This is a genomic window from Fimbriimonadia bacterium, from assembly GCA_039961735.1.
In the GTDB taxonomy this organism is placed as follows: domain Bacteria; phylum Armatimonadota; class Fimbriimonadia; order Fimbriimonadales; family JABRVX01; genus JABRVX01.
The window spans coordinates 57,672-115,342 of sequence record JABRVX010000004.1 but is presented as its reverse complement, the minus strand read 5'-3'; the positions used below and the strand labels follow the sequence as shown (position 1 = coordinate 115,342).

The window sequence follows — 57,671 nt, the reverse complement described above, 5'->3', positions numbered from 1 at the left end:
CACACATCTTCGTTCCCGGGGACTTTGAGTACACCAGTAGGCTGTCTACGTTCCGACCGAGCTGGTTGGCTGCGACGGTGCGACCCAGACCTGGTGCACGCCTCCAGACCACCTCATTTCGATAGCACTCGCTGCCGAACAATTCATCCAGCAGCAGTCGCATCGCGCTGTTCACTCGCCAGTCACAGTGAAATACGAGGACACCCTCTTCTGAAAGGAGTTCATGCAGCAATGCTAACCGATGCGACATATAGCTCAGATACGAGTTCTGCTGCTGACCCCACAAGTCTCGGAAAGCGACTTCCTCGAGCACGGAATGGTTCTTGAATGCTCCGGGGTGCGTGTCTTCGTCAAGAACCACCTCCGCCGTGAAATCCGCGCCCACATCGAATGGTGGATCTATGTAGACCAGACCAACCTTCTCGCGAAGCTCCTTCAGCAGCGCCGTGCACACCAGTTTGTTGTCGCCCCAGATCAGCATGTTCCGAAAGTCGTCTCGGTGCGCGGACCTGCAGAACTCCGCCTCGTCGAACAGCCCCGGCTGCTCTGCGCGCGCCGCGTCCCTGGGTGCATCCACCGTCTCGACCTTCTGTAGCACCAGTGGGAAGTCTGGGAGGCTCACGGGCCGACGGTTGCCGTACTCGTCGTACTTGCCTTCCCACACCAGCTCGGTTTTCATCGTGAAGAGCGGATGCGGGTTGTCCGGTCCCCACGGCTTCATCGGGTCACTCGCCATGCCTCGGTTTTCGCAAGCCCAGTCATTGGTCCTGCCCGCCGCTCGGGCTCCATGCCCTCCCCGGGCAGGGAGCCGCAATCTCGCTTCGAATCCCTGCTGCATGAGGAGCATCTGGTTCGCAGTCGTCGCGTTGGCGAGCGTCGGAGCGGGCGCCCAGCAGCCGGGACCGCCCGTGGCCGATTTGGACACGCTGTACATCTCCCGCACCCCCAAGTACCCCGGTTACCTGCCCAAATACGACCTGAAGGGCAAGGAGGGTCAGCCGATTCTGGTCCGCCCCGGCACCTCCGAGCCGATGACACGAGAGGAGATCGCCGCGCGCCAGATGTGGCCGAAGGAGGGCGAGCGCGTCACCTACACCGCCGTGGTGGAGAACAAAGGCACCGCCGATTCGCAGCCCTTCGACTGGGCGTGGTACGTGGACGGCAAGAAGGTCTTGGAGGGGAAGACCGAAAAGGGTCTGAAGCCCGGAGAGCGCACAGAGTTCACCTACGTGTGGCCGTGGAAGAAGGAGCAGCACGAGATCGCCTTTTGGGTGGACCCGATGGGCCGCGTGCGCCAATACTCCTATGTCAACGACAAGCGCACCGTGTGGACACATGCCAAGTTGTTAGTCTGCTATGTTGATCGCGTTACCTACGAGTCGTTCGCGAAGAACCGCAACTTCCTCGGCACCTATAGCTGCGAGGACTGGCTGCAGGTGCACGCCGACTGGATGAACCACCTATACTCACAGTCCGTCTACCCCGAGACCGTGCCAGAGGGAGTGCGCGACCGTATGGCAGTGGACTTCATAGGTGTGATGGAGGACGAAAGGGCACACCACCAGAGATGGTCGAAAGGTCCTCCGCTTTCCGAAGGCTACGACGGCGGATGGTGGATCGGCCGCAACCCCGACTGCTCACAGTGGGCTGCGTACTGGGACTGGGGTCTCATCCACGAATGGGGCCACCAGATGGGTCTCACCGACCTGTATGCCCTGAACATAGGGCCCGAGAACAACCAGATTCTGGACGCGAAGGGTGTGCCTTTGCTCATCGGCAGGCACAACATCGCGCAGAACACCATGATGCACAACCACGGCCCGTGGGTGTTCAGCGAAGATCAGGCGATTGCGCTCAACCACCAGATGTGGCGGCGCCGAGGGTACTACGGCGATTACTACTACCAGCTGGCCGATAACAACTACGTCGAGGTGCTGGACTCCGTGGGCAAGCCGGTGCAAGGCGCGAAGCTTCGTTTCTGGCAGAGCCAAGCGGATGTCCACGGGTTCGGCGGCAGCCCCAGCTTCGCCGGTACGACGGGCAAGGACGGACGCTTCCTGCTACCCAATCGTCCCGCTCCCGAAGTGATCACGTATCCGGTGGGGGGTGGTGGTTACCGGCTGAAGGCTAACCCCTTCGACCTCATCAATGTGGTAGGCGGCAACGGTGTGTTCTTTGTGGAGGTGGTAGCGCGCGGACAGACGGACTACGTCACCTTCGACATCACGGAGTTGAACGTGCAGTGCGCGCGGCAGGGCCTAAAGGAAGCCACGCTCGCCTTGACCACGCAGCTTCCGGAAGCCGGCACACCGGCGCCACCTAAGGCGCCGAGTATACGCAAGTCCGGTAGGGAAGTAACACTCGCGCTGCAGGGGGCCGGACCATGGGTGGTGATGCGTGCAGATCCAGTGGAGTATCGTTGGAAGGTGATCGGTGAGACCGCGGCAGCCACCTACACTGACACATTGCCTGGTACGGGCTTGTACCGTTACGCTGTTGCTGCCAAGTCGGGTGGCAAGGTCGGTGCGCGATCCGAGCCGGTCGGCGTGGCGAGCATGACCGATCCGTGGGGCATAGCACTCGCACCCGATGGCTCTGCTTACATACGTGACAAGGCTAACGGTCAGACCCTTATGATACTGCCCGACGGAAGCGCTGTTGGCTATTTGGGAAGCGTGCACTGGCACTTCGAGGGCTCGGTGGATCACGCCACGGACGCAAAGGGCATGCTCTACGTGGCAAAGTGGCCGGACGGCTATGACCCGAAGAACGCGCGAATCCGCCGAATCGATCCGCGTGGTAATGGCATGGAGTATGGTCGTGAGGACCTGGTGTGGGGGCCCTGGGAAAACACCGATCCGGGGCACTTCCGCGAGCCACGTGGTATCTGGGTGTCTCCGCAAGACGGCACGATTGTGGTAGCTGATACGGGTAACGACCGAGTGCAGATCTTCGACGACGGTGGCAAGCTGCAAGGTGTCGTTACCGGACTGAATAAGCCCTGGAAAGCGATGCTGGCTGCCGGAAAACTGATAGTGTGTGATACCGGTGCGGGACGCGTCGTCCTTTTCGCGAGAGAGGGTGATACGTGGCGTGAGGAGAAAGTGATAGAGGGCTTCGAAGAGCCGACCTATCTGTGTGCCGACTCCGGGGCGACCGTCTGGGTTGCGGACCGAAAGCTGGGCCGCGTGTACTCGGTGAGTACGGAGACTTGGACCAGGACCGGCTGGAGCTACCCCGCTGAGGGCAAGCCGACTATCGAGGACCTGCGCGGCATCGCATACGACTCCCGACGCGGCGTGCTGCTCTATGTGGATGGCAAGAAGCTGAGTCTCGAAGTGACGAAGGTGATGGACTGAAGGAGGAATCGAGCATGGCAAGCAAGCGAGAGAGGGGATTGACACGAAGAGACTTCTTGCGCACTGCGGTAGCGGCCGGGGCCGGGGTGGGCCTCGTGCGTATCGCAGGTGCGGGCTCGTCGGCGGGTGTGGAGGCCACGCCCCCAGCCGTAGGACCTAGCATGATAGGCGTGCCGTACGAGGGCTTCCGCACGGTGCGAGTCGGGATAATCGGAGTCGGTGGGCGCGGTACTGGATTGCTGGGAGACCTGTTAGCGATTCCCGACGTGCAAGTGAAGGCCATCTGCGACATCGTGCGCGACAAGGTGCTCAACGCGCAGCGAATGGTAGTTCGCGCCGGGCAGCCGATCCCGGAAGGCTACTGGGCGAGCGAAACGGACTACGAGAACCTGTGCAAGCGCGACGACCTCGATCTGATCTACATCGCCACGCCTTGGGACTGGCATGTGCCGATGGCGGTGAGTGGTATGCTGTGCGGCAAGCACGTGGGCGTGGAAGTCCCGGCTGCCACCACGGTAAAGGACTGCTGGAAGCTGGTGGACACCTCGGAGAAGACGCGAAAGCACTGCGTGATGCTGGAAAACGTCTGTTACGGATACAGCGAGATGATGGTGCTGAACATGGTTCGCGCGGGCCTGTTCGGCGAGTTGACACATGGTGAAGCGGCCTATATTCATGACCTGCGCGGTCTGCTCTTCAGCGGTGGAGGAGAGGCGCTTTGGCGTAGAGAGGCACATACCAAGCGCAACGGAAACCTCTACCCGACTCACGGTCTCGGTCCCGTGGCGCAGTACATGGGTGTCAACCGAGGTGATAAGTTCGATGTGTTGGTATCTCTGAGCTCGCCGGAGAAAGGGTTCACACTCTGGCAGCAGACCCGTCTGGCATCAGACGACCCACGTCGCAAGGAGAAGTACGTCTGCGGCGACATGAACACCAGCATCATTCGCACGGCGTTGGGACGCACGATTATGCTTCAGCACGACACCGTCAGCCCGCGACCCTATGATCGTATCAACCTAATCTCCGGAACGAAGGGTACTTTCCGTGGGTTCCCGGATCGTATCTTCATTGACGGCCAACCCGACCACGACTGGCAGTCACTCGATCCCTTTCGCGAGCGATACGAGCACCCGCTGTGGAAGAAGGAAGGTGAAATGGCACGCAAGCTGGGTGGTCACGGCGGTATGGACTACATCATGAGCTTCCGCCTGATCGAGTGCATGAAGGAGGGACTGGTGCCCGATATGGACGTGTACGATGCCGCAGCATGGAGCGTCCCCGGACCTTTGAGCGAAGAGTCGAATCGCAAGGGTGGCATGCCGGTGAAGTTCCCGGACTTCACGCGTGGGCGGTGGAAGGAGCGGAAGGGTTAGTACCCAGTGCATCGAGTCTGGGCGCACCTTTAGATTGCGTAGATGGATCGTCATGCTTCGACAGTCTCCGCATGACGGATCGCCGTGCGTAGTCTGGTAGCGACCTGAACTCCTCATAGCATCAGGGTGGCGTGGTGGCAGGGCTAGGTAGCATCGGTTAGTGCCGAGGCCATGACTTCGGCAATGTGGAGCACCTGCAACCGGAGGCCGCGTTCTTCGATGCCTTGGTGCAGCCACAGCGTACAGCCTGGATTGCTGCTCAGGACGATGTCGGCTCCCGTACGAATGATGGCATCCAGTTTGCGTTCGAGCAGTTTACGGGCCATGACGGGCTGGTATACATTGTACAGCCCTGCGCTGCCACAGCAGTAGCTCTCGTCCAACTCGAGTGGTTCTATGCCAGGGATCAGCGATAGCAACTCGCGCGGCTGCGCTTTGATACCTTGCCCGTGCTCTAGGTGACAGGGATCGTGCAGAGCCACGCGAAGACGGGGAACCGAGTCGAGAGGCGCTGTCCATCCGCTACTCCAGAGGAACTCCGAAAAGTCGAACACCTCCATGTCCCGGTCGCGAAGTGCCTGCTTCAGGAACGCACCACAGCCTGCCGCTGTGACGATGAGTGGCGTGTGTGCTGGACAAGCCGATGCGAGGTCGTCGGCCAGTCGTTGGGCAACTGCTGGGTCCCCATAGTGAGCAGCCAGTGCGCCGCAGCACTCGGGATGCGAAATGGTTAGCACCTCGTAGCCGTTGGCCGACAGACACCGAGCGGCGGCCCTGGTAGTTGCCGGCAGGGTGACTCGTTGCACGCACCCGACCAGTAGTGCCACCGTGCCGCGTTGCTCACCCACAGCAGGAAGCATCTCGGGAAGGGAAGCCTCTTCATCGGCAATGGGTATGAGGGGCAAGCGAGTGCCACCCCCTAGAGCAAGACCGAGGATACGGCCCGAGAGTGGATGTGCCGCGAGCGGAGCTGTCTGCGCGAATCGCTTGGGTGACTGAGCGATGGATACCAGCATGTGTCTCGCGAACCAATGCCACGGTGGTCGCCGCCGATCGATCTCCGAGCGCGCGGTCATCAGTATCTTTTCATACGGGACTGGCGACGGACACGCCGTCTCGCATGCCAGGCAACCTAGGCATGCATCCATCTGCTCCTGCACTTCGGCCCAGCTCAAACGTCCTTCTGCCACTGCGCGCAAGGAGTAGATGCGACCACGCGGGCTGTGTGCCTCGTTTCCAGTCTCTACATACGTGGGACATGCTTGCAGGCACATGCCGCAGTGAATGCAGGCCCTCGTGTCGAAGGGTGCTAGTGTTTCGGCGCTATGCGTGTCCACGGAGTGCCTCGCCGATCAGGACTAGGTGTGGGTCGAAGGCGTCAATCACTCGCTTCCGCACGCTTCGCGGACCATCGGAGACCTTCCACCGCTCGATGCTCGGTCCAAGCTCCGCCCGCCACGTAGCATCACTCTTCCGGGCGAGAGCAATCGCCGTCGAGTAGTCTTCCGCGCGTGCCGAGTGCAGGAGCCACACCGCGCCACTAAGCGGTCGCCAGCGAATGGAAGAACCTGGGTACGCATCGTGCAACGACCGTGCTAGATCATGTATCTTGCTACGATCCACCTCGAAGCGAATCGCAGACTCCCACTCTTTACTGCTGCTCGACTGATTAGTGATAGCCCCGACCATCGTTTCTGCCCAGGTCAGTACCGATTCCTCTCCAACCACGTCGTACTCCGCGCAGAGTGAGTTCGCATCTGCAGTCAGCGTGAAAGACACCAAGTGGGGCGAGAGCCCCTCTGCTATAGTGTCCCTGTCTACCAAATCTTTCCAGCCACTCGATCCTATCCGGTATTGTTTGCGCCCTGGCATGGGCGCGAGCATCAGCGTCGCCTCTACGATAACCGCAAGAGAACCCCATGAGCCACACAGCAGTCGGTGAATGCCATAGCCTGCGGAGTGCTTGGTCACCTTAGCACCTACCCGGATGATCTCGCCCAGACCGGTGACCGCCACGAGCTCCAACACTCGGCGTCGCGGCGAGCCGAAGCCGTCTTCGCATGCCCCCGCACAGCTGGTCGCGATTGCGCCGCCGATCGTGGTAGGGCCCGTGACTTCGGCTTCCCAAGGCAACCATTGCTCGGCGGCACGAAGCCTCTCGTTGACGGCAGTGAGTTGTGCTCCCGCCCCGACGGTGCACATCATGTCGGCGGTGTAATGCCCGAATTCTTGCAGCCTGTCCGTCACGAGCGCCACGTCATATCGTTTGAAAGGAGGACAGGACGACATGCGTGACATCCCACCGACGACGAGGCACCCGAGGCTATCCGCGCTACACGCACGAAGGATCTCTGCCACTTCCTCGGCAGACGCCGGAGCCACTGCTATCGCCGGCGATGTTCCCCCTACTGGGTATCGCGCAGCGTCTCGCTGCCCGTCTGAGCCCACGATGCCAGCCAGTACCTGCAGACTGCTACTCGCCATCACACAGGCAGTAGGCGGTGTAGCTCGAGTGGCTCCATAGCGGTGACGAGGCAGGGGGATCGATGGTGATGCGTATGCTGCTCTTGCCCGCAGTATAGAGAGCGGGTAAGAAGAAGGAACGCTCCGACCACCTGCGAACGCGATTTTCCTCGGCAACATACCATGTTCCGACGAGTTGGCCGTCCACCAGAACACGCGCCCGCTGCCGCCCGTGGAACTGGTCGAAGAGCCGCAGCAAGAACACTCCCCGATTGTCCGGCTTTATCTTCAGTGTGAACTCCGATCTCCCGAGCGAGGCCGCGACCATCTGGGTGTGCTCTCCATGGTCTCGGCCCTCGAAGCGCGAAGTTAGCGCTTCTGGGTCGCTGATATTCTGCATCCTTGCATCGTGCATGTCACGAGATGCCGGATCGCACACGACGAATCGATCCGTCTCGATCGCCCTCGGACCACCTTCATACCAGAACAGTGCTCCGGAGTAGTCGAAGTTGCGATGGTTCTCGGTGCCGTGTTCGGTGCTCCACCGAATGCGCGAGGTGAACGGCACACTGACGAAGAGGCGGTACAGCGAGCAGTCGCCGTTGTATTGGCCTGTGCGGTCCACCATCTTCACGTATGGCTCGCCGTGCATCGGCAGGGTGAACGGGGTGTCGAGGAACTCGTTCGACCAGCCACCGAGGAAGTCGTCTTCGTGTCCCGTGCCATGCAGAGCGGGGCTACGTTCCGCGTCTACGTACACGCGAAGGTCGCCCTCCCACCACTGCTTGTTGTGTGGGTCGCCTGGTTCGATCGCCTGCACGACGGCTACCACCTTGCCCGCTGCGTGGATGTCCGCGTGCTCGAAGTCCTCTCCCAGCCGCGTGGGGCGCTCTTCGCGATACTGCGCTCGCAGATAGCCCGACGTCGCATGCTCATAGCGCTGGGGCGCCAGGTCCACCTCCAGGGTGACGGGTTCTGGGCAGGTGACACGTATTATCGCTGACTGCCAGAAGGGCATCGGCATAACGCTCACCAGCTTGGTTTTGTCGGTGAACCATGCCACGGCTCGCACGTTGGTGGGTGCCAACCCGATACCGAAGAATGTCCCCAGCGGCACGTCCACCCCCGTGCGCCCGTCCCACTCGCATACCACGCGCCCCTCGCGTAGAGCCTTCTCGGTAAATCCGGATGCGGATCGTACCGCCAGGCGGGTGACGACCCCAGAGCCCTCGTGCGACCACTCACTACCGGGCACTTGCCGTCGCCTGCCAGGTATCCCCTGCGGCGCTCCTGCTAGCACCTTCTCCCACAGCTTCCGCACCTTGGCCGAATCGTCGTCCGCCCGCCACGTCCGCAGGGGAGTGCCGTGTGGATATAGGTGATAGAACACATTGTAAAACCCGGCCCGGCGCTCGGTGGTAATGCGAAGGGATTGTGAGAACGGCAGAGGGACGTAGGAGACGTAGCCTCCAGTGCTCTCGCGATTGCCTGCTACCAGCGGCTTGAGGAAGGGCGCATGTTTGCCGTCGAACAGTTCGTTCGCCTCCAGATCAATCCGCGGCTCGACCTCGTGATCGAAGTAGAAACGGATGCGTCCCCAGTTCAGCCTGCCGTGTCCGCCCTGGTCGCTGGTGAACCACAGCGTATACAGGCACCCGGGCTGCTCCACGTCGAAGATGACGTGCTCACCCTTCGCGTCAACGTACAGCGCTGAGTAGGTGCCATTGAACCCGTCGTCGTTTCCTCCCGTCCGGTCGAAGCTGGAGAAGTAGCGCGCCAGCACGCCCGGTTCCATCATCGGCCATGTTTCGACCAGTCGCTCGAGGCGCCCCAAACCGATGGGTAGCCCGCTTGATTCGGCCATTATTACCACCGCACACAAAAGCAAGGATAGGTTCATCAGAAGGCGATTACGCCGCCGGTACAGTCCATCCTCCCTCTCGATTTGGTACAGATCGGAGACATCGAGGGCTGTTGTTCCATACCTCCGCCGCTCCCACGGTGGAGGCTCGCCATCACTGGCGCGTTTAGTTGCAGAGGAGTACCTCCGCTGCAGGAGCAGCGTAGGTATGAATGAGGAATGCCCTCGCATCCGGTCTCGAGTGCTGGATACGCCGAGGGATGGGTTCGTGCAGGACCCGGGAGTATCGGAAGGGAAGCTTGGGGAGTGCTGACTTCTACGTTCCTCCACGCGCCCGGGGTTGGGCAGAAGACTGAGATTGGACTCTGGCGCCAGGGCGCCCGCACGTGGAACGACTTTATGCGAGACCCAGGGCGTTGGGACCTTACCGCAACTCGGAGGGCCAGTCTGGAGATTGAAGTGGATCGCTCCCTGCACGCTCTCGATGCCGGACGGTTCCAGTACTTCGCGCGCGCCCTGCCCGCAGCCGAGCTTTGGCGCGCGTTCTCGGAGTTCGAACATGGAGTCGGCTATCTGGATATCGAAACGGACGGTGGCATGGAGGCCGATTCGGTGACGATGGTAGGCCTGTATGCCTTTGGGGAGTTCCGGGCATTCGTCAAGGGGGAGGACATCGGCAGCTTCGCGGACGCGGTGGAGCGATGTTCGATGCTGGTGACGTTCTATGGCACAGGCTTCGACATCCCCATGCTCCAACGTGCCTTTCCGATGCTACCCTTCGACCAGATTCATGTAGACCTGTGCCCGACGCTTCGCCGGTTGGGGCTGCGGGGTGGACTGAAGAGCATCGAGCGACAGCTAGGGATCGCCCGGTCGGATGAGACGGAGGGGCTGAGCGGGTGGGATGCGGTGCACCTTTGGAGGCGCTACCTGCGCGGAGATGACGAGGCATTGCGGCTGCTCATCGAGTACAACCGCGAGGACTGTGTGAACCTCGAGCGACTCATGCACTTCGCCTACCGCAACCTGTCGCAGGCTTGCCTGTCTGCCATGGGTGGGGATGGGGCGGAAGTCGGGGGACCGCAACGTATCGTAGCCAGGGGGCGTGATCGGTAGGGAAGATGCTGGAAGTAGAGGGACTAACCAAGTACTACAAGCGATTCTGCGCAGTGGACAACCTGTCGTTCGTGGTCAATCCCGGCGAGATCGTGGGCCTGCTCGGGCCGAACGGAGCAGGAAAGACCACTGCGCTGCGCTGCATCGCGGGAATCCTCCGCAAGACCTCCGGCACCGTGCGCATCGCAGGCATTGACGCAGAAACGGACACCAAAGCAGCGAAGATGAACCTCGCTTTCGTGCCGGAAGTGCCCAGCCTCTACGAGCTGCTGACAGTGCGCGAGCACCTACGATTCATTGCTATGTGTTTCGAGGCGCTGGACCGATACGACCAGGTGGGGACCGACCTGCTGGAGCGATATGACCTCATCGAGAAGCAGGACGAGCTGGTGGCTACGCTCTCCAAGGGCATGAAGCAGAAGCTCGCTGTCACGTGTGCGCTCGTTCACAATGCAAAGGTGTTCCTCCTCGATGAGCCATTGATAGGGATCGACCCGAGGGGTGCGGCGCAGCTCAAGCATCAGTTCTCCGAGGCGGCGGATGCCGGCGCGGCGGTTTTGGTCAGCACCCACCTGTTGGATACCGCCGAACGACTGTGCGACCGTGTGATTATCATGGCGCATGGGCAGAAGATCGAGGATGGAACCCTCTCCGAGTTGCGCGAACGATCCGCCAGCTCGGGGGATGCGACGCTCGAAGAGCTATTCCTCAAGCTAACACGAGAGGCCGATGAGACCGCTGCTGTTCTTGACGTTTAGCCAGATGCGCAACAGCATCCGGCGGTCGCTCACGTCGGTCCGCAGGTTGATTGCGCTGCTGGTGGCAGGAGCGTACTACTACTGGTTCATCGCACGCATGCTCCTGCGTCGTGACATAGACCTACCCCCAATGCCCTCGGTGCAGTACCCTATCGAGGTTGCATCGGCCGTCGTGTTCGGGCTGGCCATCCTCGTCAACCTGTTCTTTCTCTCACTGGTAGGCGTGCAACGATCCGGCTTTCGTCCGGCTGACGTGGACATGCTGTTCCCGACTCCGATTAGTCCGCGAGCGGTAGTGATGTTTCGGATCATCCGCGAGAACTTCGTCGCGCTCATCTACCCACTGATCTTCGTGATACTGGGAGGTGCGGCACTCGCGAGTCTGGCGAAGGCGTGGCTGCGCGAGGTCCCGAACCGCGAGGCACTGACGTGGTTGCCCTACACGGCAGCTCTGTCATGGCTGCTGGTTCAATCCACATGGCTTGCGGCGGGCCACGCCTTCAGCCTGGGTACTGCGAACGACCGAGTTTCTGTGTGGGTCAAGCGAACTCCCGCCATCATCGCGGTGTTGGCTCTAGCAGTTCTCGTCGTATTCGTGCGCGAAGTGGTCGGGCTGCACGGCTGGTCGGGTAAGGCATTCATCGAGGCCTTCACATCGGAGCCCTTGCGTTATTTGTACTTTCCAGCCGCCGCAGCAGCAGAGATCGCTTTGATGCCGCTGACAGGTCACTACCTTGCTGCAGGGCTGTCCGTTCTCGGCTATGCTCTGGCACTCGCCGTCGTTCTCCACCTTGCACTTCGGTACTCCCCCGCATTGTATGAGCAGGCAGCGCTGGCAGTCGCATCCTCACAGCCTTCGGAAACGGCCGCGCGCTCGGGCGACTTCATGCAGTACTATTCCAACCTGGCACGGCAGGGGAAGCTGAAGGCGGGCAGATTCCGGTGGTTGAGCGGGCTGCGTTGGCAGGGACCCAATGCTGTCATCTGGCGCGACGCAGTTGTCAGCCTTCGAGTCGCGGGGCACTGGTACGTGCTCGGGCTGGTAGGGATGGGGATCTATGCCGCGTTCCTTCGGTATATAGCCTCCTCCTCGCCGGGATGGGGCTTAGTAGAGATGCAGTTCATGTTCGCGGGCATGATCGCGTTCATAGCCACCTGGACGTCGTCGCGGGCCGGATTCATCGACCTTCTCCGCAAGGTGGATGCGAACAAGGCGCTACCATTCACCATGATGCGCTCGCTGTTCGCGCAGTCGCTGGTGCGCAATCTGTCGGCATGCTTCTGGGCTTGGCTATTCTATGTCATCGCGGTGTTGATTGACCCCCGCGTGTTTCTCGGCGCGATCGCTTTCGCAGTTGCCGTGGTGCCTTTCGCCTACGTCGTATCCAGCAGCGTACTCGTGCACTTGCTGCTCTTCCCGGATGTCGAGGACTCCTCTCAACGCATGATTCGAGAGTTTCTGACGATGCTCACCATGCTCGTTGCGCTACTGCCCGCAGGAGCCGTGGCAGCCGGGTTGTTCGCGCTGCTGGATGGTCAGGTTTTGCTGGCCGCTGTGGTCGCGAGTTTCGTAAACGTCGGCGTCGCGGCGTTGCTGCTCCTGGTGGCTGCCGAGCTATACACCGGTTTCAATCCGAGCGAGTAACCTGCGCCACCAGGCGGTAGAATGAGCCGATTGCCACACTCTGTAGCAGCCAAGGAGACCACCCACTTGAACCTTGAACCCGTGCTTCTTCTCGGCCCCGGGCCGAGCGCCATGCATCCTCGCGTAATGGAGGCTCTCGCGTCGCCCATGCGAGGGATCTTCGACCCGGACTTGCTCGCCGCCATGCGTGAGATCAGCGACGGCCTACGCACCTTGTTCGGTACCAGCAACCGCTACACGCTTTGCCTCCCCGCCTCGGGAATGAGCGCAATGGAGGCCGGCATCGCTAACTTGGTCGAGCCCGGCGATCGCGTCGTCGTCTGTGTCAACGGCTTCTTCAGCGAGCGGATCGCGCACATTGCGGAGCGATATGGCGCTGAGGTGACGCGGGTCGAAGCTCCCTGGGGGACGCCTTTCGAGGTCGAGAGGATCGAGGACGCCTGCAAGCAGGGTGCTTCCCCCAAGCTGCTGGCAATCGTGCTGGCGGAGACCTCGACCGGGGGGCGCAACGAGATCGGCGGCTTGGGTGATGTGGCTCATCGGCTCGGTGCTTTGCTCATGGTGGATGCGGTAACGGCCCTCGGTGGCATGCCGGTGGAGGTGGATATCCAAGGCGTAGACTACTGCTACGCGGGCTCGCAGAAGTGCATCGGTTCTCCGCCGGGACTCGCGCCCATCACGCTTTCCGACAGGGCGCTCGAGGCGATCTCCGCGAGGAGATCCGGCTGCCCGAGCTTCTACCTGGACGTCAATCTGGTGGCTGCATACTGGCTCGAAGGCAAGCCGTATCACCAAACGCCTTCCTCGCCACTGATCTTCGCACTGCGAGAAGCGCTCGCCATCGTCCAGGAGGAGGGTTTGGAAGCGCGGTACGCTCGGCACGTGCAGATCGGCAACGAGCTACGCGCGGCTCTGCGTGACATCGGCCTGCAGGCCCTACCCGATCCGGGGGTTGCTCTCCCGATGCTGACGGTCGTACGGCTTCCGGAAGGCGTCGAGCCGAAGTCGGTAATCACGAAGCTCCGGAGCGAGTACCACATCGAGGTCGGCGCAGCCCTAGGTGAGATGGCGACGCAGCACATCCGCATCGGCACGATGGGATATGCGGCATCCTCCGAGAACGTACGAAAGGTTACGGAGGCGTTGCGGGCAGCATTGGCATGAGACTGAGACCTTCTACGAAGATCCTCATAGGAGCCTTGGTGATTGCGGGCCTATGGTTCGGGAACCAGTTACGGGTGGCACAAGTGATCAAGACAATCCCGACCCCCCCTATCCCGCCGGGCCGCTTCACGATGCTCGGTCTCAAGCCGTCGGACCACTATTCCATCCTGATTGCCAACCAGACCGCTTTCATAGCCATCGGCGCCGGACAAGAGACATTCGGCAGGGGTGAAGGTAGCGCAGCGGGGACTCGCGTGCCGACCGACGACCTTCTCAAAGCCAAGGGCGGCGATGCGGAAGCGCTTGCGCACCTCATCGTGCGGCTGAACAAGTTGACGCCGGAGGACCCTCCGCAGTCGCCGGTGACTTGGACAGAGGCGGATGTGCGCAAAGCTCTAGATGGCGACGTCGAGTTGGCAAACCGGCTCGAGGTAGACATCGCCTACCCGCTTTCGCCTGGGCGGCCGCTTCCCGATCTCAGCATCTCGGCGATAGACAACGGCATCATCGTACTCGTCGAAGTACCGGTCACGTATGAACAGCCAGGCGGCAGGCGGAGTGTGATCGCCCAAGTTCCTTTCTATTACCGTCCCACGGCCGCCAACCGATTGGCCGAGCGGGTAGCAACGAAGGCACTCGGTGCGGAGGCTTCGATAGCCCTCTACCGCACTTTGGCGATAGCATCCAAGGAAAATGCAGCCGACTCGCTGAAGGCCCTCTTCGCGCCCACGAAGGTGCGCAAGCTGGCCGAGTCCGCTGAGGACCTCTTGGACGCAACGTTCATCGTCCTTACCGAGAAGTTCATCACCTCTGCGAGCAGCGTCGAGGTTCCGCCCGCTCCCATGCACACCCAGCCGACCTACGACCTCCACCTTGGTCTGACGCCCGAAGGGCGAGCTCGCTTGTATCGTTTCAGCTCGGTGTACGGGGGGAGAAGGGTGCTGGTTGTGTTCGATGGAGTTGCGCTCGAGGGTTCTCAGCTCACGAAGGGCCTGAATGTGCCCAAGTTCAGCATCTCGCGCATTCGAGATGGGCGCAGGCTCGCGAAGCTGGTGGACTACCTCAACGGCTCCCGGGCTCGAGCTTCTAGTAACGAGCCAGGAACTTCGCGCCCGCCCGCTAGGTAAACTCTGTCGACATATGGCACGATTCTGTCTTCTCGTTTTGATCGCGGTCTGCACGCTTCTCGTCGGGTGTGGGGGCAAGTCGAAGGAAGCCTCGTTTCAGGTGAAGAGTGTCCCGGAGGTGCCTCCTATCGAGGCGAAGTCCATTGCAGACTTCGTTCCGAGCAAACCGGGCACCGAGTGGGAGTTCTACAACGGCGTCAACGAGCGTCCCACGGCGACGAAAAGGACACTGCAGAGGGTCAGCAAGACACCTCAGGCGCCGAACACCGTCCGTTACGACTCGGAGGTTCCCGGCACGAACCGGCGAATGTACGAAGTGTACAAGTTCGACGCCTCCACGTTGTACCTGACGCGCATCGGAGACTCGACCGGAGCGGACCAAGTGATCAACCCGCCGAAGCCGATGCTCAAGTTCCCTCCGAAGCAGGATGAAGTATGGGAGTGGAAGGGCACGGGACCGACCATCGCCGGGATCGCCCCTCACAAATCCAGGTTCAGGGTGGACACCGGATTGACGGCGACGACCTTGGCCGGGCAGTTTGAAGTCGTTGCGGTTACCGAAGAGGCCGAGATCCTGGAAGGTCAATACAAAGGGGTGAAGATCAAGACGGTGATCCTTTACGCTCCGGGCTATGGCTCGATCAAGACCACTCACACCGCATACCGCAAAGACGGGCTTTCGTTCTCGGCCGTGGTCGAGTTGAAGAAGTGCTCGCTGATCCCCACCCCTGGCCAGAAGACCTGATCAAGGAGGAGGTTCCCCCTCGTGACTCAACTGCTCGCGATGCTCGTAACCGCGGCGGCACTTCAAGCAGGTGCTTCCCCATCGCCTGCGGATCTCTTTCCACTGACGACGGGCACGAGCTGGCTCTACGAGAAGCGGTCGAATATTGCGTCGACCGTTGTCGGCTACGGTCTCGAGGTTGTCGGGCAGACCGAGCTAGATGGCAAACCCGCCTGGGAAGTCGTCACGACCGATGCCGATAAGGGCGGCAGGTCGCTCTACCGTGCCGACGCAAAGGGCGTGTACCTGGTCGCAGTAGGCAGTCCGCCTACGCTCCTGAGCCCTCCGATGCCGCTACTCATTGGACCGGTCAAGGCGGGCACCAAGTGGTCTTGGAGCGGTGAGATGCCGCTTTCCCAAGGTTCCATCGCCTGCAAAATGGAGGCGCGCGTGCAGGGCACCGAACGCCTGCTGGTTCTTGGCAAGCAGGAGGATTGTGTCAAGGTCGAAACCAAGTCGCAGCTCGGTTCGGGGAAGGCAACCATCTCGGTCGTCCGCACTTCGTGGTACGCCCCCGGTATCGGCCTCGTCAAAGAGCAGACTGAGTACCGTGATGGGAAGGACAGGCTGACAGAAACCGTCGTGCTGACGAGGTACTCGAAGTCGTAATACGAGTCGTATGATACGCGCGAACCGACCGGTCGCCCTCTCGCTACTCCTTCTCTGTCTGGGCTTCGGTTGCCACGACCGTGAGGGTTCGCAGGTGCAGCAGCCGCTCGACGGTGCGCTGGTCCGAGCTGAAGACGTTTATTGGCTGATGCCTGAGCAGCCGACGCCTTGCGTGCTCCATCTCGGAACCGAGTCCATCCCAGTGATGTGCGCCGTAACCCCGGCGCCTGACACAGAACCAGACTGCTTCGTGTTGCGACTGAGTGCCGAAGGGCAGGAGATCGTGGAGTATTATGCCGCCGACCGCGAGGGCGTCGCATTCATAGGGTCAGGTGTCGACCGTTTCGAACCGCCGATCCCGTTGCTCCAGTACGGGCGGCAGATTGGCGACGAGTGGCAGTGGGCCGGCATCAACATTACAGAGGGAGAACCGGCGATACCGGCAAGCGCAAGCATCCGGACGTCCGAGGACATGTTACGCCTTCCTGGTGGCTCGGTGCAGTCCGTCAAAGTGTCCGTGATGATGTACCTCGGTGGTCGGCGAAAGCCGGCTGAGGAGATGCTGTTTTGGTTCGCCCCACGTCTGGGACTGGTTCGGGCGGAACTCGCAGGCTACCGCCGAACGATGGGCGAGGGTCATTCAGACGACGAGTGAAGCGACGACCCGGCCAAGTTGACAGCCCGACGAAGCAGTCCGTATAATCCACACGGACCGCTTCCCACCCATGATAACCGTCGCTCTCGAACAAGACGAGTTGGTCGTTGAACCGGGCGGCACCGCAAAGATCCAGGTCACGGTCACCAATAACGGAGAAGCCGCCGGTCGCTTCGGGCTTGAGATTGAGGGCCTAGATCCCGAGTGGTGCGCGATACCCGTTTCCAGCTTCACGCTCGAACCAGGTCAGCAGGCGAGCGAACGTATCCTCGTGAAGCCGCCCCGCAGCAGTGAGAGCCGAGCCGGTGTCTACCCATTCGTCGTGTCGGTCTGCTCTCTGGAGAGTGGCGAGCGAGTGTCGCGGCAGGGTAGCGTCAACATCCGAGCGTTCAACCTGCTCACCATCGAACTGATGCCCAAACGTGGAGTCGTCTCTCCACTCGGACGGACCTGCTACTTCCAAGTCGGTGTCGGCAACTTAGGAAACACCGAGCAGCATCTCCAGCTCTTTGCCTCGGACCCCGAGGACGGCTGCACCTATCAGTTCGACGAAGAGCGCATCACCTTGCCGCCGGGAGGAAGGCAAGAGGTTGACCTGGCAGTGCAGGCGACGAGCTCGCCGTTCATCAGCACGGCACGGCTCTACGGCTTCACTGTGTCCGCGCGTTCGGTCGAAAACTCTCACGTTTCGGCATCCACCCAGGGGCAGGTCGAAAGACGCGGGGTGATCAGCCCGTCCGTGCTGGTGACCGTTCTCGTACTGCTCGCGATCTCGACCGTCGTCTGGCTTCTCTGGCCGCGAGCCGCTGTCGTGGCCCACTTTGCAGTGGACCGCAACGCAGTGATGAAGGGAGAGTCGGTGACGGTTTCCTGGCGCACCCTCCATAGCAACTCCGTTCGGCTCGAGTTCAACGGACGGGTCATAGGCTCGAATCTCGAGACGCAAGGCTCAATGAAGTTCACTCCCGAGGAGAGCGGGAGGCTGGTACTCGTGGCCCAAGGCAATATGGGCGAAACGCCCAGCCGTGAGGAGCTGATCACTATTCAGCTTCCCGAGGCGCTGCCGCCGCCGGAAATCTTGGAACTGAGTGTCAACCCGAAGACCATTCGAAAGGGAGAGCCGGTGACCATCACGTACAAGGTGAGGAACACCGATCGTATCTTCATCACTCCTCCTAACATTCAGCTCCAACCGTATTTAGGTTCGGCAGAGGTCCGGTTCGAACGCTCTGGGCAGTACGAGTTCGTGGCTGTCAACGCCGAGAACAAGACGGTCAGTCGGAAGTTCTCTGTCACCGTGGTAGAGGCCGATGTCGACATCAGTTTCTCGGTGCAGCCAGCAGTCGTGAAACATCCCGGCGACACTGTGCGGCTGCGATGGGAACTGCGTGGTGCGGTCGAAGCGAGCATAGACAACGACATCGGTCCAATCGACGTGTCTAGCGGCACACTCGATGTGCCCGTGCAGAAGACCACGGTCTTCACGCTGACGGCAAAAGACAGCGCAGGCAAGTCTGCATCACAGACCGTGAAGGTCACCGTGGAGTCGCCTGCCCCGGAAACTCCGCAGTGATCCCTTGATAGCCCTCGTCACCGGCTTTGGCTCTTTTGGTTCCCTCGCGAGCAATCCCTCGGCCGAGTTAGCGAGACGTCTTGCGGCGCGACCACCCGACGGGTGGGAAGTGGACTGTGAGGTGCTGGCGGTCGAGTATAGGGCGGCTGCCGAGGCTGTTCGGTTGCTCACGCGGCGCAGCTACGATGTCGCCCTGCTCTTGGGTGTTCACAACCGCGACACACGCATTTATCTCGAGCTGTTCGGGCGTAGGGAAGTGGGCGCGACTCCGGACATGGCAGGTGAGACGGTCGGTCCAGACTGGTTTCCGCCCGGGCCGGAGCGCATCGGCAGCAAGCTGTTCGGTCCGCCTCTCATGCAAGGGCTAGGGGATTCACGGGTGACCTGGTCGTACTCGGCAGGCGGGTACCTGTGCAACGCATGGTACTACCTGGCTCTGGTCACACCGGGCGCGCCGCCTTGCGGCTTCGTGCATGTGCCACATTCTGAGGAGAGCAAGCCGCAAGGCACACACATGCCCCTCGACGAGCAAGAGCGTCTGCTTAGAACGATCCTGATCTCGCTCGCGCCACCACTCGCTGGACACGAAAGGAAGATGGGATGAGAAGAGCGCTGCTCAGTGTGTGGGATAAGACAGGAATCGAGGAGTTTGCCAGAGGCTTGGCCGATCTGGGGTTCGAACTGATCTCCACCGGAGGCACCGCGGCGAAGCTGCGAGAGGCGGGCCTAACCGTCAACGAAGTCTCCAAGGTCACCGGTTTCCCCGAGATCATGGACGGGCGGGTCAAGACGCTTCATCCTGCTATCCACGCCGGCCTCCTCGCCGACCCGTCTGTGCCGGACCATCTGGATGCTTTGGAGCGGCTTGCGATCGGCCGGATCGAGGTGCTAGTGGTCAACCTGTATCCGTTCAGGGAGACCATCGCGAAGGGTGCCACACGAGCAGAAGCCATCGAGATGATTGACATAGGCGGACCGGCCATGCTGCGTGCTGCGGCCAAGAATCACGCTGCGGTCGCCGCCGTGTGCGACCCGGCCGATTACCCCCGCGTGCTCGGTGAGCTGCGGCGCGAGGGCCAGGTGATGCCCGAGACTCGGGCGGGACTTGCGCTCAAGGCGTTCTCTCTAACCGCGCGCTATGATGCCGCCATCGCCGAGTATCTGGGTGAGGGAGCGAGCGATACGCTCGCCCTGGTGATGCCGCGCTGCCGCTTGCTTCGCTACGGCGAGAACCCGGACCAGCAAGCTGCGGCCTACCTCGACCCGGACTTTGCCGGTGCATCGGCGCTTAGTGCACGAGTGCTCGGCGGCAAGGAGCTGTCGTACAACAACATTCTCGATGCAGATGCGGCCATCGAGGCGGCACTCACGTTCGCCGAGCCCGCCGCAGTCGTGGTGAAGCACTTGACGCCGTGCGGAGTGGCGCTAGCCGATACCCCGGCCACAGCAGTCAGAAGAGCTGTGGATGCCGACCCCGCCTCGGCATTCGGCGGGGTCGTGGCGATCAACCGCTCTGTGGACGAGCAAGCGGCAGCCGAGCTGACTGCGAAGAACCAGTTTCTGGAGGTCATCGCGGCCCCGCACTTCGAGGATGGGGCGGCAGGGACGATCTCCGCAAGGTCCGGCTGGGGTGGCTCGGTCAGATTGCTGGAGTTCGGGGACCGGCCGCTCATGCCCGGCTGGTCGCTTCGCAGCGTTGCGGGCGGAGTGCTTCGCCAGAGTGCCCAACCGCTTGCACCATTCGCGCCCCGCACGATGACGCGGCGGCAGCCGACGGATGCCGAGATGGCCGAGATGGAGTTCGCGTGGCGTGTCGTGCGCTACATGAAGTCGAACGGCATCGTGGTGACATCCGATCGCTGCACCCGTGGGGTCGGCAGCGGACAGACGAGCCGCGTGGCTTCTGTCCGCATCGCCCTGGAGCAGGCGGGCGAAGCTGCCCGAGGAGCCGTTCTCGCCAGCGACGGGTTCTTTCCGTTTCCCGATAGTATCGAACTCGCCGCTGCTGCCGGCATCGTAGCGGTTGTGCAACCTGGCGGTTCGAAGCGAGACGAGGACGTGATCCGAACCGCAGACGCTCTCGGACTTGCGATGGTGTTCACAGACTGCCGGCAATTTCGGCATTGACGCCTTGATCTTCGAGTCGAGAAGGGCTACAATAAGAACAGAATGGCCAGTTCCGGAAAGACCGTAGACCCGATCCTCATAGGCATTATCGCGCTGGGCGTCGTCGGCGTGGGAGTCATCTACTTTCTCTCCACTAATCAGGAGATCACCCCGCTGCCGGAGCCGGACCGACCGAACCTGACAAAGCCACAGTCCGCACTGATGTCGGGGAATGCCTCTATGTGGGGTTCCGGCGAGCAGCAGGACATGATGGGCATGGGCGGCGGGATGCCTATGGGTCCGACTGTAGGCCCAATGGGTCCCGGCCCTGCAGGCCCAGGTGGCGCGCCCACGGCGACCGGCGGCGTATCCCTCTAGTCTGCCTCAGCACGTAATCGCTTGCACCCGCTTCCAAACGCGGGGTAAAACGGCGTTTGATTGACTTATTCCGGCTGGGAAGCCCCCCATCCGCCATAGCCGGGCGTCATTCGGCTTCTTGGTCATCTGCAGCAGGAGTGGAGCAAAGGAAATGACCGTCCCACCAGTACTCAATGTGGGCTTTTATAATTTCGTTGTTGCAGACAAGATCATTGCGATGGTGAGCAGCGAGTCCGCCCCCATGCGACGTCTCATCCAGCAACTGCGCAAGACAGGAAACCTGATTGATGCCACCCAGGGACGGCGCACCAAGAGCGTGATCTTCACATCGTGCGGCTCCGTGGTACTCTCCGCAATCTCTCAGGAAACCCTCGCCAAGCGGCTCTGCAGCGGCGATATCGGTGAAGAGGAGTAAGAAAGGACCGGTTCTGAAACGCTGTGAGGACGGAAAGAGGGTAGCTCGATGCGTCTGATGCGGTCCCTGCTGTCGCGTGTGTATTGCGACATGGGGGTGGACCTAGGCACCGCGAACACGTTGGTGTACGCGCAGGGCAAGGGCATCCTTCTTCACGAGCCCTCCGTCGTCGCGATCGACTCGGATAGCAAGCAGATTCTGGCGGTCGGTCTGGAGGCCAAGCGGATGGTGGGCCGAACACCTTCGTCCATCGTCGCCATTCGTCCCCTTCGTGACGGCGTCATCGCAGACTACGACCAGACAGAGCGGATGCTTCGTGACTTCATTCGGAAGTCGGCTCGTCGGCGCTTCGCCTGGTATCGCGTAGTGGTAGGCATCCCGAGTGGCGTGACGGAAGTCGAGCGACGTGCGGTGTATGAGGCGACGCGCCGGGCCGGCGCGCACGAGGCGTATCTCATCGAGGAGCCCATGGCGGCGGCCATCGGTGCAGGTCTTCCCGTCGAGGAGCCTACCGGCTCGATGATCGTGGACATCGGCGGCGGTACCACCGAAGTAGCGGTCATCTCGCTGGCTGGCATTGTTTACTCCGTGTCCATCCGTACTGCCGGCGACGAGGTGGACGAAGCCATCGGCGCGTATGTAAAGCGAGCGTACAATCTGCTTATCGGCGACCGAACCACGGAGAACGTCAAGATCGAGATCGGGTCCGCATACCCGCTCGAGCAGGAGCTTCGGACGGAAGTGCGCGGACGCGATCTGATCACGGGCCTTCCGCGTAGCGCATGCATCACCTCCGAGGAGTTGCGCACGGCAATCGCCGAGCCGCTGAACCAGATCGTGGATGCCGTCAAGCAGGCGCTGGAGGCGACGCCACCCGAGCTCGCCGCCGACATCATGAACCGCGGCATCTGCCTTGCAGGGGGCGGCGCGCTACTTCGTGGCCTCGACCGCCTTATCATGAAGGAGACCGAGATGCCGGTCTTCGTCGCCGACGAGCCGCTGAACTGCGTGGTCCTCGGCACCGGCCGTGTGCTGGAAGAGATCGAGCGTCACCCTCAGCTCAGCAAAGTGCTCAAGCATTCCGGCTCATGAGGCCCACACGCCAAGACCGTCCCGGAGATTGGGCGCTTCTCGTCCTGCTCGTGCTGGTGAGCTTCATGCTTGCGAACGATCGCGGAATCGTTTCGGAGCCCATGAGCCGGGTGGTTCGATCCGTCCTCCTCCCGGTGCATGCGGTGGTGAACTCCACCTATCTTGCCGCGACGGATGCACTGCTGGGACTCAGGCAGGGCTCGACCCTTCGAGCCGAAGTCCGAGAGCTTCGGGCCAAGGCGGAAGAGGCAGAGGCGCTTCGCCTCAGACTTCGCGAGCTCGAACTGGAGAACGAGCGCCTTCGCTCGATCGTCGAGACTCTGCCGAGCCTATCGCCGGGGAGCGTGGCGGCCTCCGTGATCGGCTACTATCCCCTCGAGTCGACTGCCACGCTTTCCGTTGGGTCGCGCCATGGTGTCAGAGTCGGTGCCGCAGTCGTGGCGCCGAAGGGCTTGGTGGGTGTCGTCGAGCAGGTGGATGCAAGCACCTGTCGCGTGCTGCTCAATACCTCGGATCGTTTTGCTGTGGGTGCTCGGCTTGCAGGCACGGATTCGCGGGCCGCGGGTGTTGCTCGTGGCACCGGCGGGCCGAATCTGCTCCTCGACCACCTTTCGGAGGCGGCGATCGTGAGGATGGGGGAGCGCGTGGTCACATCGGGAATCGGGCAGCGTTATCCGAAGGGGATCCTGATTGGGACGGTCGTGCGCGTGTGGCGAGACCCAGCGTACGGTTTCGTGCGTGCCTGGGTGGCGCCTGCCGTCCGCCCAGACACCGTCGAGGAGGCGATCATTCTCCGATGAGACGCCTTGCCCCGGCTCTCACGGCCCTATTCTTTTTTGTGTTAGCGGCCGTGATCGAAGGCCCACTCGCGCACCGGATGGCTATCTTGGGTGCTCCGCCTTCGCTGCTGCTCATCTGCGTGTTCTGCACCGCTCTGTTTGCGGGGAGAGCCTGGGGTGCGGTACTGGGATTCGCCGTCGGGCTGGGTCATACTGCGATAGCTGGCGGAGCTGGTGCGGCGTTTTTGGTGAGTGGGGCCGTCTCCGGCTTCGCGGCTGGCTGGGCCCCAAGGTTTGTGAGCCCACAACACTGGGCGGTCGGCTCATCCGTCGTGTTCGTGTGCTCTGTGCTGGCGAAGGGCCTGTTCCTGCTCCTTAACCCTCAGCCCGACTTGGGCAATTGGGTACAACTAACGGTGGTGGGCAGCGCATACAACGCTGTCCTATCGCTACCGATGTACCGGCTCCTTGTACGGGCAACGAAGGCCGCGCAAGAGCACTAATCACAAAGAAGTGGAGGTACTTCAATGTCAGGTATCGCTGCTCCCCAGGAGCCTCACGCGACCCCGAATCCCACCGGAATGCATGGCGAGGGCAAGCTTTTCCGAATGGCCCAGGCACAGCTTGCCACAGCCGCCAAGTATCTCGACCTCGATGCCGGGCTGCACGAGACTCTCTCGATGCCTCGCACCGAGATCACGGTGAACTTCCCCGTGGTAATGGATGACCAAAGCATCAAGGTGTTCACCGGATACCGTGTACGGCACAACAGCGCACGCGGACCGACGAAGGGAGGTATCCGCTACGCGCCCGACGTGGACATTGACGAGACACGCGCTCTGGCCATGTGGATGACGTGGAAGTGTGCCATCGTCAACATCCCCTACGGTGGTGCGAAGGGTTCGGTATGTGTGGACCCACATACGCTCAGCATGCGCGAACTGGAAAAGATGACGCGGCGATACGTAACCGAGATCAACATGATCATCGGTCCCGAGCGGGACATTCCCGCGCCCGACATTGGCACCAACCCGCAAGTCATGGCGTGGATCATGGATACCTTTAGCATGCAAGCCGGATACGCCATTCCCGGCGTCGTTACCGGGAAGCCGATACCTCTCGGCGGCACGGAAGGTCGGGTGGAGGCTACCGGACGAGGAGTGATGGTAACCACTCTTGCAGCGGCAAGGAAGCTGAACCTGAACGTGAACGGGGCCAAAGTAATCGTGCAGGGTTTCGGTAACGTCGGAAGCGTGTCCGCGAAACTTCTTGCAGAGAAGGGCGCTACGATCGTCGGTCTGAGCGATGCGGTCGGCGCGGTCTACAACCCCAAGGGCCTGCCTATCGAGCAGTTCCTGCCTCATGCCGGGCGCGACGGTATCTTCCAGGACTTCAAGGAGGGCGAGCACCTGTCGAACTCAGAGCTTCTGCTGCAGGAGTGCGACATCTTGGTCCCGGCGGCAACGGCAGGTCAGATCACCGCTGAGAACGCGGACCAGATCAAAGCCAAGCTAGTTGCCGAGGGCGCCAACGGGCCTACCACGCCCGAAGCGGACGACATTCTTTCCGACAAGGGTGTGCTGGTGGTGCCCGACGTACTCGCGAATGCGGGCGGAGTAGTCTGCTCGTACTTCGAGTGGGTCCAGGACCTGCAGGCCTTCTTCTGGCACGAGCTCGAGGTAAACGAGCGCCTGGAGCGCATTATGCTGGATAGCTTCGACGCCGTGTGGAACACCTCGCAACAGCACAAGACCAACATGCGTATCGGGGCGTACATCATCGGGGTGAAGCGCGTGGCCGACGCGACGGTAACCCGCGGCATCTTCCCGTAGGCTGTAACCGATCGGGGCCGCCGTGCCTCTAAGAGGACGAAGCGTCTTAGGGTGCCTGTCCGACGAGGAGGTTACGGAATGCGAAATCACGTCATGGAGCCGCGAGTGCGGAGATGGGCCAGCCTGGCCCTGATCGGCATCGCGGCTCTGTTCATCTCTGGTCAGCAGGCCAAGGGGTACCCGAGGCTGGAGACCCGGCTCTTGTCCAGCAGCAAGATGCTCGCCGATAGCGCGGGCAGCGTTCGAATCGTCTGCCGCGACCATATCGCTTCCAAGAGTGTTGGCGGTGCCGAAGTGTCGGTGAGACTGCGGGCGGAAGGCGGCAAGGAGTACGATCTCTTTTCGGGCAAGACCGGGCCGAATGGCAGTGTGGATGCCAACTTCCGCGTGCCCAATCTCCAAGCAGGCTCGTACAAGCTGGTCGTCGAGACCGAGGGCCTCGGCGAGCGGGACGTGCTGGAAAGCGACGTGAGGGTGGAGCGGCCGGTCGGCATCCTGCTAACCACCGATAAACCCCTCTACCAGCCGGGCCAAATCATCCACATTCGGGCACTCGCACTGTGGACTGCGAATCGCAAGCCGGTGGCTGCGCAGGACGCCGTGCTGGAGGTGGAGGATTCCAAGGGCAACAAGGTGTTCAAGAAGGCTCTTCGCACCTCGCAGTTCGGCGTCGTCTCGGCGGACTTCCAGTTGGCGGACGAGATCAATATGGGTCCGTACACGATTCGCGCGCTGATTGCTGGGAGCGACGAGCAGAAGACCGTTACCGTGGACCGCTACGTGCTCCCAAAGTTCAAGGTGACCGTGGAAACGGACAAGCCGTTCTACGTGCCGGGCGAAGTCGCGACCGGCTGGGTTCGCGCGGATTACGTCTTCGGTAAGCCTGTCTCGGGCGCCGCAGTGGAGCTCATGTTCAGCAAATACGATGTGGGCTTCAGCGAGTTCGCGAAGTTAACCGGGCGCACCGATTCAGAAGGGCGCTTTCGCTTCGAACAGCGCCTCCCGAGCCACTTCGTCGGACAGCCGTTGCAGCAAGGCGCCGCACTGATGAGCGTCCATGCCAAAGTGACCGACACCGCAGACCACACGCAGGAGGCGAGTCGCTCGGTCACGGTGGCACAGAGCGGCATGATCGTGAACCTGATACCCGAGCGCCCGACGGCAGTGCGAGGGCTGGACATGAACGTCTTCGCCGTGTGCTCGACTCCTGACGGGCGGCCGGTCGGGGGCGCCAGTGTTTGGGTGGGTGATGACACGTCGGAACCGACGCGCGCCGCAATTGCAGACGAGGCAGGGATCGCCATCCTGAGCGTGCCCAAGGCGATGTTCGCGTCGGCGGGTGCATCGGGCCCTGCGAGGTTGGTAGTGTCGGCGCGTGACTCGGCCGGCAACGAAGCTATGGGGAGTCTGGACCTGGCTGCCGATGCATCGGACGCGGGCATTCTCTTGAGGCCACACACGTCTCTAGTGCGTGTCGGGTCGGATCTGGTATGCGACGCTTACCTCGTCGGGGGCGGACCGACGGCAACCGTGTTCTTCGACGTGATTAAGAATGGGCGAGCGGTGCTTACCCGGTCTGTGGATGCCGTGAACGGCGTGGCGAGGCTGACGCTTGCACCTACCGATGACATGGCAGGCACCATTCGCGTGCTGGCCTATCGTCTCACGCACTCGGGCAACATCGTGCGGGACTCGCGCGTGGTGTTCGTGTCACCTTCGTCGGACCTAGCGGTGAAGCTGACACTCGATCGCGAGACCTATCGCCCTGGCGAGAAGGCCACGCTGCTGCTGCAAGTGGGGCGCAAGGGCGTCTCCAGCGTAGGGTTGAGCATCGTGGACGAGAGCGTGTTCGCGCTGCAAGACATGCAGCCGGGCATGGAGCGCGTGTATTTCATGTTGGAGCAAGAACTTCTACACCCGCGCTATGAGATCCACTCGATCACCCCTGGCAGGTTGTTCGAGCCCGCCGACTACTCCCCGGCAACTCAGCGAGCCGCTCAGGCGCTCTTCGCACAGGCAGAGCCTATCACTGGAGTGGCCGTTGACGCTAACAGCTACACGAAGAAGCTCGAGCCCTTCCTCGAGCGGTGGTCGAAGGACATCGAAGCGCGAGCCACGCGCATCGCCGCGGTGGTAAAACGGTGGCAGGACGAGCGTGCCGGCGCCCCTAACGATCGCATCGGCATGCCCGCGACGGAAGCCGACTGGAACATGCTGGTTGCGCGCGGGTGGCTGAGTGCAAATGACATACGCGACGAATGGGGCCGACGTCTGCGAGTGCGCAACTGGGAGGACGCCTGGGCTCAGGCAACTTGGCGGGGGCGAGGTGGCCAGCAGTTCGCGCATACGCTGCTAGTTGTCAGCGCAGGGCTCGATGGGGTGTTCGACACCTTCGACGACATCACGGCGTACGTGAGTGTCCACGGCGGCCAGGGAACGGTGTTCGGTCTCGGCTTCTTCGAGAACGGCGAGTTCATCGGACAGCAGCTTGGCAGAGGAGATGTAGTGTGGGGCATTGGTGGGCGAGGCGGAGGTGGCGTGTTCCGACTCGGACGGGAAAGCGAGATGGCGGTGGACAAGGCGCTTCTAGCGGATGCCATGATGTTCAAGGCGGGTGCGACAGAACTCCCAGCATCTCAGCCGATTGGTGGGATGAAGCCGGAAGGTGCAGCCGAGCCACGCATGAGGCAGTACTTCCCCGAAACTGTGTACTGGAACCCCGAAGTGCTAACCGACGAGAACGGACGTGCGAGTATCGAGATACCACTAGCGGATTCCATCACCACCTGGCGTGTTAGCGCATCGGCGGTCAACGGATCCGGCAACCTCGGCTCGTCTACTATCGGTTTGAAGGTGTTTCAGGACTTCTTCGTAGACATTGACCTGCCCGTCGCCCTCACGCAGAACGACGAGCTGAACATACCCATTGCCATCTACAACTACCTGCCCGGTCGTCAGAAGGTCCGTCTCGTGATGGAATCCAGCGACGGCATCGAGTTCCTGAGTGGGCGCGAGCAGACCGTGGAAATGGGACCTAGCGAGGTTCGCGCGGCCTACTTCAAGTTTCGGGTGAAGGGTCTGGGCAGGCAGAAGCTGGTGGTGAAGGCGTATGGTGATAGACTGTCGGACGCGATGACTCGCGAGATCGATGTGTTGCCGGATGGACGTAGAGAGACCATAGGCAAGAGCGGCCAATTGAATGGCACCGAGCAATTCACAGTGGACATTCCGGGCTATGCGATCGACGGTGCATCGAATGTGCTGGTTCGCATCTACCCCGGGGTGATGGCGACGGCCATAGACGGGTTGGACAACCTGCTACGCATGCCGTTCGGATGCTTCGAGCAGACCAGCTCCGTCACGTATCCGAACGTGTTGGTGCTGGACTACATGAAGCGAAGCAAGCAGATTACGCCTGCGATCCAGATGAAGGCCGAACAGTACATCAACCTCGGCTACCAGCGACTGCTGAGCTTCGAGGTGCCCGGAGGAGGGTTCGAGTGGTTCGGCAATCCTCCCGCGCACCAAGTGCTGACTGCGTACGGCCTGATGGAGTTCGCAGACATGGCCCGCGTATACGCCGTAGACCCCAATCTGCTGACGAGAACGCGCGCATGGCTGGAGTCCAAACAGGCCGCCGACGGCACCTGGACGCCGGACAAGGGCGGCATCGCGGAAGGCGCCATCAACCGCCAGAGCGACGTGTTCAAGACGACCGCCTACATCGCATGGGCGCTTGCGCACACAAGCGAGAAGAGCGCAGCGTTGCAGAAGGCGACGGGATGGCTGAAGCAGCGGTTTGCGGCCGAAAACGATCCATACGGCCTAGCACTGGCAGCCAACGCGTTCTACCTATCTGGTGACAGGGCGGCGGGCCGGCAGGCTCTCGATGCCGTGCTCGCTCAGGCCAAGCGCGACGGCGATCACATCTACTTCGCGGCGTCCGATCGCACGCTGGTATACGGCTCCGGGCGTGGCGGCGACGTGGAGACCACCGCGATCGTGGCCCTCGCACTTACGGAGGCCGGTGACAGGGCAGAGACGCTCCAGAAGGTGATCGCCTACCTGATCGCGGCGAAGGACCCGAACGGCACGTGGTATTCCACTCAAGCCACCGTGTTCGCACTGAAAGCGCTCATTCGCGCTTCGGAGGCTACTGCCGAAGGGATGAACGGCGAGGGTCGTGTGTTAGTGAACGGAAAGGTGATCGGTACGTTCGTGCTAACCCCCGAGGACTACGAGGTAGTGCGCCAGTTCGACGCACGCGATGTGGTGACGGTAGGCTCCAACGATGTCCGCATCGAGTACTCAGGTAAGAGCGGCCCGATGTACCAGATCGTCGGGATCTACTATGCTCCCTGGGACAAGGTGCGCAACCGCGAACAGCGCGAGATGGACATCGAGGTCCGCTACGACAAGCGCGACCTCGCCGCCAACGACATGGTGACGTGCAGGGTTTCGTTGGAATATCGGGGGCCAGGACAGGCGGCCAATATGGTCATCGTGGACCTGGGCATTCCTCCCGGGTTCGAGGTGATGACCGGCGATCTGCAAGAGATGGTAGGCAGCAAGGTGATCCAGAAGTTCAGCCTCACCGGCCGACAGGCGATCCTGTACTTCGACAAGCTGGAGAAAGGTAGGGCGGTGGAGTTTTCGTATCGGCTGATCGCCAAATACCCGCTGCGGGCCCGCACTCCATCCAGCCGGGTGTATCAGTATTACAACCCGGACGAGGTGACCTACTCGCCCCCCCAAACGCTGACTGTGTCTGCAGACAGGTAGCTTTGCATATCATGTAGGGGACGGGGCGCCGCCGGAGGCGGCGCCCCGTCCCGTTCCGCCGGCCCTGCGTGGTAGTACGATGCAGTGAGGGGGTATGGGGAATACGGTAAGGTGAACGCGCGTTAGGAACTGCGCGAGCCTGCTCGCGCTTTCTGTCGTGGCACTCCCGGGAAGATCCAAGGCGCGAGAAGGCTCGCGCAGTTCCTAACGAGGCTGGCCTGCTAGCTGTCGGTCTGCTCCAGCTTAAGGCCTACCTCGTCCGCCAGCAACAGCAGCCAGCGGCGGCGGCCCTCGAGCAGGTGCGCGAGATTGAGAAACGCCAAGTCCACGAAGCGGTCTTTGCCCGGCAACTCGCCCAGCCGTTGTGTGAAGTAGGCGATGTATGCCTCGTTCTGCTCGATCCACTGCCGAACCGCTGTCACCCTCTCCCGTGGCTTGAGCAGCCGAAGATTCAGGCACCGGGAGCGAAGCGGATCGGACATCATCCCGAGGTCTTCTTCCGAGACCGGCCCCATCATCCATCGGCGGAGCGCCTCGGTGCCCTTGGGCGTCAGCGAGTAAGAGGTCCTTGCTCGCGAGGCTTTGCCAGCTGTCTCTGCGGCAAGGTAGCCGGATGCCTCGAGCCGGCGCAGCGCGGGGTACACAGCTCCAGTGCTGCCGCTCCATCGTGAGCCTTTCGTTCGCAGAATGAGGTTCCGGATGGAGTAGCCGGTTGGGTAGCCGCGGTACACGGCGCCCAACAGAACGTAATCGAACTCGGCGAGTTGCTGCCGGGAAGGCATGGCCTATTGTATCATGTCGCTCACACAACTCAGATCGGCGAAGCGGAAGTTCCCGTTTGGACCGTTCGAGAGGCCGTACAGTCTATACTTGGTAGAACATTCGAAAGGACCTCCGAATATGGTGTTGATTGGGCTCTTCCTGTTCCTACTCGCGTGTATTCCGGCTTGCGTCCCCGCCCAGAGCCCCAGCGATTGGCAGGCCAACTTCCGATCCGACGGGACCCCGAAGCCGCTCGACGACCCGGCCGATAACACGATGTGGCCGAACAAGTGGAGTCGCGCGAACTCCGACGAGTGGCTCGTGAAGAACCACGACCGCATCCGTCAGATGCACCCGCGCATCTTGATGATCAACTTCTCGAACGAAGTGGACCCCGCCAAGCCGATGCGGCTCGCCAACGACCTGATCGCGGCCTTGCGCGAGAGTAGCCGGTATCACGGATACAAGAACCCCTCGGCACCTGCTTTCTTGGAATACAGCGTGTGGCGCTATGTGGACCTGCGGGACGAAGACCGCAAGGAGAAGAACAGCCGCAAGAGCCCCATCAAACCCAACGTGCCGGAGAACCGCTGGAACTGCGACTACGGCGGATTCTTCTCGGAGAAGTTCGCTGAGCACATCGGCGTGCGCGACCCGAAAGACCCGAAGCGCTACCTACGACTGGACGAACTGGTGGATCAGGGTTACGTGCACGAGGTGTGGTTCACCGCCGCGGCGACCGGTGACTTCCGCTGCTTGGAGTGCGTGGAAATGAAGCCGGTGTATGACGACAACTTCCAGCGCATTCCGGACAAGTTCGCGCAGGCTGGCAACGGCGGCGACCCGGATCAGAAGTGGACAGGGCGATCGGTGCGCATCAACTGCTTCAATCAGGATCGTGGAATCGGGTGTGCCATGGAGAACCTGGGTCACTCGATGGAGGGAATGGCGCACAGCGGCTGCATTCCCTACTTCAAGAAGTACTTCTACGAGTATGCGATGTTCGACCTGGACAAGCGGTTCGAGCTTCCGTTCAACTCCTACTACCCGCTTTGGGGAGAGGGGAAGGGTATCAGCTATCCCGATCCTAACACCGCTGTCGTGACGGACGGGGAGAAGACGTGGACACTGAAGAACTACGTGGCAACCGGTGGTAACGTTCACTTTCCGCCGAACGGACGCAGTCACTATGATCAGTCCAACACCGAGCCCGTGATGTCCACCATCGAGGACTGGCGCATGGGCAGTGGTCCGGACGGAAAGGATGTGGCAAAGCCGTGGACCGCGGCCGTGCTAGATCGCTACAAGGATCTGGCGCCCGACTGCATGGGCAAGTGGCTGGTGTATTGGCGTCAGAACATGCCGGGTCTAGACAACCGCTCGAAGGACGACGACGGTAAGCCTATGAAGAACTGGTTCGTGTTCTTGTTCTATTGATACGTCGCAGGTCTGACAACTCCTGTGATCTGACATCCGCTGACCCAGTAGGTGATTATCCATTGCGGTAGCCCGTCGTGCTGAGCCCGTCGAAGCATGCGGTCGGAAATCGCACGCCACCACGCAGAGATGCAGTGATCGGGGCAAGCGTGGGCATGCTTCGACGGGCTCAGCACGACGGTTCTGCGGTGTTGCGCCATAGCGGGCGGCGGGGATCGGACTTCACGGGATGCATGTGTGACGCGCCGCCGCGGGGCGCATCGCCGACCAGAATGGTGGACAGCTTGCCCGCTGAGGCAGGGAGAGGGCGGGCGAGCGGCGAAGAGGCTGAGCAGCACGAACATCCGAGGTCCGAAATGAACGTATCTTCCGACAAGCTAGCTAAGCTGTCGACCGAGTACGGTGGCTATCTGGAAGGCGACAAGGTCAATCGCTTCCTGGACGAGTACGGCATCAACTTCTCCGCTGGGCACTGGTGCGCGGGGGAGTTTCGCGACCGCTTTTGCCCCGATGGCTACAATAGTAACACCGATTTCGACGCCTCCGAAGAGGCTCAGATCGCAAGGGTGAAGGCGGCTGGTATCAAAGGCATCGAGTTTCACGAACGCTGCTTCATAGATGCTCACTATGCAAAGGACCAGCGACGCATCGAAAGCGTGCGTGCAGCACTCGCCGAGCACGGTGTCGTCTGCACCAACATGAACATGAACACGTGGTCCGATCCTAAGTGGAAGTTCGGTGGTGTTACCCATCCCGATCCGGGGGTGCGAAGGGATTGCCTAGCACTCTGCCTGCAAGGGGTAGAGATTGGCAAGGAGCTGGGGTGCGCGTCCTGTCAATTGTGGCCCGGATCCGATGGGTGGGACTATCACTTCGAGGTGGATTACGGCGAGCGGCTCGATTGGTTCATCGAGGGTTGTACTGCCATCGCTGAGCGGGCGGCGCAGTTAGGCCTGAAGTTCGGCACCGAGGCGAAGCAGAAGGAGCCGCGCGAAGGCAACATGATCGTGAATACCGTGGGCAAAGCCGCATTGGTTGCTCTCGAGGTCAACAAGAACCTCGGCAAGACGGTGATGGGCGTGGTGATAGATTACGGGCACGAACAGATGGTAGGTAATCAGCCCGCGGACAGCCTGTACCTGCTCAAGCGCATGGGAGTGCCTATCGCCAACTTCCACATCAACGCCGCGAAGTACAACTCGAACGACGAGGATCGTATCACCGGCACGGATGACATCTGGCGTTTGGTGGAGTTCTGCTATGCCGCGGTGGATACTGGCTACGATGGGTGGTTCGGTGAAGATCAGTTTACGTATCGCACGGAGCAGGTGCGGGCGATGGCGCTCAGCAAGGAGTTCTTCGCCAATGCCATGAAGAAGGCGCTGCTGGTCTACGCCCGCCGTGACGACCTCCGCCGTGCACAATCCACAGGTGACGCCGCCGAGACGATTGACGTCGTGAAGCGCATCATCTACAACGGGTAGTGTCCTCTCTCGGGCGGCGCCTGAGCCATGGAAGTGGGCTATACTCGCCCCGTGAGCGAGATACGGCTTACCCAGATGGTCGCCTGCGCGGGTTGAGCGAGTAAGCTGGGCCCCGCCCAACTCGCGGAGGTCCTCCGCGGGCTCCCCATCCCGACAGACCCGAATCTGCTCGTCGGCCTGGATACGGCGGACGACGCGGGCGTTTACCTGCTGCCCGACGGTACCGCGTTGGTGCAGACGGTGGACTTTTTCACGCCTATCGTGGACGACCCGTATCTGTTCGGCGCCATCGCCGCTGCCAACGCGCTCAGCGACGTGTACGCGATGGGTGGCCGGCCGCTCACCGCGCTGAACATCCTGTGCTTCCCGGCGGGTGTAGCGCCACCCGAGGTGCTGAGCCGCATCTTGCTAGGGGGATACGAGAAGGTGATCGAAGCTGGGGCCGTCGTGGTGGGCGGACACAGCGTGGAGGACAAAGAGCCGAAGTTCGGCATGGCCGTGACGGGCATCGTCAACCCTGGCCAGGCCATCACCAACAAGGATGCGAGGCCCGGCCAGCGCATCGTCCTGACCAAGCCGCTGGGCACCGGAGTGATCACCACCGCCGCGAAGTTCGATTCGTGTCCGCCACACGCGCTGGAGGCCGCATGTGCCTCGATGACGCGGCTGAACCGAGATGCGGCCTACGCTGCAGTGAGGCACGGCGTGCGCACCGGCACGGACATCACCGGTTTCGGACTCGCCGGGCACCTTTCACATGTCGCGCGGGCTTCGGGGGTCGAGTTGCGGTTGCAGTCCGAGCGCTTGCCGCTGCTTCCGGAGGCGAGGCGGTTGGCTGCTGAGGGGCATTCTCCAGGCGGGGCCTTTGCCAACCATTCGTGGCTGGAGGACCTCCTGGAGTTCGCGCCGGGCGTGCCGGAGGAGATGAGAAAACTGGTGGTGGATCCGCAGACCTCCGGGGGGCTGGCGTTGTTCGTTGCGCCGGAGCATGTGGACGCGCTGCTCGCCGAGTTGCCCGGCGCCGCGGACATCGGGGTCGTCGAGGAAGGCCCGCCGCGCATCTTCGTGGCCTGAGCCGGTATTCTGTCGCGGGGGCGAATGGGTGCTGGTGTGCCCCGCGGTCTTCAAAACCGTTGTGACTCGGAAACGGGTCAGGTGGGTTCGATTCCCACACGCTCCCGCCACCGCGCGCCTGTGACTGTGCCAAGATAGGCCCCATGGCCGCCGTCGAGCCCCAGCCGAGCCGCGTGACTTCTGGTAAGCCCCCAATCCGCTTCGACCGCAACGAGTTCGCGGGCGCATTCGGCGACATCGGCACGGACCTGCCGCTCATTGTGGGCATGATCCTGGTTGCAGGGCTGGATGCCGCGAGCGTACTCATCCTGTTCGGCGCGATGCAGGTGCTGACGGCACTATGGTATCGGATGCCGATCCCGGTGCAGCCGCTCAAAGCGGTCGCCGCGCTCGTCATCGCCCAAAAACTTTCGGCAGACGTAGTGTACGGCGCCGGACTGGCCATCGGGCTCGTCATGCTGGTGCTCACCGTCACCGGCGGGCTGGACCTATTGGCGCGGCTGATCCCCAAGCTGGTGATCCGCGGCATTCAGTTCGGGCTCGGGTTGCAGCTCTCCACGCTTGCGCTCCGCGAGTTCGTCCCGGCCGAAGGTGTCGCGGGTTTTTGGCTTGCGGGGGCGGGCTTCGTTCTTGCCATCATGTTCCTCGGCAACCGGAAGTACCCCGCAGCCCTGTTCGTGATCGGACTGGGAGTGCTTTATGCGCTCGTCGCCAAGGCGCCAGTCGCCGGGGCACTCGACGGATTGGGTCTTCGGCTTCCGGAGGTCAGGACCATCGGGTGGGCCGAGGTCTGGACCGGGTTCGTGTTGCTCGCCCTGCCGCAGATACCGCTCTCGCTCGGCAACTCCGTGCTGGCTACTAAGCAGCTCGTGGCCGACTATTTCCCGGAGCGCCCCATAAGCTTGCGTAAGATCGGCTTCACCTATTCGGTGATGAATCTCATCAACCCCTTCTTCGGTGGCGTCCCGACGTGCCACGGTTCCGGCGGGCTGGCCGGTCACTATGCCTTCGGGGCGCGCACGGGCGGGTCGGTGGTGATCTACGGTGCGATGTACCTGGTGCTGGGTCTGTTTCTCAGCGGGGGTTTCGCTTCGGTCATTCAGGTTTTCCCGAAGCCGATCCTCGGGGTGATCCTGGCGTTCGAAGGACTGGCACTGATGGTGTTAGTGCGGGACCAAGCTGCCCCCGACGTGCCGCGTTATGCTCTCCCCATCGCACTGATGGTAGGGCTGATGGCGGTGGGACTACCCTATGGCTATGTGATTGGGATGGCTGTCGGCGCCGTCCTGGCGGCCTCGGCTCGACGGTTCGAGATGGGCGGAGTCTTCTCCAGGTAGCACCTGCACGGCGGTGTCCAGCGATGCCTCCATCCCACCTCGGGTGGAGGAGGGTCTAGGATTCCTACCTTCACCCCGAAGGGGGTGGAGAGATGATGGCGTCTACCAATCCGACCTTACGGCCGGAGACGCTCAATTGCCCTAGAGCCTCTTCCGGAAGTCCTCAGCCGTTATGCGCAGGCCCTCCTCCAGCGGAGTGGTGGGCTCCCAGCCGAGGATGGTTCGTGCCTTGGTGATGTCGGGTTGCCTGCGCTTGGGATCGTCGGGCAGGGGAGGGTGGTGTTCGACGGGCACGTTCGTTCCGGTGACGCGCCGGATCACTTCCACCAGCTCTAGCATCGTGAACTCGTGCAGGGAGCCGATGTTCATTGGCCTTGCATAGTCGGAGAACGCCAGCCGCCACACGCCTTCCAGGATGTCGTCCACATAGCCGAAGCTGCGCGTGTAACTGCCGTCGCCGTAGATGGTCAGCGGTTTGCCCGTCAGTGCCTGCGTCAATAGGTTGGGCACCGCGCGCCCGTCGTCCATGCGCATTCGCGGGCCATACGTATTGAACAGACGCACGATGCGCACGTCCACGCCATGGTATCGCGCATAGGCCATGGTGAGCGACTCGGCATAGCGTTTGGCCTCGTCGTACACCCCGCGCGGGCCGATGGGGTTCACGTTGCCCCAATACTCCTCCGGCTGCGGGTGCACCAGCGGGTCGCCGTATACCTCGGAGGTGGAAGCGAGCATAAAGCGCGCGCCCTTCGCCTTGGCCAGACCCAGCGCCTTGTGCGTGCCGAGCGCACCCACCTTCAGCGTCTGAATGGGTAGACGGTCGAAGTCCACGGGGCTGGCGGGGGAGGCGAAGTGGAACACGAAATCCACGGGCCCGTCCACGTGGATGTATTCGGTGACGTCGTACTTGATGAAGCGAAAGGCGGGGTTGCCGAACAGGTGCTCGATGTTGCTTAGGCTGCCGGTGATCAGGTTGTCGAGCACGATCACGGTCCAGCCTTCTCGGATGAGGCGGTCAGCGAGGTGAGAGCCGAGAAAGCCGGCCCCTCCGGTCACCACCGCACGCTTGGGTTCGGGTTGTGCTTGCACGGGGAGAGTGTATTCCAAACGGGGTCTGCAGGACGAGTCGCAGCGGTGGACGGGTCTGCCCGGGCAAACTGGGCGGCAGCGCGGGACAGGTACGCGCACTCCCGCTAGGCTAGCACTTCACCCGCTGGGCTCTCCGCGCTCCTCGGCTGAGGGCTACGGACTGCAGCCAAGAGCTTTCGTCCCTAGAAGGCCCCGATACGCGAGGTCTAATGGTTTGGTCGTTGACAAATTTGCTCTAGGCCAGGTACTCTCAGCATAAACCTCTTGGATACAATTAGAGTGACGCAAGAATATAAGAGAGTCAATAATGGCTAGAGCTGCCTTTCCTCAACTCGCCGAGAGTGCCTACTTTGGCCTCCGCGACGCAGCACGCCGCTCGCTTCCCTCGAGAGTCACGCCCACCTGGCTCATGGCGAGTCTCAATGGCTACAAGGAGAGCAGCGCCAAGGTGGTGCTTGGGGCGATCCGCCGACTGGGGCTGGTTGATGTTGATGGCAAGCCGACCCCGCTGCTTCAGAAGTGGCGCTGCGACGAGGAGTACCCGGAAGCCTGCGCGCAGATGTTGCGCGCAGGCTTCCCCCCCGAGATCATCGAGGCGGCTGAGGGTGCGGCAGTTTCGACCGAGCAACTGTGCCGCCTGTTCATGGCGGCTGGGCTTGGCGAGAAAACCGCCTACAACGTCACTCGTCTGTTCCTGATCCTCAAGAGCGCCAGGACGGGCCCTGGGCAACGGCGGCTTGGCTCCGCAACGGCTGTGCCTCGGCGTGACCCGACCGCAACTAGACTACGTAGTGCGAGCAAAGGCCGCGTCGGACAGGCTGGACGGCGACCCGGACGAACGGCTCACGACCCCGGTTCCTACCCAAACGATGCTGACCGGAATGCAGGACGGCGAGTCCTGGCTGATGCGGGGACCAACCCTCCCTCTGAAGTGGTGTGGACCGTCCCACTCGACCGTGGTCGGACGGCTACGTTACGATTCCCAGACGACATCACAGCCCGCGAATGGAGCAAGCTCGTAGCCCTGCTTCAGGTCCAGGAGCGATTCGCAAAGGATGTGGAATGAGGCTGCGAGAGCTTGAGAAGTACCTGCGAGAGCGGGGCTGCGAGAGGGTCAGGGAAGGTGCAAAGCACACAATCTATCGTAATCCCGTGTCGGGCAAGACCGCCCCGGTTCCGCGGCATCATGAGATCGGCCGACTAATGGTCCGGCGCATCTGCCTGGAACTCGCGATTCAGCCGCCTGCCACCGACTAGCCTGCGAACGGCAGCGACTCCACTTCGGCGTCGGCCGGGCGTTCGCGAAGTGCCAACTCCCGCCGCGCCTCCATCAGCTCATGAAGAGCGTCCAGGACGTTCTCGCGGGCCTCGTTCTTCGTCCTACCCTGCGAGAAGGCGCCGGGGACCTCGGGGATCGTGGCGATCCACCAGCCGTCCTCGCCAAGTTCGTAGATGATCGTCATGTGCGGTTCCATCTGGCTCTATTGTCGGATACGTTTCAGGTTACCCGAAGTTCTCAGCGGGCGAGGGCGGGGAAGCTGCTACCGGCCCAAGTGCTCGATTCAGCCGGGCCTCCGATTCGCTGAACAGTGCGAATCATCGAGATCGAAAAATTCTCGCAGAGTGATACACGGAAGACTTGACAGGGAAAGAGCAGAATGATAGGATGTCTACGAACCCAGTGCCGAAGACGCTAGACCAAGAAGAGGTGTAGTCGAAGTGAAGAAGTTTACTTCATTGGGATGCTGGGGAGGGGTGGTATTTTCCACTGCCACCCTTGCTGCTCGTGTCATGTGGCCATACCGTGCGCCTGTCGGAGACTAGCCGAAGTGAGATGAAAGCAGGCGCCTTCACGCTTGTCGAGCTACTGGTCGTCCTGGTGATCATCCTCGCGCTCATCGCGATCGTCCTACCCGTCGTAAACATCGCGAGGGCCAGAAGTTTGGCGTCTGGTTGCGGTGCCGGCCTATCCCAGATCGGCAAGGCCGTTCTCATGTACTCAGACGACCACGAAGGGTGGCTGCCGTGTCATTCAGTCCAATCCGCGATGGCCTGGGACCCACATAGGCAAACCGACAACAGGGTAATCGGTCGCCCCAAGGAGTGGCGGGAGTCGCTCAAGCCATACACCAGGTCGTACGAAGTCTTCTGGTGCCCAGCCGACCGCCACAGGGGTACAGACTTCCTCGCGGATCTCGACGAGCCTGACGACCATCGCCAGCTGTACACGAGTTACCAGATGGCCCTGAATCTCTATAGTCCTTCGTACTGGGGTCCCGATGGCTCACTTGCCGTTCGTCTCTCGCAGCTCAAACACGGTGCGAGCAATACCTGCTACATCGGTGACTGGAGCGTACTGCCGGTAGACGCCGACGTCGGGGTTACCCCGCACGGGCACGGAGGCAACGGGCTTTTCCTTGATGGCAGCGTCAGGTGGTACGCAAAGATGGTGACAGTGGCGAAACGGAATCATCCCCTATGACGGCAAACGGGCGTGCAGTGGTGGCCGCAACAGGGGTCGAAGTCTTGGATCACGTTCCACGGCCGCGGTGCCAACGCGCTTTACCTTGATGGCAGCGTGAGGCATACGCGATCGGATTAGCCGTGCGGGCCGATGGCACGCTTGGATTGCCCACCCGATGAAGCGAAAGGCGGGGTTGCCGCTGCTAGATGCTACGTGGGCTGCAGGGGATCAGGTTGTCAAGCACCATCACGGCCCGGCCCTCGCGGATGAAGCGTTCGGCGAGGTAGGAGCCGGGGAAGCCGGCCCCTCCGGTCACCACCGCACGCTTGGGTTCGGGTTGCGCTTGCACGGGGAGAGTGTATTCCAAACTAGGAGTGCAGGACGAGTCGGAGGGTGCGGGCGGGTCGGACGGGTCCGGGGTCGTCGGTTCGCTGCGCGGAAGGCGCCATCGAGATCGAAAGAATCTCGCAGAGTGATACACGGAAGACTTGATAAGGCCCGCGGGAAGTGATAGAATGATTACGAACCCGGCGCGCCAGGCGCTCTAGACCAAGATGAGTTGTGGAAGAAGTGAAGAAGCTCACTTCGTTAGCGTGCTGGGGAGGGGTGGTACTCTCCACTGCCATCCTAGCCACTCGTGTCGCTGAGGCCGGAGGCGTGGGAATCTGTGATTGCGCTTGGCAGACGATGGTCGGGGCGACATTCGCAGTGTTCTTGCCACCCATTGCCGGCGCAGCTTTCTTCGTGCTTCAGTTGCTCAACGGAGTCAATAGAAGCCGATTGCGCCGGATAGCCGGACTTGCCGTCCTGGTGGGGATTCCCGTCGGGGTGGTTGCCCTGGACGCGATGTCCCGCGACGGTGCCCTCTGCCCCTTGTGCGTGGGGTCTGGGCGTGCTTTGGTGTCGTAGCCGCGGCGACCGTCCGTGAAATCGCAGCCCGCGCCCAGCAACTATCGGCAGTTCGCAGCCTCGCATCGCAGGTGCATCGATCAGCAAGGACCGGGCTGTGTCTGGGATAGTTGCACGACGCGGGTGTACGAACTGAAGGACTGTGAGGGGCCATGGGATGCCGGGCAGTATTCGCGCAAGTGCTGTCACCACTAGGGACTAGGGATCGCCCAGTCAAGTGCAAGTGAGGTGCGGTATGAGAGCAGGCGCCATTACGCTCGTCGAGCTACTGGTCGTCCTGGTGATCATCCTTGCGCTCATCGCGGTCGCACTGCCGGTCTCGAACTTGGTTCGCGCACGGAGCCTCGTCTCCGGCTGCGGCAGTAACCTGGGCCAGATCGGCAAGGCGGTCATCATGTACGCGGACGACCACCAGGGCTGGCTGCCGTGTCACTCGCTTCAGTCCGTCAAGGAGCTCGGTGAGCGCGCGAAAGTGCTCAGTACTCCCGTTGTCGGACGTCCCAAGGAGTGGAGAGACTCGCTGACCACCTATACTAGGTCACACGAGGTGTTCTGGTGCCCCGCGGACAGCCACCGCGGCACCGAGTTCACTGCGGAGTACGACCACCCCGAGGACCACCGACAGCAATACACGAGCTATCAGATGTCGCATCTTCTTCTGTACCTTCGCAAGTATAGGGGCCCCAACGGTACGCTCGCCATTCGCGTCGCGAGGTTGAAGACCGGCCCAAGCGAGACCTACTACATCGGCGACTGGGTCGCGCTGACTGCCGACTCCGACTTCGGACTGACGGCGCACGGCCGCGGGGGCAACGGCCTATTGCTCGACGGCAGCGTGAAGTGGCATCCTGAGTTGGTTACCAAATCGGGTCGCAACTAGCAGCCGGGGCAAATCGCCCTGTATTGTGCCGGGCTTCTCCATGCGCCCTCCGATGCGGACGGGGCTCATCGTCGTCGCTGCACCGGGAACCGGGGCAGGGCGCGACTTGTTTCAGTGAATGGCCCGTGAAGAGGCCGGGCGGTGTGGCACGCCCGCCGCCGGAGGTGAATTCGATGAAGAGAGCATTCGTCGCGTTGCTGATCCTGGTTTTCGCGGCCGTCGTCTTTGCGCAGCAGGTCGAGTTCCACGGCCACAAGGTGCTCCGAACCTACATTACCAAGCCTTCGCAGCTCGCCTTCCTGGAAAAGCTGAACGTGGACTTCTGGTCGGAGCGACCGGACCTCGGCCCCGTAGACGTGCGCGTGACGCCCGACCAACTGAGGCGGGTTCAGCAGGCGCGCATCCCGTATATCGTGCTGATCGAAGACCTGCAGAAGCTGATCGATTCGCAGAAATCGGACGTCACCGCCCAGGGCATCTTCGACGACTATCTGACGCTCGACCAGATCAACGCGCAGCTCCTGACCTGGGAGCAGCAGTATCCTGCCCTTGCCAAGCGCATCCAGGTCGGCACCAGTGTGCAAAACCGGCCCATCTACGTCCTTCGTCTCTCCACGGGTGTCAACCAGACCGACAGCTATGGCAGCAAGAAGCTGGGTGTGCTGTATCACGGCGCGGAGCATGCCCGCGAATGGATCAGTCCGCCCGTGGTGCTTTACATCGCCGACTATCTCCTGAGCAACTACGGCGTGGACCGCCGCGCGACGGACATCTTGAACCATATGGACGTGTACTGCATGCCGGTGATGAACCCGGATGGCTACCGATACACCTGGACCACGAATCGCATGTGGCGAAAGAACCGCCGCAATAACGGTGACGGCACCTACGGCGTGGACCTCAACCGAAACTGGGGCTACATGTGGGGAGGCGATGGCTCGAGTGGAAACACCTCTAGCGATGTCTACCGCGGCCCGTCCCCGTTCTCCGAGCCCGAGACGCAGGCGGTGCGCGATTTCCTACTGGCCAATCCTCGGGTCAAGGGTCATCTGGACTACCACAGCTATAGCCAGCTCATCCTTTTTCCGTGGGGCTACACTTCCGCGCAGTGCCCGGACTATGCTGCCTTCCTCTCGGCAACGGGGCGAATGGCGACGCTGATCAACCAGGTCCACGGTAAGGTGTACGACTACGGCAGCGTGGGCGGTTCGCTATACCTCGCCTCGGGCTGCAGCCTCGACTGGTCCTATGCGGTCGCAGGCACCCGGGCAATCACCATCGAGCTCCGCGACACAGGCGAATACGGCTTCGTGCTGCCTAAGGAGCAGATCATCCCGACCTGCCAAGAGAACCTGCCGGCGGCCATAGACTACGCGCTTTGGCTGGACCAGGTCTATCTGATTCCGGCTCGCAAGCGCTAAGTCGTTCTGCACGGGCGCGACTGGGTAGAATCCCGACACGCTGACGGGTCTCAACGGCGAGGCCGGGAACAGCACGTATCGGGCGCTGCCCGCGCGTGGATTCGTGCGCCTTCCCCCTCCGCGTCGCGAGACCGCACCGCAGCGGCTATGGAGGAGGAGTGATGGCGCATCGGACGGTCGTAACGATGCCAGGAGACGGCATCGGCAAGGTGGTGATGCCTTGCGCTCTCAAGGTTCTTCGTGCAGCTGGCTTCGAGGCGGAGTACGTTCACGGGGACATCGGCTGGGAGTTCTGGTGCAAGGAGGGCAACGCACTTCCCGAGAGAACGATCGAGCTTCTTCAGGAGCATCGACTAGGGCTGTTCGGGGCCATCACCTCGAAGCCGAAGGCCGCAGCGAAGGCCGAGCTGGCGCCCGAGCTTCAGGACAAAGGTTACACTTACTACAGCCCCATCGTCACGATGCGCCAGCGGTTCAACCTGGACATCTGCGTGCGCCCTTGCCGCTCGTTCCCGGGCAACCCTCTCAACTTCGTGCGAAAGGGTGTTGCCGGCATCGAAGAGCCTCACATAGACGTCGTGGTGTTCCGACAGAACACGGAGGGCGAGTATTGTGGGGTGGAGTGGACCAATCCCCCCGACCGCGTCCGCGCAGCCCTCGAGACGCATCCGAAGATGCAGGCGTTTGCAGATACGCCGAGCGAGGATCTAGCCATCTCCTGCCGCATCATAACGCGCAAGGCGAGCCAACGCATTATCTCTGCGGCGTTCGAGTATGCGCGTAAACACCGCTACAAGTCCGTGACGGTGTGCGAGAAGCCGAACGTGCTACGCGAGACGAGCGGGATGATGATGACGGAGGCTGAGCGCATCGCGTTGGCGTTTCCCGAGATTCAGCTTTGGGATACGAACATAGATGCGCAGCTCATGTGGCTCACCAAGAACCCCGAAGACTATGGTGTGATCGTCTGCGGCAACCTTTTCGGCGACATCGTGTCGGATGCGTTTGCAGGACTGGTCGGCGGGCTGGGGTTCGCGTGCAGTGCGAATCTCGGCCAAGAGGTTGCAGTCTTCGAACCCACCCACGGCTCCGCGCCGAAGTACGAGTACCTAGAGCCACCCATCGTGAACCCTATCGCCATGATCCTGAGCGCGTGCATGATGCTCGACCACATAGGCGAGGACTCGCGTGCAGCTCGTATTCGGCTGGCCATCGCCGCAGTCGTTCAGGAAGGCAAAGTGCGAACCTATGACATGTTGAAGCTGCGCGGAGGACCGGAAGCACTTGCGCAGGGAGCCGCCAGCACCTATGAGATGACGGATGCCATCATTGCCAACCTATAGGGCCACTCGGCCACTAACACACTCGGTGGGACCGACGACATGATAACCAGAACCGAGATCGAAGACCTATTCCGACCACAGTTGCAACGCATCGAAAACGAAGAACTGAGGCGTAAGGTGGTTGACACGTGGCTGCTCGCGTGCAAACGTGGCAACTGGAACAGTATCGAAGATGTCCGCAAGATGCCCTTTACGCTGCTAGTGGATGCCGAAGGCGTCGACTTTATCCAGCACACCATCGCAGTTACAGAGGGCGCCGCTGCTCTAGCCGAGGCTCAGAAGAAGGCTTACGACAAAATGCCGTATCAGGTAGACATGGACCGGTTGATCGCAGGTGGACTGGTGCATGACGTGGGCAAGCTGCTCGAGATCGAGCCAGACGGACAAGGCGGGTACAGGATGAGTCATACGGGACGATGCGCGCGTCATCCAATATCCGGCGCATGGCTGGCAGCGGTGGTGGGACTTCCGGAAGAGATCATCAACATCATCGTGTGCCACTCGAAGGAGGGGGACGGGCGCCCGCAGGTGGTGGAGACCATCTTCATCCACCAGGCGGACTTCGCGGCCTTCGACCCCTTCGTGTTCCGCAAGGCGGGCAGGCTGATCGAATAGGAGAAGTATCGTGGGAATGACGTTTGCCGAGAAGGTGCTAGCCAAAGCGTCGGGCAACGAATCGGTGGTGCCGGGTCAGGTGGTCACCGTCCGTCCCGACCACCTGCTCACACATGACAACACCGCTCCGATCATCAAGAAGGTAGAGAATGAACTACTGAAGTACGGCGTGTGCGATCCGGAGCTGCCCATCATCGTGCTCGACCACGTGTCGCCCGCAGCCAACGAGAAGGCTGCTGCTCAGCACAAGTCGGTTCGTGAGTTCGTAAAGTCCCAGGGCATCCGACACTTCTATGACGTAGGCATGGGCATATGCCACCAGTTGGTGATGGAAGAGGGCCTTGCAGGTCCCGGCAAGCTCATCGTGGGGTCGGACTCCCACTCTTGCACTTATGGGGCTATCGGTGCATTCAGCACCGGGATCGATCGAACGGAAGCGGCGTGCTTGTTGCTTACCGGTGAGACCTGGCTGCGCGTACCACATTCCATCAAGATCACCTTATCTGGGAGACTGCGCCCGCCGGTAGCCGCGAAGGACTTGATGCTGGCAATCATCCGCGAGCTGGGTGCGGACGGTGCCAACTACTGCTCCGTGGAGTTTCACGGCGGAATAGACGCTCTGACGATGGATGATCGCATCGCCATGTGCAACATGGCCGTAGAGATGGGTGCTAAGAACGCCGCATTCCCCGTGGACGAGATTGCCGTAGAATACATGAATGTCAATCGGGCGACTGGTGAGCCCCTATGGGCCGACGCAGACGCCAAGTACGTAGCGGAGTACTCTTTCGACCTGGACTCGCTCGTACCCCTAGTGGCGATTCCGCATAGAGTGGACAATGTGCGCCCTGCCGCAGAGTTGGGAGACATCACGATCCATCAGGCTTTTCTCGGCACATGCACTAACGGAAGGCTCAGCGATTTGCACGAGGCTGCGAGGATTCTGAAGGGGCGTAGCATCTCGCCCGATTGCCGCTTGCTCACGGTTCCCGCGAGCAAGAAGGTACTGGACGAAGCATTGGCGGATGGTACTATTGCAGCACTTAGCGCGGCTGGTTCGCTAATCCTGCCATCGGGCTGTGGCCCATGTATGGGGGCGCATCAGGGTGTCCTGGCGCCGGGCGAGGCCTGCATTAGCACCGCCAATCGCAACTTCCGTGGACGTATGGGATGTGTGGAGGCCGATATCTATCTGGCGAGTCCTGCTACGGTTGCTGCCAGCGCGATACATGGCAGGATCACCGATCCGCGCGAGGAGTACAGAGCATGAGGGTATGGAAGTACGGAGACGACATCAATACCGATCTGCTGTTTCCAGGGAAGTACACCTACACGTGTGCTACACCCGATGAAATCCGTCCGCACCTTCTAGAGGACCTCGACCCCGAGTTTGCCGGGGGGGTCCGAGAGGGTGACATCATCATGGCCGGCAAGAACTTCGGGTGTGGTAGCTCGCGTGAGCAGCCCGTGGTGGGACTGCGTGCGGTAGGCATACAAGCGGTGGTGGCGGGTAGCTTCTCGCGTATCTTCTACCGCGCGGCTATCAATCAGGGCCTGCTGTTAGTAGAATGTTCAGAGGCCGTATATGCGTATCGCGAAGGTGACAAAGTGGAGATCGATGCGCGTGAGGGCGTGATCACGGTCGGCGAATCGAGCTACCGGTTCCCGGGCCTGCCGGACGAGATGCTTGCCATACGTGATGCAGGAGGTCTGCTGAACTACACGCTGCAGAAGCTCGAACGCGAAAGGGGCATGGCATGAGCGGACTTGGGACCGCAGGACGAAAGGGTGATAGGGTCCGTTCGGACTGCTGGGTTTCCATCGAGCTACGTGATGGAGGACCTCTCGAGCTCGATGTTACCACCCGTGTCGAAGCGATGTACGGCGATTCGATCCGGTCCTTCGTCCGTGATGTGCTGGCCGAGATGGGTGTGCATCATGCGAAGGTGAGTATAGAGGACTACGGGGCCCTACCCTACGTGATTGCCGCCCGGCTGGAAGCCGCGGTCAAGCGCGCGGACCCACTGAATACGAACACCTGGTTACCTGAGGCTCTGCCATGTACTCAGTACCCGACCGAGAAGGAACGATTCCGTAGGTCGCGACTATACCTGCCTGGCGGGGAGCCGAAGTTCTTCACCAACGCTGGCCTGCACGGTGCCGACGGTTACATCCTGGACCTCGAAGACAGCGTGCCTCCTAGCGAGAAGGATTCCGCTCGACTGGTAGTGCGAAACGCACTCAGGCAAGTGGACTTCGGCAGTGCGGAGCGGATGGTACGTATCAACCAGCTTCCGCTCGGCCTCGAGGACATCCGAGCGATTGCCCCGCATAACGTACACGTAGTTCTGATACCCAAGTGCGAAAGTGCCGAGCAGGTGCGCGAGGTAGACGAAGCTATGCGCGAGTCGGGAGCCTCGGAGACCTACCTGATGCCCATTATCGAGAGTGCATTAGGTGCGTTCCGCGCCTATGAAATAGCGTCCGCCTGCCGCTCGGTATGCTCGCTGGCCATCGGGTTGGAGGACTATACGGCCGACATCGGAGCAGAACGCACGCCAGAGGGTCGCGAGAGTTTCTGGGCACGCTCCCAGGTCGTCAATGGTGCGAGGGCCGCGGGTGTGCAGCCTATAGACACAGTGTTCTCCGATGTCGACGATGAGGAAGGCCTTCGGGCTAGCGTACGTGAGGCGAAGGCGCTCGGCTTCGAGGGCAAGGGTTGCATCCACCCACGCCAGATACGTCCCATTCACGAGGAGTTCGCCCCGTCGCCCGAGAGCGTCGAGAAGGCCAAGCGCATCGTGACGGCCTATGAAGATGCTGCTGCCAAGGGCCTCGGTGTGGTGGCTCTGGGCAGCAAGATGATCGACCCACCAGTAGTGAAGCGAGCACTCCGCACTGTGAAGCTGGCCGTAGAGTGCGGGTTGTTACCAGAGAACTGGAGAGAAACTGCCAATGAGTGAGTTGGTGCAGAACGCCATAGGCCGCTGGGTTCCGACCGAAGTGAACGGCAGGGAAGCGATTCCCTATCAGGGTGTCGGCAAGTACCGTCCATCGGGCCGCAAGGCCGCTCCACCCATTGCCAGTTGCGCCGATTACCCTGCGGACGGGAACAAGGTGGTGGGATCGCTGCACGAGGCGCTGAGAGCGTGCGGGCTGCGTGACGGTATGACCATCTCGACGCACCACCACTTTCGCGATGGCGACATGGTAGCGTGCGCGGTGTTCGACACGGCTGCCGAGATGGGTGTCAAGGACCTCATGTGGTTTCCGAGCGCGTCGTTCCCCTGCCACGCGCGCATGGTGGAACACATGGAGTCGGGTGTGATCCACCACATCGAGGGCAGTCTCAACGGTCCCCTGGGAGAGTACTGCTCCCGCGGCAAGATGCGTGGATTGGGCGTGCTACGTTCGCACGGGGGACGCTACCAGGCGGTGCAGGATGGAGAAGTGCATATCGATATCGCAGTCATCGCAGCGCCGACGGCGGACCCCTTCGGTAACGCGAATGGCGTGACCGGACCTTCGGCGTGCGGGTTGTTAGGTTTCGCGCTCGCTGACAGCCAATATGCCGACAAGGTGATCGTCGTCACGGACAACCTCGTGCCGTTTCCCTGCATCCCTTGGCAGATCCACGGCAACTATGTGGACTATGTGGTAGTGATGGACCGAATCGGTGACCCGGCGAAGATCGTCTCCGGCACCACACAGATCACGCGAAGTCCGGATCGGTTGCTCATTGCGGAATTGGCGGCGCGCTTCTGCGAAGAAGCCGGGATCGTGCGTGACGGTTTCTCGTTCCAGGCCGGGGCGGGTGGCACGGCTCTCTCCTTCTCCATCTTCCTCGGCGAGATGATGAGGAAGAAGGGTATCAAGGCGAGGTTCGCGCGAGGCGGCAGTAACAAGTACCTCGTGGAGATGCTCGAAGAGGGTTTGGTGGAATACATCCTGGACGGGCAAACGTTCGATCTGGACGGCGTTCGCTCGATGAGGGACAACCCCAGACACGTGAACACCAGTCCGTTCACGAGCTATAACTATCACGGCAAGGGCAACTTCGCCTCGATGGTGGATGTGACGGTTCTCGGTGCGACCGAGGTGGATCTAAACTTCAACGCGAATGTAGTAACACACTCAGACGGTCTTTTGCTGCATGGGATTGGCGGCTGGCAAAACTGCCTTTTCGCCAAGTGCACCATGCTGCCGATTCCTTCCTTCCGCGACCGGATCCCCGTCATACTGGACGAGGTGACAACACTTTGCGGTCCCGGCGAGCTGATCGATGTGATCGTAACCGAGCGCGGCATCGCCATCAACCCCTTACGGCAGGACCTGATAGACGCAGTCAAGGGCTCGTCGCTTCCGATCCGCCCCCTGGAGGACATCAAGCGTGAGGTGGATGCCATCTGCGGTGGTCCACCCTCTCGGCCGAAGCTCGGAGATAAGGTGGTCGCCGCCATCAAGTGGGTGGACGGAACCGTGATCGATTCCGTCCGTCAGGTTCTCGACTAGCCCACTATTCCGAGCACTTGGTGAAGCTGACGAGAACGATGGCCAGGTCGGGCACACCCACCTGTCCGTCGTTGTCCAGATCCGCGGGCCCACCTGTCTGAGCGAACCGCACCAAGACGAAGTTGAGGTCTGCCAGGTCGACACAACCGTCGCGGTTGGCGTCACCGTTGTGCAGGGAGTACGCCGGCGCCTGATAGGCTCGCTGGTCGATCACCACGTCCTGGACCCTACTCAACCACTGTCCGCCGGGAGTGCCGACTCGCAGTTTCCAAGTACCGAAGGGTGCCTCGTCGAGCACTACAGGGCCATTGCCGCTGATAGGTACGAGCCACGCGGGACGAACTTCCTCGCCGGTGACAGGATCGCGGAGTTCGAAGCGGATGGTTACAGGGTCGGTGAACTCGTAGTTCTGCAGCGTCATGTCTACCGTGATGTCTGCCACACGCCATCGAACCTCGCAGCGGTCCAGGTTGCACGGGGGATCTCCACAGGGGTCGTCAGGACACGCCGGATTCGCCTCCGCCTGAAACACGTAGATTCCGGGCTGTGCGAAGCTCCAATTGAACTGGAAGTAAGTGGTCTCGGGCATTCCGAAGAACCAGTTGGTGGAGTGGCTGAGAGTGTCATAGCCTCGGTAGCCCGGACGACGGAACAGAACCGTCGTAGTGATACCGTAGTCCGCCGGCTGCTGATTGCATGAGACCATGAACTGCGCCATGTAGCTCGGGGTAACATCGTCGCTTGGCGGGCAGTACGTGAAACGCACCAGATCCACGCAACTATCGGCGAAGGCGGTGACCGATAGGAGCATCAGAGCAGTCAGACAGGCAATCCTCATCGAGTTCTCCCCTGTCCCCGCGTCGTTGCGGGGCCACGCATAGTGTATCACGGGAGTCGCGCGGCGGCAAACCTCCAGCGCATACGGCCTACACCGACACCGGCTTACGTTCCTTCACGTGGCGTACCGCCCACGCGCCAATGGCGAGGTAGATGGGGATGATGGAGAACGCTACTCGCCAGCCGATGCCAGGCATGTCGGGATAGGTGCGGTTGAACCAGTCGGCCACCGGCCCGACCCATGGCGCGAGCACCTGTGGCACCGTGAACGCGAGGTGCCACACCGCCATGTATCTACCTTCCTGCTCCTTCGGCACCAGGTTGCACGCGAAGGCCCAGTCCACGGCTACGAAAGCCCCGTAGCTCAGGCCGAAAGCAAAGCCGATCACGAACGCGCCTGTTAGCGTCTGGTCGAGAACGAACGCGATAGCCGATGCCGCCATCATTGCGCAAGTGAAATACACGATGGCCTTTTTGCTCACGCGGTCAGCCAGCCATCCCGATGGCCAGTTGCCTAGCAACGCGCCACCGGTAAACAGCAGCGCCAACTTCGCGAAATCCCCGCCCGGATCGCTCGAACCTAAGGCATCTTGTAGGTAGTAAAGTAGAAAGGGAAGCGCTGTGTAGAAGCCCATATTGATGAAAAACCGCGACACCATGAGCCACACAAAGCTGGGATAAGGTCTCAGCGGAACGAGAAGAATGCGTGACCACTCGAGCGGGGGAAGCGTCGAGGCCGCCGAGGCAGGCTCCCGAACGCTGATCGTGGTGTATAGCACCGACACCCCGAGCATCGCGATGATCACCCAACATAGCACGAACAGCTTCTCGGACAGCAGCATGTACCCGAGGAAGCCCCCGGCCTGACCTATCAGCAGCATCATTCCCATGAAAGCAGACGCCAGGCCTTGCCTATCTTCCGGCACCAAGTCCGGAATGAACGCTTGATACGGACCGTTGCTGACGTTCATCCACACCTGTACCCAGCAGTAGGCGAATAGCAGCCAGCCGAAGCTACGCAGCACTAGCGGGGCGTGAAAGAACAGGTAGATTGCAGGTAGCGATAGCACCACACCGATGAACACATAGGGAGTGCGACGGCCGAACGGGCTGGCCGTGCGATCGCTGATCGGCCCGATCACGAGCTGAATAATGCTAGAGAGTGCGGCTCCCGTTGCCCCGATGTAGAATAGGTAAGTACCCTTCCACTCACCGCCCACCAGCCGCTCCACGAATAGTGGCAGCAGCAGTCCCAACACGCCTGCCCACCAGAAGTTGACGGACAACCATAGTAGAGAGATGTTGAAGAGTTGGAGCGGCGCACGATGCACTCGCCGTCGCGTCGTGGCAACGCTGTCTCGGAGTGACATAGAGTGTGTTGCCTAGCTACTTCGCCTTCTTGCGCGTAGCCAGGTACTCCTCTTCGGCCTTCTTCAGGTCCTTGGCGCTCGGCCGCTTCGGTGCAGTGGCCGCCTCGGCTCCCTCGGGCTGCGCCTTCGGCTTCGCGGTGGTCTTAGCCACCTTCGCAGGCTCCAGGTCGGCGGGCTGCACCAACACCACGTAGTTCAGGCGGATCTCCTTCTCCTCCGGCGTCAGTCTCTTGCGGCCCTCCTCCGAGAGGCCGGCGAGGAACTTGTCTGCCACCCGCTGCTGAACCTTTCGGTGCATCTCCGCAGCTGCAGGCTGCAGGCAGTCGGGGTCTATCGTGACGGCCGCTTCTCCAGAGTCGTAGATGCGAGTCACTTCACCCTCCAGCCCCGCGTAGTGCGGGAAATAGGTCATGGAAGCAACGTCCTGCTCCGTCGCGGCTCTCTCCTTGATCCGAACTCGGTCTCCCGGCTGCACCTTGGCCAATCTGCTCCTCCCCGATTCGAGACGTCGCCAAATGGCGACCATGGCCAATTGTACCAGCGGCCGGGGTGTCATACTTTGCGGCGTGTGGGAGATTGGCTGGGCCATTGCACTCGTTCTGGTGCTGTACGTGGTGGCGCGAGGCGCCAGGTGTCTGCTTCGGCGTACCCCCTCGCTCCAGCGTTCCCAGCCCATCGTCCACGAGTTCTGGATGTGGACGCCCAAGGAGCATCTTCCCTCCGAACACGCAATCAGCAACCGACTGCTGCGCGGGAATCCGCATAACTCCTCCGGCAGGCCCGCGGTGAGCACTTCCGAGGCGCTGCTGCTCACCGACATCCGAACGCACGTAGGCATCTCGCTGCCGCCAAAGAACCGGCATCTGTTCGACCCCAACTTCTACTCCGACGAGGCCGTCGTGCCGCCGGAGGCGATGGACACGATGAAGGAAGCGAAGTCCATGGTTATCGTTCGCTTCGTGGCCGAAGAGCCGATGCCGAACCGTGATTACCTTCACTTCGTCGCGCATCTCGCAGACGCTGTGGCCGACCTCATGGGCTCGGAGCTGATCTACGACCGCGAGGGAATGCGCTTCTACACCGGCGAGCGCTGGAAAAAGGAGATGATGTCGGATAACGCCAGACAGACCTTCGAACGGTTGGTAGCCTTCGATGCTGCGGAGGAAGCACGTGGCTGGTGGCTGCACACGCACGGGATGCGGAAGCTCGGGCTCCCCGACCTCGAGATGTGCGAAGTGGGTCGCGAGCAGAAGACGATCTGCATGAACATCCTGCGCACATTTGCCGAGCAGGTGTTCGATGACCCTGCGGCGCTGACGGATCGAGAGGTGGAGATGTTCGGGCGCTCGCATCGGCTGGTGCTAGTGCCCAGCGAGCGGAGCACCCGCCACCACCGCGGCCTGGTGTTGGAGCTGATGGATACCACCTCGATGGTGGACCAGATCCTGTACGAGGCCGAGCCGAGCTGACCCAGACGGCTACTCCAAGTAGCAGACTGCTTGGCGGCTGTCGGGATCCGCGGCTACGTGGGCGTGCATGCCGCCGGTCGCAACAGGCACGTCTATCACACGCAGTAGTCCATCCAGCGAGGACAGTTCCGGCAACTCGGAACTCAGAACGCTCGACATCCCAAGCAGCACCGTTTCGTTATACTGCGTCTCCGGCTCATCGGGGTACACGGGCAGGTAGATCACTTCGGCCTCGACGAGATCCAGGAAGAAGTGTGTGCCGTACGAGACTTCGGGTACCTGCCCGGACTCGGTCCGCGCGATCTCCACGAGCACTGCAGCGTTGCTGATGTCGGCATACCCGACGTTCACACCCAGCTCCAGATTGCTGCTACCCCAGCGACCGGGGCCCATGGTCAGAAGTTTCCCCTGCGATCCGAAGCGTTCGTTGATCTTACCTACCGCTCGTCCGACCGATCGCTTCTCGTCCTGTGGCAGGGCTACATAAGCGCCCGGGTCTACGTAGACGATATGACGAATACCGTGTACCTCACCACCTGCTAGCATCCTGTTCGTTCGAAAAACGACACGCTCAGCGGGAAGGTCGCTAGGCACGCTGACACGAGTCGTAGCGCCGGGGAGCGTCATGGGTCGGCATTGCAAGAGGTTGACCCTAACCGATCCGTCCTGCCGAACGTGCGCCGTGAATTCCACGTCCACTGCCATGCCATAAGCCGCATCCAGCCGTGCGAGTAGTCCACCCAGAGTCGACACGAAGTCGGTGCGGCGTAGCAGGTTTTCGAACGTAAGTACGAGCCTGTCTGCGGGCCCCTCAACGCGATTGCTTACGGGATGTTGGATGTCATCGTCGGTGCGCTGAGAGACGAAGTAGTGCATGCCTGGGTAGTCGAGGTTACGCAACACTTCAGCGAGTGGTAGTGTCATCTCGCGGTTGGCTGTCGTGTCCAGCACGTCCACTGCGTGCTGCGAATGTACCGCAACATCCATGCCGGTTTCTGGTCGGAGGAAGGGATCGCTAACAGGGATCATTCGTGGGTAGTCGCCGCCAACCCGTTCCACGGCACGGGTGCCCAGTCCGAATACCAAACGAATGACGCCCTGCTTGGGGTCGATCCGGTCCGTCCATGCATACATGTTGCGCGAAAAGGCGACTCCCGCCAGTGCAGGGAAGAACCAGTTGCGATACGGCATGCCGGACACGCGCTGCACTAACACCGCCATCTGTTCGGTGTTCCGGTGCAGCCCACGCCGCTTGCGGTAGGCTAGCGCGTCCGGGCTCAGCGCACTCGCGTACACCCGCTTGATCGCACTCATCAGCGCTTCGAGTCTCTCCTCGGGAGACCCCTGATTGGCCAAGAACTCGCTGTGATACTTCCCCGCGAAGGCGTTGCCGAAGCTGTCCTCGAGCAAGCTGCTGGAACGCACGATGATGGGCGCCTGACCGTAGTAGTCAATCATGCTGCGGAACTGATCCACGATCTCTGCAGGGAAGGTGGCAGAATGGAACCGCCGCCTGATCTCTTCGTACTCCTCCGGCGAGATCTCGGCTCGGTGACTGATGTGCAGCCGATCCCGGAAGAGCTGGTTTCTTACCAAGAAGGTGAAGAAGACGTCCGATCCGATGTAGAAGGAGTCGTGCCGTTCCAGAATGGGCCCGTAATCGAGCGCCACTTCCTCGGCTTCCGAGCGCAGAATGGCACGGGCCAACAGCATCCCCGCAGCCTTCCCGCCGACACGCCCTGAACCGATCAGCCGATTGCGAACGCTCAGCAGATCGTCCAGTGTGAAGTACCGATCAGCGAGTCGGTCGAAGCCCGGGTGACTGCCCATGACCATGCGGCATAGGTGGCTCTTCAGCTCGCGTATCTCCGGATTCTGTTCGGGGACTTCATCGCCGTCCTCTACGAACTGCAACAGCCTACGATACACGCGCTCCCACGGCGCGGTCTGCGTGATGGGACCGCCGAGCGGTGCCTTACGTGCGGCCGCCGTGACCGAGGCAGCATCGCCGCTCTGCACGACATGCGTCCACCCGTCGGGTGACACGGCGTGGGGCACGAACATGTGGGGGGAGTATCTGCCGAGCACCTTGATGGGGTGAACGTACATCTGGCCCTTCACACGGTACACATCCAGCAGTACCTGGGGTGTGTCGCGAAGTCGGGCCACAGCGCTGTGAGGGTGCTGTTGTCGGGACAGCCCGAAGTAAGCGATCGTACGTAGCTCGTAGAGGAAGGGGCAGGTCACCTGAAAGAAGTTCGCGAGCAGCTCGTCGGTAGCCCATTCCTCTACCAGGGCCGAGAGGTTATCGAAGACATAGAATACTTCCTCGCCGAGCCGCTCCGCCAGGTCGTAGACCTCGCCGGTGAACGCGTCGAATCCCTGCTTCGGGTTGAGCTCGATGGTTTTGACACCGGGAACCGAGCTCACGATTGGCTCGTGCGGGGCAAAGCGCAGGTAGTAACAGTCTCTGCCCTCAGAGATGGAATGACGAGCGAAGGGCTCGGCAAAATACCGGTAGTCGGCGAGGTTGGCGACTCTCCAGACGACGTTGTCTCCTAGCCGAAGGCCCTGTATTGCCTCATCCAACGGCTCTATGCCGCTGGAGATGACCTCATTGTCCACGCGAATAGCCTACCCGTTCCGCGAGCCCGATTGCCCCCGGAAGTGGCTTGCACTAAACCGTCGGAGGAACCGCGATCCTGCAAAGTGGCAGAAAGGACGACCAAGAACCGACACAACTGTGGAAGGAAAGCGGGTGGAGGCTGTGTGATGCAAAACGAGGACTTCTACCGAGAGCTCTTGGACAATCTGTACGATGGGGTCTACTTCGTGGACCGGGACCGGCGCATCACCTATTGGAACCGGGGCGCCGAGCGGCTCACAGGCTACACCTCGGCCGACTCCGTGGGAAAGTGCTGCTGGAATACGCCTCTGAGGCACGTAGACGGAGAGGGCACTCCTCTCTGCCACACTGCGTGCCCGCTCACCGCCACAATCTTGGACGGCCAGCCGCGCCAGGCCGATGTCTGCCTTCACCATCGAGACGGGCATCGTGTCCCGGTGATCGTACGAGTCTCGCCCATCCGTGGCGAGGGCGGCAAGATCGTCGGTGCGGTGGAGGTGTTCAGCGACAACAGCCAGACCGTCGCGGCGCTTTCGCTGGCCGACGATCTGAAGCGCACGTCCTGCCTGGACCCGTTAACCGAGATCGCCAATCGAGGTTATTGCGAGCAGGCGCTTCAATCCACTCTGGAGCAGTCGCGCAGAATGGGTTGGGGCTTCGGGCTGCTGTTCCTGGACGTGGATCGCTTCAAGTCCGTCAACGATACGCACGGCCACGACACTGGCGACCGAGTGTTGCGCATGGTCGCCCAGACCCTCGCAAAGAACTCGCGGCCGATGGACGTGGTGGGGCGCTGGGGTGGCGAGGAGTTCGTGGTGGGCCTGGCGCAGATTAGCGAGATGGAGATGCTTCGGTGCGCCCAGCGGTACCGAATACTCGTTGAGAACTCGTACGTCGAGGGGCCGCGGGGTAAGCTGCAGGTTACCATCTCCATCGGCGCTTCGCTCGTGCGCAGCCAGGAGACGCTGGAAGATGCGTTTCAGCGCGTGGACGCACTCATGTACGAGAGCAAAAGGGCCGGGAGAAACAGAGTATCGTCCGACTGGGCACCTTCGGCAGCTGCATGAGGCGCACCCGAGCGCTGCAGGCCGCTCAGTAGCGAACCAGCCCGGCCACCAATCCATGTTCGGGCATCTCGTCCGGATGCACTGCATATACAGCGGCACCTCCGGCGAGGGCGAGAGCGGCGGCGAGGTTCAGCAAGTCCTCGTCGCCTGCCGCAGGCTCCGAGCGGACCTCCACGCGTCCGGCCTCGGAGTCGAAGCGACCCCACGCCTGGATGCCGACGGGCACGTACAGGACTTCCAGCCGGCCCTCCTGCGCTGCAAGCAGGCACTCGCCCAGGTTGTCCGCGGCCTTACCCGCTTCTCTGGCTTCCCTGTAGCGCTGGGCGGCTGCCATCCGACCCGCGCCAAAGACCGGCTCGACTACCTGCCAGGCTCGCGCGCGCAGCTCGTCATCGGTCCACTCATCCGGGTTACCTGCGGCACAGACGCCGACGAGGTGCGGGTAGTTGTTGACATCTCGATACAGAGGGAACAGATACTCGACGCAGGCCACGACAAGCGGCTCTTGCGAGCCGCGGAGGGCCTCACTCACCGCTCGAGCTACCTCGCGAAAGGCCTTGGTGACCTCCTCCTTCTTCAACTCGTCACCCGCACCATGTCCATGGAATACTACGCCTCCCGAGGTCGAAGGCGCCGAGCGAAACTGCAGTTGCTTCTCCTTGCGAGTGGGCCTCCTGCCTTCCTCTGGCCCTTCGAGCAGTGTTGCTAGAGTCGAGAACCGCGTGGCTCGCACCAGGCGATGTGAATTCGAGCTGAGGGCGAGTACGGCAAACGTGGCTTCCGCGCCGAGAAGCGATAGGAGTGGCTTGATGTAGAACCTCGAACCTACGACCGCCAGCTCGGGAAGCGAGATGGGCACCAAGAGCTTTTTCGCGTAACCAGGGGCGAAGTGGAAGGCCAAGCCGCTCATCCCCTCGTGCCAGGGAGCGCCCTCGGCTGCTAGGGCGTGGCCGGGCTCGAGCATCGCCTCCGCTTCGGCTCGCTTCATTCCGCCATTCAGTAGCGACCGCAGCGCCTGGCGCAACAGGTTTCGCAGCTTCGTGCCGTTGGCGCGCGCCTTCGCGCTCATCCGCTCGAGCGGCATCGTGATGGTCACGC

Annotated in this window: 52 protein-coding genes and 1 tRNA gene (2 of these 53 cut by a window edge); 40 read left to right on the top strand and 13 right to left on the bottom strand. The window is 61.6% G+C overall.

The annotated features are described in order from the left end of the window. Positions 1-721: the 5' portion of a site-specific DNA-methyltransferase gene (locus HRF45_01830; protein MEP0765268.1), read on the bottom strand. The gene continues 1,313 nt to the left of window position 1, outside the view; only the first 721 of its 2,034 coding nucleotides appear in the window; the start codon lies at positions 719-721; the stop codon falls past the left edge of the window. A 115-nt stretch (positions 722-836) separates the two neighbouring features. Between HRF45_01830 and HRF45_01825 the strand changes: the two genes are divergently transcribed. Both HRF45_01825 and HRF45_01820 read left to right on the top strand, forming a co-directional pair. Beyond that, complete coding sequence (locus HRF45_01825) at positions 837-3,359, top strand: hypothetical protein (GenBank protein MEP0765267.1); 2,523 nt, start codon at positions 837-839, stop codon at positions 3,357-3,359. Positions 3,360-3,373: 14 nt separating this feature from the next. Continuing rightward, positions 3,374-4,735 carry a Gfo/Idh/MocA family oxidoreductase gene (locus HRF45_01820; protein MEP0765266.1) on the top strand — a complete coding sequence of 454 codons (1,362 nt, stop codon included), beginning with the start codon at positions 3,374-3,376 and terminating at the stop codon, positions 4,733-4,735. Positions 4,736-4,878: 143 nt separating this feature from the next. Here the strand turns inward: HRF45_01820 and HRF45_01815 are convergent, their stop codons facing one another. From HRF45_01815 to HRF45_01805, 3 genes are read right to left on the bottom strand one after another with little or no spacing between them, the layout of a single operon-like run. Continuing rightward, entirely contained in the window at positions 4,879-6,072 is a 1,194-nt protein-coding gene (locus tag HRF45_01815) for a (Fe-S)-binding protein (protein MEP0765265.1), read from the bottom strand. Continuing rightward, positions 6,059-7,219, bottom strand: coding sequence for an FAD-binding oxidoreductase (locus HRF45_01810; GenBank protein MEP0765264.1), 1,161 nt, complete (start codon positions 7,217-7,219; stop codon positions 6,059-6,061). Before HRF45_01810 ends, HRF45_01815 begins: the two co-directional genes overlap by 14 nt. Then, positions 7,209-9,062 carry a DUF2961 domain-containing protein gene (locus tag HRF45_01805; GenBank protein ID MEP0765263.1) on the bottom strand — a complete coding sequence of 618 codons (1,854 nt, stop codon included), beginning with the start codon at positions 9,060-9,062 and terminating at the stop codon, positions 7,209-7,211. Before HRF45_01805 ends, HRF45_01810 begins: the two co-directional genes overlap by 11 nt. Before the next feature lie 456 nt (positions 9,063-9,518). On the opposite strand from HRF45_01805, the gene HRF45_01800 reads away from it, so the two are divergent. The 18 genes from HRF45_01800 to HRF45_01715 all read left to right on the top strand — a co-directional run bounded on the left by HRF45_01800 (position 9,519) and on the right by HRF45_01715 (position 29,874). Then, positions 9,519-10,175, top strand: a complete 657-nt coding sequence (locus HRF45_01800; GenBank protein MEP0765262.1) for a ribonuclease H-like domain-containing protein — start codon at positions 9,519-9,521, stop codon at positions 10,173-10,175. Positions 10,176-10,180: 5 nt separating this feature from the next. Next, entirely contained in the window at positions 10,181-10,933 is a 753-nt protein-coding gene (locus tag HRF45_01795; GenBank protein MEP0765261.1) for an ABC transporter ATP-binding protein, read from the top strand. After that, a complete protein-coding gene (locus tag HRF45_01790) occupies positions 10,905-12,578 on the top strand; it encodes a hypothetical protein (protein ID MEP0765260.1) in 1,674 nt (557 codons plus the stop codon). The genes HRF45_01795 and HRF45_01790 overlap by 29 nt, the downstream gene beginning before the upstream one ends. Before the next feature lie 66 nt (positions 12,579-12,644). Next, positions 12,645-13,742, top strand: a complete 1,098-nt coding sequence (locus HRF45_01785; protein ID MEP0765259.1) for an aminotransferase class V-fold PLP-dependent enzyme — start codon at positions 12,645-12,647, stop codon at positions 13,740-13,742. Then, positions 13,739-14,869, top strand: coding sequence for a hypothetical protein (locus HRF45_01780; GenBank protein ID MEP0765258.1), 1,131 nt, complete (start codon positions 13,739-13,741; stop codon positions 14,867-14,869). The genes HRF45_01785 and HRF45_01780 overlap by 4 nt, the downstream gene beginning before the upstream one ends. A 13-nt stretch (positions 14,870-14,882) precedes the next feature. After that, positions 14,883-15,614 (top strand): hypothetical protein, encoded by a 732-nt coding sequence (locus tag HRF45_01775; GenBank protein ID MEP0765257.1) that lies wholly within the window; start codon positions 14,883-14,885, stop codon positions 15,612-15,614. A gap of 21 nt (positions 15,615-15,635) precedes the next feature. Continuing rightward, positions 15,636-16,262, top strand: coding sequence for a hypothetical protein (locus tag HRF45_01770; protein ID MEP0765256.1), 627 nt, complete (start codon positions 15,636-15,638; stop codon positions 16,260-16,262). 10 nt (positions 16,263-16,272) lie between these two features. After that, positions 16,273-16,917 carry a hypothetical protein gene (locus HRF45_01765; protein ID MEP0765255.1) on the top strand — a complete coding sequence of 215 codons (645 nt, stop codon included), beginning with the start codon at positions 16,273-16,275 and terminating at the stop codon, positions 16,915-16,917. A gap of 70 nt (positions 16,918-16,987) precedes the next feature. After that, positions 16,988-18,490: a hypothetical protein gene (locus HRF45_01760; GenBank protein MEP0765254.1), complete on the top strand. Its 1,503-nt coding sequence runs from the start codon at positions 16,988-16,990 to the stop codon at positions 18,488-18,490. Between the two features lie 4 nt (positions 18,491-18,494). Then, the gene (locus tag HRF45_01755) at positions 18,495-19,094 is read left to right on the top strand and encodes a hypothetical protein (GenBank protein ID MEP0765253.1); all 600 of its coding nucleotides are present in this window, start codon (positions 18,495-18,497) and stop codon (positions 19,092-19,094) included. Beyond that, positions 19,091-20,617: a bifunctional phosphoribosylaminoimidazolecarboxamide formyltransferase/IMP cyclohydrolase gene (purH, locus tag HRF45_01750; GenBank protein ID MEP0765252.1), complete on the top strand. Its 1,527-nt coding sequence runs from the start codon at positions 19,091-19,093 to the stop codon at positions 20,615-20,617. Before HRF45_01755 ends, purH begins: the two co-directional genes overlap by 4 nt. A gap of 42 nt (positions 20,618-20,659) precedes the next feature. Next, a complete protein-coding gene (locus HRF45_01745; protein MEP0765251.1) occupies positions 20,660-20,974 on the top strand; it encodes a hypothetical protein in 315 nt (104 codons plus the stop codon). A 151-nt stretch (positions 20,975-21,125) separates the two neighbouring features. Continuing rightward, complete coding sequence (locus HRF45_01740; GenBank protein ID MEP0765250.1) at positions 21,126-21,389, top strand: DUF370 domain-containing protein; 264 nt, start codon at positions 21,126-21,128, stop codon at positions 21,387-21,389. Between the two features lie 57 nt (positions 21,390-21,446). Further along, positions 21,447-22,481, top strand: a complete 1,035-nt coding sequence (locus HRF45_01735; protein MEP0765249.1) for a rod shape-determining protein — start codon at positions 21,447-21,449, stop codon at positions 22,479-22,481. Then, the gene (locus tag HRF45_01730) at positions 22,478-23,281 is read left to right on the top strand and encodes a rod shape-determining protein MreC (GenBank protein MEP0765248.1); all 804 of its coding nucleotides are present in this window, start codon (positions 22,478-22,480) and stop codon (positions 23,279-23,281) included. The genes HRF45_01735 and HRF45_01730 overlap by 4 nt, the downstream gene beginning before the upstream one ends. After that, on the top strand, positions 23,278-23,763 hold the full coding sequence (locus tag HRF45_01725; GenBank protein ID MEP0765247.1) for a hypothetical protein: 486 nt from the start codon (positions 23,278-23,280) through the stop codon (positions 23,761-23,763). The genes HRF45_01730 and HRF45_01725 overlap by 4 nt, the downstream gene beginning before the upstream one ends. A 24-nt stretch (positions 23,764-23,787) precedes the next feature. Continuing rightward, positions 23,788-25,092, top strand: coding sequence for a Glu/Leu/Phe/Val dehydrogenase (locus HRF45_01720; GenBank protein MEP0765246.1), 1,305 nt, complete (start codon positions 23,788-23,790; stop codon positions 25,090-25,092). 78 nt (positions 25,093-25,170) lie between these two features. After that, complete coding sequence (locus HRF45_01715) at positions 25,171-29,874, top strand: hypothetical protein (GenBank protein ID MEP0765245.1); 4,704 nt, start codon at positions 25,171-25,173, stop codon at positions 29,872-29,874. A gap of 221 nt (positions 29,875-30,095) precedes the next feature. Here HRF45_01715 and HRF45_01710 read toward each other — a convergent pair whose 3' ends face one another. Beyond that, positions 30,096-30,656, bottom strand: a complete 561-nt coding sequence (locus HRF45_01710; GenBank protein ID MEP0765244.1) for a PadR family transcriptional regulator — start codon at positions 30,654-30,656, stop codon at positions 30,096-30,098. A gap of 118 nt (positions 30,657-30,774) precedes the next feature. Here HRF45_01710 and HRF45_01705 point away from each other — a divergent pair, with 118 nt between their 5' ends. From HRF45_01705 to HRF45_01685, 5 genes are all read left to right on the top strand, one after another. Beyond that, entirely contained in the window at positions 30,775-32,073 is a 1,299-nt protein-coding gene (locus HRF45_01705; GenBank protein ID MEP0765243.1) for a hypothetical protein, read from the top strand. 356 nt (positions 32,074-32,429) lie between these two features. Continuing rightward, positions 32,430-33,557 carry a TIM barrel protein gene (locus HRF45_01700; protein MEP0765242.1) on the top strand — a complete coding sequence of 376 codons (1,128 nt, stop codon included), beginning with the start codon at positions 32,430-32,432 and terminating at the stop codon, positions 33,555-33,557. 75 nt (positions 33,558-33,632) lie between these two features. Then, the gene (gene selD, locus HRF45_01695) at positions 33,633-34,631 is read left to right on the top strand and encodes a selenide, water dikinase SelD (protein ID MEP0765241.1); all 999 of its coding nucleotides are present in this window, start codon (positions 33,633-33,635) and stop codon (positions 34,629-34,631) included. A 16-nt stretch (positions 34,632-34,647) separates the two neighbouring features. Further along, a tRNA-Sec gene (locus tag HRF45_01690) sits at positions 34,648-34,741 on the top strand. A 33-nt stretch (positions 34,742-34,774) separates the two neighbouring features. Further along, positions 34,775-35,968: a transporter gene (locus HRF45_01685; protein MEP0765240.1), complete on the top strand. Its 1,194-nt coding sequence runs from the start codon at positions 34,775-34,777 to the stop codon at positions 35,966-35,968. A 141-nt stretch (positions 35,969-36,109) separates the two neighbouring features. Here the strand turns inward: HRF45_01685 and HRF45_01680 are convergent, their stop codons facing one another. Then, positions 36,110-37,060, bottom strand: coding sequence for an SDR family oxidoreductase (locus HRF45_01680; GenBank protein MEP0765239.1), 951 nt, complete (start codon positions 37,058-37,060; stop codon positions 36,110-36,112). A 307-nt stretch (positions 37,061-37,367) separates the two neighbouring features. On the opposite strand from HRF45_01680, the gene HRF45_01675 reads away from it, so the two are divergent. Then, positions 37,368-38,126: a DUF5343 domain-containing protein gene (locus tag HRF45_01675; protein ID MEP0765238.1), complete on the top strand. Its 759-nt coding sequence runs from the start codon at positions 37,368-37,370 to the stop codon at positions 38,124-38,126. Next, the gene (locus HRF45_01670) at positions 38,123-38,317 is read left to right on the top strand and encodes a type II toxin-antitoxin system HicA family toxin (GenBank protein ID MEP0765237.1); all 195 of its coding nucleotides are present in this window, start codon (positions 38,123-38,125) and stop codon (positions 38,315-38,317) included. The genes HRF45_01675 and HRF45_01670 overlap by 4 nt, the downstream gene beginning before the upstream one ends. On the opposite strand, the gene HRF45_01665 is transcribed toward HRF45_01670, so the two are convergent. Beyond that, positions 38,314-38,523, bottom strand: a complete 210-nt coding sequence (locus HRF45_01665) for a type II toxin-antitoxin system HicB family antitoxin (protein MEP0765236.1) — start codon at positions 38,521-38,523, stop codon at positions 38,314-38,316. The genes HRF45_01670 and HRF45_01665 overlap by 4 nt on opposite strands. Positions 38,524-38,894: 371 nt before the next feature. Between HRF45_01665 and HRF45_01660 the strand changes: the two genes are divergently transcribed. Both HRF45_01660 and HRF45_01655 read left to right on the top strand, forming a co-directional pair. Then, complete coding sequence (locus HRF45_01660) at positions 38,895-39,542, top strand: hypothetical protein (protein ID MEP0765235.1); 648 nt, start codon at positions 38,895-38,897, stop codon at positions 39,540-39,542. A 12-nt stretch (positions 39,543-39,554) separates the two neighbouring features. After that, entirely contained in the window at positions 39,555-39,662 is a 108-nt protein-coding gene (locus HRF45_01655) for a hypothetical protein (GenBank protein MEP0765234.1), read from the top strand. Positions 39,663-39,726: 64 nt separating this feature from the next. On the opposite strand, the gene HRF45_01650 is transcribed toward HRF45_01655, so the two are convergent. Further along, positions 39,727-39,873, bottom strand: a complete 147-nt coding sequence (locus HRF45_01650) for an NAD-dependent epimerase/dehydratase family protein (protein ID MEP0765233.1) — start codon at positions 39,871-39,873, stop codon at positions 39,727-39,729. 221 nt (positions 39,874-40,094) lie between these two features. On the opposite strand from HRF45_01650, the gene HRF45_01645 reads away from it, so the two are divergent. The 9 genes from HRF45_01645 to HRF45_01605 all read left to right on the top strand — a co-directional run bounded on the left by HRF45_01645 (position 40,095) and on the right by HRF45_01605 (position 49,204). Then, positions 40,095-40,433, top strand: a complete 339-nt coding sequence (locus HRF45_01645) for a hypothetical protein (GenBank protein MEP0765232.1) — start codon at positions 40,095-40,097, stop codon at positions 40,431-40,433. A 235-nt stretch (positions 40,434-40,668) separates the two neighbouring features. Continuing rightward, positions 40,669-41,313 carry a hypothetical protein gene (locus HRF45_01640; GenBank protein ID MEP0765231.1) on the top strand — a complete coding sequence of 215 codons (645 nt, stop codon included), beginning with the start codon at positions 40,669-40,671 and terminating at the stop codon, positions 41,311-41,313. Positions 41,314-41,486: 173 nt separating this feature from the next. Next, on the top strand, positions 41,487-42,734 hold the full coding sequence (locus HRF45_01635) for a peptidase M14 (GenBank protein MEP0765230.1): 1,248 nt from the start codon (positions 41,487-41,489) through the stop codon (positions 42,732-42,734). A gap of 161 nt (positions 42,735-42,895) precedes the next feature. After that, a complete protein-coding gene (locus HRF45_01630) occupies positions 42,896-44,077 on the top strand; it encodes an isocitrate/isopropylmalate dehydrogenase family protein (GenBank protein ID MEP0765229.1) in 1,182 nt (393 codons plus the stop codon). A gap of 39 nt (positions 44,078-44,116) precedes the next feature. Beyond that, complete coding sequence (locus HRF45_01625) at positions 44,117-44,692, top strand: HDIG domain-containing protein (GenBank protein MEP0765228.1); 576 nt, start codon at positions 44,117-44,119, stop codon at positions 44,690-44,692. 10 nt (positions 44,693-44,702) lie between these two features. Then, a complete protein-coding gene (locus tag HRF45_01620; GenBank protein MEP0765227.1) occupies positions 44,703-45,962 on the top strand; it encodes a 3-isopropylmalate dehydratase large subunit in 1,260 nt (419 codons plus the stop codon). Then, entirely contained in the window at positions 45,959-46,453 is a 495-nt protein-coding gene (locus HRF45_01615) for a 3-isopropylmalate dehydratase (GenBank protein MEP0765226.1), read from the top strand. The genes HRF45_01620 and HRF45_01615 overlap by 4 nt, the downstream gene beginning before the upstream one ends. Further along, positions 46,450-47,655, top strand: coding sequence for a citrate lyase subunit gamma (locus HRF45_01610; protein MEP0765225.1), 1,206 nt, complete (start codon positions 46,450-46,452; stop codon positions 47,653-47,655). Before HRF45_01615 ends, HRF45_01610 begins: the two co-directional genes overlap by 4 nt. After that, a complete protein-coding gene (locus tag HRF45_01605; protein ID MEP0765224.1) occupies positions 47,648-49,204 on the top strand; it encodes a citrate lyase subunit alpha in 1,557 nt (518 codons plus the stop codon). Before HRF45_01610 ends, HRF45_01605 begins: the two co-directional genes overlap by 8 nt. Before the next feature lie 4 nt (positions 49,205-49,208). Here HRF45_01605 and HRF45_01600 read toward each other — a convergent pair whose 3' ends face one another. The 3 genes from HRF45_01600 to HRF45_01590 all read right to left on the bottom strand — a co-directional run bounded on the left by HRF45_01600 (position 49,209) and on the right by HRF45_01590 (position 51,895). After that, complete coding sequence (locus tag HRF45_01600) at positions 49,209-50,042, bottom strand: hypothetical protein (GenBank protein ID MEP0765223.1); 834 nt, start codon at positions 50,040-50,042, stop codon at positions 49,209-49,211. Between the two features lie 88 nt (positions 50,043-50,130). Further along, a complete protein-coding gene (locus HRF45_01595) occupies positions 50,131-51,411 on the bottom strand; it encodes an MFS transporter (GenBank protein ID MEP0765222.1) in 1,281 nt (426 codons plus the stop codon). 16 nt (positions 51,412-51,427) lie between these two features. Then, complete coding sequence (locus HRF45_01590; protein MEP0765221.1) at positions 51,428-51,895, bottom strand: hypothetical protein; 468 nt, start codon at positions 51,893-51,895, stop codon at positions 51,428-51,430. A 40-nt stretch (positions 51,896-51,935) separates the two neighbouring features. On the opposite strand from HRF45_01590, the gene HRF45_01585 reads away from it, so the two are divergent. Continuing rightward, the gene (locus HRF45_01585) at positions 51,936-52,880 is read left to right on the top strand and encodes a hypothetical protein (GenBank protein MEP0765220.1); all 945 of its coding nucleotides are present in this window, start codon (positions 51,936-51,938) and stop codon (positions 52,878-52,880) included. Between the two features lie 9 nt (positions 52,881-52,889). On the opposite strand, the gene HRF45_01580 is transcribed toward HRF45_01585, so the two are convergent. Next, entirely contained in the window at positions 52,890-55,511 is a 2,622-nt protein-coding gene (locus HRF45_01580; GenBank protein MEP0765219.1) for a phosphoenolpyruvate synthase, read from the bottom strand. 141 nt (positions 55,512-55,652) lie between these two features. Here HRF45_01580 and HRF45_01575 point away from each other — a divergent pair, with 141 nt between their 5' ends. Next, positions 55,653-56,573, top strand: coding sequence for a diguanylate cyclase (locus tag HRF45_01575; protein ID MEP0765218.1), 921 nt, complete (start codon positions 55,653-55,655; stop codon positions 56,571-56,573). A 25-nt stretch (positions 56,574-56,598) separates the two neighbouring features. Here the strand turns inward: HRF45_01575 and HRF45_01570 are convergent, their stop codons facing one another. Beyond that, positions 56,599-57,671: the 3' portion of a hypothetical protein gene (locus tag HRF45_01570; protein MEP0765217.1), read on the bottom strand. It continues 58 nt past the right edge of the window; 1,073 of the gene's 1,131 nt are visible here — the last part of the coding sequence; its start codon lies off the right edge, out of view — the gene reads right to left on this strand; the stop codon is at positions 56,599-56,601.

Bases quoted from the DNA above. Each gene is read 5' to 3' on its own strand.
- HRF45_01825 (MEP0765267.1), top strand. From the start codon at position 837: ATGAGGAGCATCTGGTTCGCAGTCGTCGCGTTGGCGAGCGTCGGAGCG.
- HRF45_01820 (MEP0765266.1), top strand. From the start codon at position 3,374: ATGGCAAGCAAGCGAGAGAGGGGATTGACACGAAGAGACTTCTTGCGC.
- HRF45_01810 (MEP0765264.1), bottom strand. From the start codon at position 7,219: ATGGCGAGTAGCAGTCTGCAGGTACTGGCTGGCATCGTGGGCTCAGAC.
- HRF45_01805 (MEP0765263.1), bottom strand. From the start codon at position 9,062: ATGGCCGAATCAAGCGGGCTACCCATCGGTTTGGGGCGCCTCGAGCGA.
- HRF45_01795 (MEP0765261.1), top strand. From the start codon at position 10,181: ATGCTGGAAGTAGAGGGACTAACCAAGTACTACAAGCGATTCTGCGCA.
- HRF45_01790 (MEP0765260.1), top strand. From the start codon at position 10,905: ATGAGACCGCTGCTGTTCTTGACGTTTAGCCAGATGCGCAACAGCATC.
- HRF45_01780 (MEP0765258.1), top strand. From the start codon at position 13,739: ATGAGACTGAGACCTTCTACGAAGATCCTCATAGGAGCCTTGGTGATT.
- HRF45_01775 (MEP0765257.1), top strand. From the start codon at position 14,883: ATGGCACGATTCTGTCTTCTCGTTTTGATCGCGGTCTGCACGCTTCTC.
- HRF45_01765 (MEP0765255.1), top strand. From the start codon at position 16,273: ATGATACGCGCGAACCGACCGGTCGCCCTCTCGCTACTCCTTCTCTGT.
- HRF45_01760 (MEP0765254.1), top strand. From the start codon at position 16,988: ATGATAACCGTCGCTCTCGAACAAGACGAGTTGGTCGTTGAACCGGGC.
- purH (MEP0765252.1), top strand. From the start codon at position 19,091: ATGAGAAGAGCGCTGCTCAGTGTGTGGGATAAGACAGGAATCGAGGAG.
- HRF45_01745 (MEP0765251.1), top strand. From the start codon at position 20,660: ATGGCCAGTTCCGGAAAGACCGTAGACCCGATCCTCATAGGCATTATC.
- HRF45_01740 (MEP0765250.1), top strand. From the start codon at position 21,126: ATGACCGTCCCACCAGTACTCAATGTGGGCTTTTATAATTTCGTTGTT.
- HRF45_01735 (MEP0765249.1), top strand. From the start codon at position 21,447: ATGCGGTCCCTGCTGTCGCGTGTGTATTGCGACATGGGGGTGGACCTA.
- HRF45_01730 (MEP0765248.1), top strand. From the start codon at position 22,478: ATGAGGCCCACACGCCAAGACCGTCCCGGAGATTGGGCGCTTCTCGTC.
- HRF45_01725 (MEP0765247.1), top strand. From the start codon at position 23,278: ATGAGACGCCTTGCCCCGGCTCTCACGGCCCTATTCTTTTTTGTGTTA.
- HRF45_01720 (MEP0765246.1), top strand. From the start codon at position 23,788: ATGTCAGGTATCGCTGCTCCCCAGGAGCCTCACGCGACCCCGAATCCC.
- HRF45_01715 (MEP0765245.1), top strand. From the start codon at position 25,171: ATGCGAAATCACGTCATGGAGCCGCGAGTGCGGAGATGGGCCAGCCTG.
- HRF45_01710 (MEP0765244.1), bottom strand. From the start codon at position 30,656: ATGCCTTCCCGGCAGCAACTCGCCGAGTTCGATTACGTTCTGTTGGGC.
- HRF45_01705 (MEP0765243.1), top strand. From the start codon at position 30,775: ATGGTGTTGATTGGGCTCTTCCTGTTCCTACTCGCGTGTATTCCGGCT.
- HRF45_01700 (MEP0765242.1), top strand. From the start codon at position 32,430: ATGAACGTATCTTCCGACAAGCTAGCTAAGCTGTCGACCGAGTACGGT.
- HRF45_01685 (MEP0765240.1), top strand. From the start codon at position 34,775: ATGGCCGCCGTCGAGCCCCAGCCGAGCCGCGTGACTTCTGGTAAGCCC.
- HRF45_01675 (MEP0765238.1), top strand. From the start codon at position 37,368: ATGGCTAGAGCTGCCTTTCCTCAACTCGCCGAGAGTGCCTACTTTGGC.
- HRF45_01670 (MEP0765237.1), top strand. From the start codon at position 38,123: ATGAGGCTGCGAGAGCTTGAGAAGTACCTGCGAGAGCGGGGCTGCGAG.
- HRF45_01665 (MEP0765236.1), bottom strand. From the start codon at position 38,523: ATGACGATCATCTACGAACTTGGCGAGGACGGCTGGTGGATCGCCACG.
- HRF45_01660 (MEP0765235.1), top strand. From the start codon at position 38,895: ATGAAAGCAGGCGCCTTCACGCTTGTCGAGCTACTGGTCGTCCTGGTG.
- HRF45_01640 (MEP0765231.1), top strand. From the start codon at position 40,669: ATGAGAGCAGGCGCCATTACGCTCGTCGAGCTACTGGTCGTCCTGGTG.
- HRF45_01635 (MEP0765230.1), top strand. From the start codon at position 41,487: ATGAAGAGAGCATTCGTCGCGTTGCTGATCCTGGTTTTCGCGGCCGTC.
- HRF45_01630 (MEP0765229.1), top strand. From the start codon at position 42,896: ATGGCGCATCGGACGGTCGTAACGATGCCAGGAGACGGCATCGGCAAG.
- HRF45_01625 (MEP0765228.1), top strand. From the start codon at position 44,117: ATGATAACCAGAACCGAGATCGAAGACCTATTCCGACCACAGTTGCAA.
- HRF45_01615 (MEP0765226.1), top strand. From the start codon at position 45,959: ATGAGGGTATGGAAGTACGGAGACGACATCAATACCGATCTGCTGTTT.
- HRF45_01610 (MEP0765225.1), top strand. From the start codon at position 46,450: ATGAGCGGACTTGGGACCGCAGGACGAAAGGGTGATAGGGTCCGTTCG.
- HRF45_01605 (MEP0765224.1), top strand. From the start codon at position 47,648: ATGAGTGAGTTGGTGCAGAACGCCATAGGCCGCTGGGTTCCGACCGAA.
- HRF45_01600 (MEP0765223.1), bottom strand. From the start codon at position 50,042: ATGAGGATTGCCTGTCTGACTGCTCTGATGCTCCTATCGGTCACCGCC.
- HRF45_01595 (MEP0765222.1), bottom strand. From the start codon at position 51,411: ATGTCACTCCGAGACAGCGTTGCCACGACGCGACGGCGAGTGCATCGT.
- HRF45_01585 (MEP0765220.1), top strand. From the start codon at position 51,936: ATGGCCAATTGTACCAGCGGCCGGGGTGTCATACTTTGCGGCGTGTGG.
- HRF45_01575 (MEP0765218.1), top strand. From the start codon at position 55,653: ATGCAAAACGAGGACTTCTACCGAGAGCTCTTGGACAATCTGTACGAT.